Genomic DNA, 55,099 nt, shown 5'->3' with positions numbered 1-55,099 from the left:
CCTCGTCCGAGGCGGTACGGCCCTGAAGCCACCGCTCCACCAGCACGACGCCCAGCCACGGACCCACCCAGTACGCGATGACCAGCAGGAACGCCTCGTACGCCGCCCCCGCGTCCGACAGCGACGCCCACGCGGCCGCCGTGCCTACGACTCCGGACAGCACCACCAGCGCGCTGCGGCCCAGCCAGGCGGGCAGCTTCAGGCCGAGCGAGGTCATCGACATCGCGGAGGAGTAGATGTTGAGGGCGTTCGCCGAGATGCCGCCGAGGATGATGGCGAGCAGCGTCAAGTCGCCCAGCCAGCCCGGGAGATGGCCGGTGAAGGCGGCGGTGGGGGTCCCGCCCTGCGGTGCCACGATCGTCGCCGAGGCCGCGCCGATGATCGACACGAGCGCGACCGACACGAACAGACCGGCCGCCGGATACAGCACCGTCCTGAGCCTGCTCGCCGTGCGCGGCAGGTAGCGCGAGTAGTCCGTGGCGTACGGGTTCCAGCCCGCCGCGTACCCCCAGGCCGTGCTGAACGCGAGCAGGAAGCCGCCGATGCCGCCGCCCGAGCCGCCCCCGCCGAGGTCCGCGTGCTTGAACGTCCACACGCCCGCCAGCAGGAAGACCACCGCGAGCGCCGGGAACGCGTACTTCTCGAAGACGTGCACGAAGTTGTGGCCGATGAAGCCGATCGCGATCTCCGCCACCACCACGAGCAGCAGGGAGGGCAGGGGCCTGAGGCCCGTCAGCGTGTTCAGCGCGAAGGCCGCGCTCACGCTGTTCACCGCGAACCAGCCCACGCCCGCCACCAGGGCGTTGACGCCGGACGGCAGCAGGTTGCCCTGGTAGCCGAAGGAAAGGCGGCCGATCACCATCTGCGGCACCCCGAAGCGGGGGCCGTCCAGGGACAGCACGCCCTGGGTGAGCGCCCCCAGCGCGGTGCCCAGCAGCAGTGCCGCCGACGCCTGCCAGAAGTTCAGGCCGAAGAAGAGGACCGAGATCACGCCGATGTAGACGGTCGCGAACTCGATGTTCGGGGAGGCCCACGTCCACAGCAGCTGGAGTGGGGTGCCGTGCCGTTCGGCGTCCGGGATCGGTTCCGAGCCCGCCGTCTCGACGGCGATGACCTTGTCGCCGTACTCGGGGGAGAGGGCTGGGGCTGAACTGGCGGGAGCAGTCGTCATGCCCGGTAAGTGTCCGGCCCGCCCGGGTCCCGGCCCAGGGGCGCATTGTCTGCTTCGGGAGGCTCGTCGGCGTACAACCTGTAGGTATCGGCCGACTTGTAGGTAGCGGCCGGCCTGTAGGTAGCGGCCGGCCTGTAGGTTTCAGCCGACCTGTAGGTATCGGCGGCGCCGATGAGCCCATCGGCAGGACGCCCCACTGGCTCGTGGACCGGCCCCGGCCCCCGCTCCTACCTTCGGGCCATGACCTCCAAGAGCGCACTCGAAAGCAAGGGCACCACCCAGCTGACCGCCGCCATGATGCTCTCCGGCACACTCGGCGTCTTCGTCGTCGAGTCCGGTGCCTCGCCCTTCAACGTCGTCTTCTTCCGCGTCCTCTTCGGCGCCCTCGCCCTCGGCGGCTACGCCCTCGCCCGCGGCTACTTCCGCGACCACGGCTTCACCCCGCGCAAGCTCGCCCTCGCCGCACTCGGCGGCGTGTTCATCGTCTTCAACTGGGTCTTCCTCTTCCAGTCGTACGAGAACACGTCGATCTCCGTCGCGACGGTCGTCTACCACACCCAGCCGTTCTACGTGGTCCTGCTGGGCGCCCTCCTCTTCCGTGAGCGGCTCACGGTGGCGAAGGTCGGCTGGATCGTGGTCGCCTTCGCGGGGCTGATCCTGGTCTCGGGTGTCACCCCGGCGGATCTCACCGGCGGCGGCAGCTATCTGACCGGCATCGGCCAGGCCCTCCTCGCCGCGCTCCTCTACGGTCTGTCCACCCTCGTCACCAAGCGCGTCACCGGCGTCCGCCCGCACCTCATCGCGCTCGTCCAAGTCCTCGTCGGCATCCCCCTGTTGCTCCCCTTCGCCGACTTCGGCGCGATGGCCGGCACCGGCGCGGACTGGGGCTGGCTGGTCGGGCTCGGGGTCATCCACACCGGCCTGATGTACGTCCTGATGTACGCCGCCTACGCCAAGCTCCCGACCGCGAAGATCGCCGTCCTCGCCTTCACCTATCCGGCCGTCGCGATGGTCATGGACTGGGCGGTGTACGGGCACCACATCGGCCTCGTCCAGGCCCTCGGCGTCCCGCTGATCGTGACGGCCAGCCTGAAGGTCACCCTGGCGAAGTCTGCTCCCGCACCAGCCGCCGCGCCTGCTCGGCGAACAGCCGCACATGCGCCGGAAGCCGCTTCCCGGCCCGCCACGCCAGTTGCGTCCGAAGCGTGAACGGCGGCTTCCACGGCAGCCGCACCAGCGTCCCCTCCGCCAACTCCGCGGCGACCGTCACCTCGGGCAGCAGCGCGATCCCGAGACCGGCCGCCGCGGCGCGTTTGGTCGCCTCGATCGTGCCGAACTCCGTGAAGGACACGGGGGAAAGGGAGTTGAGCTCCCGCTCGAACAAGTCCCGGTAGGCGCAGCCGGGTTCGGTGGCGAGCAGCGACTCCCGTACGAGGTCGGAGGTGAGCACGGCCGACGGTTGTGCCAGTGGGTGGCCGGGGGCGGCCACCAACGCCAGCGGCTCCACCGCCAGCACCTCCGCCTCCAGACCCGCGTGCTCGGTCTCCTCCTCCATCAGGAAGCCGACGTCGTACGTCCCCTGCCGCAGCGCCTGCCGGGTCTCGTCGCCGATCGTCGTCCGCAGCGAGAGCCGTACTCCCGGATAGCGGTGATGGAACAGCTCAAGGAGGGGCAGCAGCCGGTACGAGGTCAGCGACTCCATGGTGCCGACGGTGAGGGCGCCGGAGGGCTCCTCCGCGCCGGCGACCGCCGCCCGCGCCTCCTCGCTCAGCTCGATGATCTGCCGGGCATAGGGGAGCAGCCGCTCGCCCGTCTCCGTCAGCCGGATACGGCTGCCGAGCCGGTCGAAGAGCTCCGTGCCGAGCGAGGACTCCAGAGCGCGGACCTGACTGGTCACACTGGACTGCGCGTACTTCAGCTCGGCCGCGGCCTGCGTGAAGCTCAGCACGGTCGCGACCTTCTCGAAGGTCACGAGCAGTCGCAGTTCCATGTCAGGACTCGTCTTCCGCCCTGCCCTGCTGTTCGCGCCGGCGCAGCTCCTCCTCGCGGCGCCGCAGGTCGGCCTCCCAGTCCTTCAAGAGTGCCTCGTCCTTGCGGTTTTCGGCTTTGAGCGAGTTGAGGAACTCGGGGTTGTCGTCGGGCGCGACGAACTCCGTGCGGTGGTTGCGATGCCACTCGGAGGGCGTGGACCCGCCCGCGGGAACCTTGCGGGCCCTGCCCGCGACGAGCCAGGCGATCGGCCCGACGAGCACTTCGCCGAAGAGCAGGATGATGATCACCCAGACCACCTTCGGCAGGCCCCGGACCTCTTCCTCGGGTGTGTTCAGGCAGTCGATGAACGCGTAGATCCACAGCGCCAGGACCAGCAGAAACGGCAGATACCTGAGCATGGCCGGACGATCCCCCAGTGAACGACGGCGGGGCGGCACGGGCCCCCGGTGACGGCCACAGGGTAGCCGGTGTCCGATACTTGGACCCATGGCTTACGACGATCTTCGCTCCCTGCTCCGGGCTCTGGAGCGCGAGGGTGACCTCAAGCGCATCAAGGCCGAGGTCGACCCGTATCTCGAGGTCGGGGAGATCGTCGACCGGGTACAGAAGGCCGGTGGACCGGCGCTGCTCTTCGAGAACGTGCGCGGGTCGGCGATGCCGCTCGCCATGAACGTCTTCGGGACCGACCGGCGGCTGCTCAAGGCGCTCGGGCTGAAGTCGTACGGCGAGATCTCCGAGAAGATCGGCGGGCTGTTGAGGCCCGAGCTGCCGCACGGGTTCGTCGGGGTGCGCGAGGCCTTCGGGAAGCTCGGCGCGATGACGCACGTACCGCCGAAGAAGGTCAAGGAAGCGCCGGTCCAGGAAGTGGTGCTGCGCGGGGACGACGTCGACCTCGACGCCCTCCCGGCCCTCTTCACCTGGCCCCAGGACGGCGGCTCCTTCTTCAACCTGGGCCTGACGCACACCAAGGACCCGGAGAGCGGCATCCGCAATCTCGGGCTCTACCGCCTCCAGCGCCACGACAAGCGCACCATCGGCATGCACTGGCAGATCCACAAGGACAGCCGGAACCACTACCAGGTGGCGGCGCGCAGGGGCGAGCGGCTGCCGGTCGCGATCGCCTTCGGGTGTCCGCCCGCCGTGACGTACGCCTCGACCGCCCCGCTGCCCGGTGACATCGACGAGTACCTCTTCGCCGGGTTCATCCAGGGCAAGCGGATCGAGATGGTGGACTGCAAGACGGTGCCGCTCCAGGTGCCGGCGCAGGCCGAGGTCGTGCTGGAGGGGTGGCTGGAGCCCGGGGAGATGCTCCCGGAGGGCCCGTTCGGCGACCACACCGGCTTCTACACGCCGCAGGAGCCTTTCCCGGCCCTCACCATCGACTGCGTCACCATGCGGAAGCGGCCGCTGCTCCAGTCGATCGTCGTGGGCCGGCCCCCGACGGAAGACGGACCTCTCGGTCGGGCGACGGAGCGGTTCTTTCTCCCCCTCCTGAAGATCATCGTGCCGGACATCGTGGACTACCACCTCCCCGAGGCGGGCGGCTTCCACAACTGCGCGATCGTCGCGATCGACAAGAAGTACCCCAAGCACGCCCAAAAGGTGATGCACGCCATCTGGGGCGCGCACATGATGTCCCTGACGAAGCTCATCGTGGTCGTCGACTCGGACTGCGACGTGCACGATCTGCACGAGGTCGCGTGGCGGGCGCTGGGGAATACCGACTACGGCCGTGACCTCACGGTCGTCGAAGGGCCGGTCGACCACCTCGACCATGCCTCCTACCAGCAGTTCTGGGGCGGCAAGGCGGGCATCGACGCGACGAAGAAGTGGCCCGAGGAGGGCTACACACGGGACGGGGGATGGCCCGAGATGGTGCTGTCCGACCCGGAGACGGCGGCGACGGTCGACCGCCGCTGGAAGGAGTACGGGCTGTGAGTTCAGCTTCCGCGGCGCTCCCGCAGCCGGGACGCACCAAGGCCTTTCTGCGCCTGGTGATGATCGAGCACTCGGTCTTCGCGCTGCCCTTCGCGTACACCGCCGCCCTGACCGCGATGTTCCAGTGGGACAAGAACATCCACTGGGGCCGGCTGCTGCTGGTCACGATCGCGATGGTCGGCCTGCGCACCTTCGCCATGGCCGCGAACCGGATCATCGACCGCGAGATCGACGCCCGCAATCCTCGTACGGCCCATCGCGAGCTGGTCACCGGCGCGATGAGCGTGAAGCACGCCTGGACGGGCGCGCTGGTCGCCCTGGTGTTCTTCCTCGGCGCCGCGGCCCTGCTCAACCCCCTGTGCCTCGCGCTCGCGCCCATCGCGGTGATCCCGATGGTCGTGTATCCGTACGGCAAGCGGTTCACGAACTTCCCGCAGGCCATCCTGGGTCTCGCCCAGGCGATGGGTCCGATCGGCGCCTGGATCGCCATCACCGGCGCCTGGTCCTGGGACGCGGTGATCCTCGGCCTCGCGGTCGGCATCTGGATCGGCGGCTTCGACCTGATCTACGCCTGCCAGGACGTCGAGACGGACCGTGAGGTCGGCGTGAGGTCGGTGCCGGCCCGCTTCGGGATTCCGGCCGCGATCTGGGGTGCGCGCGGCTGCCACGCCGTCACCACCGGCCTCTTCGTCTGGTACGCCCTCGCCACCGGCGCCGGAGCCTTCTTCTGGTTCGGCCTGCTGATCGTCGCGGGCGCCTTCCTCTACGAGCACTCCATCGTCAAGCCGCACGACCTGTCCCGGCTGAACCGCGCGTTCTTCAGCGTCAACGGCTTCATCGGCATCGCGCTGTTCGTGTGCGCCCTGCTCGATCTGCTGGTGCGTGGGCTCACGGTCTGATTCCGGGCAGGCTGCGGATAGGCTCGGCATCATGAAGCCAGGACAGACGCAGCGCCGGCCTTGGATCGTGGGGGTGTCGGGCGCGTCCGGTACGCCGTACGCCGCCGCTGTGCTGCGTGCGCTTCTGGAGGCGGGGGAGAGCGTCGACCTGGTCGTCAGCAGGGCCTCGCGGCTCACGCTGCTCGACGAGACCGGCCTCCCCTTCCGGGACGCCCACTGGCAGAACGACCTGCGGGAATGGCTGGCGCGGGGCGCCGACGGGAAGCCCGGCACCTTCGCCGCCTTCGAGGGACGTATCGACGCCGTACGGCACTGGAGCGCGGGTGACCTGGCAGCCGGACCGTCCTCCGGCTCGTACCCCGCCAAGGGCATGCTCATCGTGCCCGCCTCCACCGCCTGCGTGGCCGGAGTCGCCCTCGGCCTCTCCAAGGACTTGTTGCAGCGGGCGGCGAGCGTGACGCTCAAGGAGGGGCGCAAGCTGGTCGTCGCCGTACGGGAGACTCCGCTGAACGGGCAGACGCTGCGCCACCTGGTCTCCCTGGACGACGCGGGCGCGACCGTACTGCCGGCCTCACCGGCGTTCTACGCGGGGGCCACGCACATCCAGGACCTGGTGGACTTCGTCGCCGGGCGGGTGCTCGACGCGGCGGGCGTCGAGCACGACCTGTACCGGCGGTGGGAGGGCGAGCTGGGCGGCGGCTCGCGCGGCGGCACCACCACCTGAGCACTACGTGAGCACCACCTGAGCAACGCGCACGACCACTCAGCACTCAGCACGCAGCACTTCAGCACTTCAGCACTTTCAGGAACTCTTCAGACCTTTTCAGTGGAAGGCTTCAATCGCATGGACGCGGTGGACAGGCAGCTCATCCAGGCCCTGAGGGAGAACGGCCGGGCCTCCTACGCGGAGCTGGGGCGCCTCGTCGGTCTGTCGGGACCCAGCGTCACCGACCGCATCAACCGGCTGGAGGCGGCGGGCGTCATCACCGGTTACCGCGCGACGGTCGACTCGGCCTCGCTCGGCCTCGGCGTCATCGCCCTGATCGGCATCTCGCTCTCCGACGCCGCCGACCACGAGGACGTGGCCCGTCGTCTGCGGGACCTCAGCGAGATCGAGGACTGCTGGTTCATCGCGGGCGACGACTCGTTCATGCTCAAGGTGCGGGCGAGCGACGTGGACGGCCTGGAGAAGACCATCCGGCGGCTGTCGGGGACGAAGGGTGTCTCCCGTACGCGTACGACCATCGTGCTCTCCACGAAGTGGGAGAACCGGGTCGGGGAGCTGCCTGAGGAAGGCTAGGGCACGAAGTGCCTGATGGGGGCCCCTCCCGCCCGGAGGGTGGGGGAGTACGGTTGACACGGTTCGTCACAGGAAGAGGTAAACGCATGGATGTCGGACTCAAGCGCGAGCTGGAGGACAAGGTCCGGGCCGGTGAGCGGCTGACCCGCGAGGACGGCATCGCGCTGTACGAGTCGGACGACCTGGCCTGGCTCGGCGGGCTCGCGCACGAGGTGCGCACCCGTAAGAACGGTGACGTGGTCCACTTCAACGTCAACCGTCACCTCAACATGACGAACGTGTGCACCGCGTCCTGCGCGTACTGCTCGTTCCAGCGCAAGCCGGGCGAGAAGGACGCGTACACGATGCGCATCGAGGAGGCCGTCCGCCTCGCCAAGGCGATGGAGAACGACAACCTCACCGAGCTGCACATCGTCAACGGCCTGCACCCGAACCTGCCGTGGCGCTACTACCCGCGGTCGCTCAGCGAGCTGAAGAAGGCCCTCCCGAACGTCTCGCTGAAGGCGTTCACGGCCACGGAGATCCACCACTTCGAGACCATCTCCGGGCTCTCCGCCTCCGAGATCCTCGACGAGCTGATCGACGCCGGTCTGGAGTCGCTGACCGGCGGCGGCGCCGAGATCTTCGACTGGGAGGTCCGGCAGCACATCGTGGACCACCGCACCCACTGGGAGGACTGGTCGCGCATCCACCGGCTCGCGCACGAGAAGGGTCTCAAGACCCCGTGCACGATGCTGTACGGGCACATCGAGGAGCCCCGCCACCGCGTCGACCACGTCCTCAGGCTCCGTGAACTCCAGGACGAGACCGGCGGCTTCCAGGTCTTCATCCCGCTGCGCTACCAGCACGACTTCGTGGACATGAAGGACGGCAAGGTGCGTAACCGCCTTCAGGCGCGTACGCAGATGGCGACCGGCGCCGAGGCCCTGAAGACCTTCGCGGTCTCGCGCCTCCTCTTCGACAACGTCCCGCACGTCAAGGTCTTCTGGGTCATGCACGGCGTCCAGACCGCCCAGCTCGCCCTCCAGCACGGCGCCGACGACATGGACGGCTCGGTCGTCGAGTACAAGATCACGCACGACGCGGACAACTACGGCACGCCGAACAAGCTGACCCGCGAGGACCTGCTCGACCTGATCAGGGACGCCGGGTTCCGGCCGGTGGAGCGGAACACGCGGTACGAGATCATCCGGGAGTACGACGGTGCGGACCCGGAGCGTCGGGAGTCGCCGCAGCCGATGCGGGTCTGACTTCCCGCCCGCACACTTCCCACCCGCACACTTCCCACAAGCCCCCGGCCGACGCCGGGGGCTTGTCGCGTTTGCCTCGCGTGTCGTCACGGTGGAATCAAAGCTCCCGGAAACCTCGAATTAACACGCAGACATCTACGCGTGTTGACTGCGCTGACTACAGTCTTGATCCCTCGTCAACCAGCTGATCCAGAAGGGGAGTTGGACGCAGCATGGGACTCAACGCACAAGGGTTCACGATCTTCGACATTCCGGCGCTGGACGAGGAGGCGCTGGCGGAGTTCGCGAAGCTTCCGCTCGACAAGTACACGGGGTCTCGGCAGCGCTACCGCCGCTACTCGCAGTTCCGGCTGACGCACGAGGAAAGCTGGACGCCGGAGCTGCTGCCGCACCGGGAGTTCGCGCAGGCGCGTGAGTACAACCCGCTCGTCGGCGGCCAGGCGCGTGGCTTCGAGCCGCTCACCGTCGTACCGACAGCGCTGATCTCCGCCGCCGCCGAGGCCATCGGGCTCGACCGGGACGCGGCCTGGCAGCTCAACGTGCACCAGGTACGCATCGTCTCCGCCCCCGGCGTCAAGGGCGTCGCCGTGCCCGAGGGCCCGCACCGCGACGGCCACCACTACACCGTCACCGCGGTCAGCCGCCGTCACAACATCGGCGGCGGCGAGACCCAGCTGATGCCGCCGGGCGGCGGCGAGCCGTTCTTCCGTACGGTGCTGCGGCCGGGGCAGGCCATCGCGCTCAACGACCGCGAGATGTTCCACCACGCCACCGACATCGAGCACCTCGACGAGAGCGGCGGGCTGCGCGATGTGTGGCTGATCGCCGTGAATCCGTGGGAGGAGCGGCGGTACGGGGAGGAGTGGGAGGCGAAGGTCCTCCAGGAGCAGCGGGCGTAGCGCGATGGGGGCCGAGGTCCTGCTGGAGCAGGCCGCGCTCTACGACCGGATCGGCGTCGGCTACGCGGGGGTGCGCCGGCCCGATCCGCGCTGGGCCGCGCTGATCCGGGCCGCCGTCGGGGACGCGCGCAATGTCATCAACATCGGCGCGGGCGCGGGTTCGTACGAGCCCGAGGACGTGCCGCTGCTCGCGGTGGAACCGTCGGCGGCGATGCGCGCCCAGCGTCCGCCCGGTGCCGCGCCCTGTCTGATCGGACGGGCCGAGGAACTGCCCTTCGACACCGGGCAGTTCGATGTCGCGCTCGCCGTGCTCACCGTGCACCACTGGACGGATCTCGCCGCCGGGGTCGCCGAACTGCGGCGGGTGGCACGGCGGTTCGGGGTCGTCACCTACGACATGGCGGTGCAGCGCGACTTCTGGCTGACCCGGGAGTACCTGCCGGAGATCGCCGAGGCGGAGGAGTCCCGGGTGCCGCCGCTGCCGCACCTCACGGAGCTGCTGGGTGTGCCGGTCGACGTTCAGGTCCTGCCCGTGTGGCACGACTTCACCGACGGTTTCATGACCGCCTTCTGGCGGCGGCCCCGCGCCTATCTCGACCCCGCCCGCCGCCGCTCCTGCTCCGCGTTCGCGCTGACCGACGGGGACGCGGTGCGGCGGGGCGTCGGGCGGCTGCGCGAGGACCTGGAGTCCGGGGCGTGGGCGCGGCGGCACGCCGGGCTGCTCGAACTGGACCGTATCGACGCCGGGTTCCGGCTGATCACAGGGGGGAGTGGCCGATGACCGGCGTCGCCGGGGGCTGGGACGGGGAGCGGCTCGCGGAGATCGCGGGGCGGTACGGCACCCCCGTGCACGTCCTGGACATCGCGCGGGCCGAGCGGGCCGCGGACGACCTGCTGGCCGCGCTCGGCACTCTCGCGCGGCCGGGGCGGGCGTACTACTCGGTCAAGACCAACTACCTGCCGTATCTGTGCGAGCGGTTCGCGGCGCGCGGTCTCGGCGCGGACGTGGTGTCCGGGTACGAGCTGCGGGCCGCGCTGCGCGCCGGGTTCGCGCCGGAGGACATCGTCTTCAACGGGCCGGTGAAGACGGAGGACGAACTCGCTCTGGCCGTACGGGAGTCGGTGCGCGTCAACATCGACGGCGAGCACGAGGTCGCGGCGCTGGAGCGGGCGGCGGCGTCGGCCGGGGTGCGGGCGGAGGTCGGGCTGCGGCTGTTTCCCGGGCTGCCCGTCGCCACGTCCGCCGACCCGGCGTTCGTGGCGCGGGCCGAACGGATCGCCGTACGGGGGAGGTTCGGCTGGCCGACCGGTTCACGGGAGCTGGAGCGCGTCGTGCGGGCCGTCCGCGCGGCCCCGCATCTGCGGCTGACCGCCGTCCACGCGCATCTCGGCAGCCAGATCGTGTTCCCGGAGCTGCTGCTCGCGGCCCTCGACCCGGTGCTGGCCGAGGCGGCGCGGCTCGGGGTACGGGAGGTCAACATCGGCGGCGGCTTCGGCGTGCCCGGGATTCTCCGGCCGCGCGGCAGCGACCGCTCACCCGGCCCGGGACTCGACCCGGCGGCCTTCCTCACCGCCGTCGACAAAAGGATGGCCGAACTCGGCCTGGCGGACACGGTGTTGGCGTGCGAGCCCGGGCGCCTCCTCGTCTCCGACGCGATGTGCCTGGTCACCCGCGTGATGTCCCGCAAGGAACTCCCCGGCTCCCGCTGGCTGATCCTCGACGCCGGCCACCACATCGCGCCCTGGACCGGCACGGGCGAGGTCCACCGCTTCCAGCCGGTCGGCCGCGACTTCTCGCCGGACCTCGTCCCCTGGTCCCTGGCGGGCCCGCTCTGCTACGAGGCGGACATCCACGCCCCGGACTCCGACCTGCCGGCCGACCTGGACGTGGGCGACCTGCTGGTGATGCACGACTCGGGCGCGTACGCGCTGGGCCGCAGCAACAACTTCATCCGGACGCGGGCGGGGGTGGTCGCCGTCGAGGGGGAGCGGGCGGACGTGGTGTGGCGGGCGGAGACGGACGAGGACGTGTTCCGGTTCGCGGAGGTCCCCGCATGAGCGCGGGGCCCCGCAGGAGCGGGCTCGTCGCGCGCTACGCCGAACTCCTCCGCCTCCCCGGTGCCCGGGACGCCGTCGTCTTCGCCGCCTGCGCGCGGCTCGCCGTGACCATGGTGCCGGTGGCGCTGCTGCTCGCCGTGGTGGAGACGGGACGGTCGTTCGGCGTGGCCGGCGGTGCGGCGGGCGCGTACGCCGTGGGCAGCGCGTGCGGGCAGCCGGTCGCCGGGCGGCTGATGGACCGGGCGCGGGCCACGACCGTGCTCCGCGTGCTCGGCACCGCGGTCTACGTGGCCCTGCTCGGCACGGCGTACGCCGCCGGGAACGCCCCCGTCGCCGTGCTGTTCGGGTGCGCGCTGATCGCGGGAGCCACCGCCCCGCCCGTCGGCGCCTCCATGCGCGCGCTGTGGCCGAGGCTCACCGACGACGAGGAGCTGCGGCAGCGGGCGTACTCCTTCGAGGCCACGCTGACCGAGTTCCTGTTCATCGCGGGGCCCTCGCTGATCACCCTGCTGGCGGCGACCATCGGCGCCCGGAAGGCGCTGCTGGCCGCCGCGGTGGTGATGGCCGTGGGCGCGTGGACGTACGCGCGGACACCCGCCGTACGGAACCTGCGCCCCACGCCCGCCGCCGCCACCGCCGCCGCCCGCCGGCCGCGCAGACCCGTCGCCGCGCTCACCGTCCTCACCGCCATCGGCCTGACCGCCGCCCTCTCCAGCGCGCTGGCCGTCGCGGTCACCGCGCTGCTGGACGACGCGGGGTCGCCGACCGCGCTCGCCGGGGTGCTGCTCGCGTCGCAGTCGGCGGGCAGCGTGGTGGGCGGCCTGGTGTACGGGGCGCGGCTGCGGCCGGGGACGACGTACGCCCGTTACGTACGGCTGCTCGTGGTCCTCACCGTCGGCCTCGCCCTGCTGCCGCTTGCCGCGCTGGCGCACGGCACCGTCGCCGTCGTCGTGCTCGCCGTGCTGCTGGTGGGCAGCGGTGCGCCCATCGCGCCAGCCGGAGCCGAGGAGTTCCAGCTCATCGGCGACATGACCGAGGACGGGCGGATGACCCAGGCCTTCGCGGGCGTGGGCAGCTTCATCCAGGCCGGGAGCGCCGCCGGGTCCGCGGCGGCGGGCGTCGTCGCGCAGCACCTCGGCGCCTCGCCCGCGCTGCTGATGCCCGCCGCGTGCACGGCGCTCGCCCTCGTCCTCGTCGGCGCCGCCCGGCGTCCCATCGCGGCGGCGACAACCCCGTTGGAAAGGAACTCCGCATGAGCCCTGAAGCCACCCCTGTCATCGCGGTCATCGAGAGCCAGCTCTCCGACTTCGGGCTCACCCCGCTGCGCGCCGCCCACGAACTCGGCTACCGCGCCGTCCTGGTGAGCAACGACCCCGACCGCTACCGGGCCGTCTCCACCGCCGACGAGGTGTACGCGAAGTACATCGACGGCATCCTCACCGCCGACACCAACTCCGTCGAGGCCGTGATCGAGGCGCTCACCCCCTTCCACGCCGACGGCGCCCTGCGCGGCGTGATGACGGTGACGGACTACAACATCCCGATCGTCGCCCGACTCGCCGCCCACTTCGGGCTGCCCGGCATGGACGTGGACGCGGCCGCCGCCTGCCGCGACAAACTCGTCCAGCGCGAGAAGATGCGCGCCGCCGACGTCGCCGTACCGCGCTTCACGCAGGCCGTGACCGAGGCGGACGCGCTCGCCGCCGCAAAGGAGTTCGGGCTGCCGGTGGTGGTGAAGCCGATGACCGAGTCGGCGAGCATCGGCGTCAGCCTGTGCCGCACGCCGGCGGAGGTCGCCGCCGCCCACCACGCCATCGCCTCCGTACCGCTGAACTTCCGCGGCCAGCCGCGCCGCCCCGGCGCGCTCGTCGAGGAGTACCTGATCGGCTACGAGCTGAGCGCCGAGATCGTGTACGACGGGACGGAGCACCGGGTCATCGGCCTCACCGACAAGGCGCTGGGCCCCCACCCGTACTTCGCCGAGCTGGGCGAGATCTTCCCGTCCGTGCTCTCGGAGCCGGTGCGGACGGCCTGTTCGGACCTCGCGATACGCGCCCTGCGCGCCGTCGGCCATGACTTCGGCGCCGCGCACGTCGAGGTCAAGGTCACCCAGGACGGCCCGTACATCGTGGAGATCAACGGGCGGATGGCGGGCGCCGAGATCCCCCGCCTGATCATGGAGTCCACCGGCATCCACATGCAGCGCGAGGTCACCCTCCTCCACGCGGGCCGCCCCGCCGGCCTCACCCCGACCCAGTCCCGCGCCGCCGTCTCCCGCTACCTCACCGCGTCGACGGCAGGCGTGCTGGCCGGGGTCGAGGGCGCGGAGCTGGCCCGCCGGGTCCCGGGCGTCGTCGCCGTCATCCTCCACCCCAAGAACGGCAAGCCCGTCAAGCCCGCGCAGAGCAACCTCGACTACCTCGGCACGGTGGTCGCCACCGCCGACACCGCGGGCGACGCCCTGCGCTGCGCGGACGCGGCGCTCGGCCAGCTGACCCCGGTGGTCGTCGCCGGAGCGGAGGGGTCCGCGTGAAGGTACGGATCCAGCGCAGCCCGTACGGTCTGGACGCCGCCTGGGACGCCGGTTTCGGCGCCCGCGCCTTCTTCTCCGCGACCCCGTGGCTGAGGCACGCGTATGCCACGGCGGCGACCGCGCCGTACTACTTCACGGCGCACCGGGGCGACGACCTGCTTGCCGCGCTCCCCGCCCACCCTCTCGAAGCCGATGCGCCGTACGTCTTCTGCCGCCCCGATTTCGTGCTCGGGCGCCGTTATGACGTGCCCTGGGCGGAGGATCTGATGCCCGCGCTGGCGCTCGGCGGGCGGAATCCCTCGCACGGGAAGGCGGCCGCCGTGGACGGGGGCGCGCTGCGGGCGGTGCTCGACGCCGCCGAGGAGCGGGCGCGGGAGGACGGCATGCGGTCCGTGTGCTTCCTGTATGCCGACGAGGACGACGACCTGCTTCGGGCGGCCCTCGCCGGGGCCGGATACATGGACCTGCCGTTCGAGACGACGTACTCCCTCGACGTGCCGTCCGCGGCCGAGGGCGGCTTCGACGCCTACCGGGCGCGCTTCGGGCGCGAGACGCGGCGCCGGATCCGACGGGACCTGCGGGCGATGGACGCGGCGGGCGTGACGTACCGCCTGCGAGGGCTGAGCGAGGGCCTCATCGACGAGATCGCCCCGCTCGAACTCAACCTGTACGCCAAGTACGGCACCCCCGCCGACGCGGACGCCTTCCGCCGCGTCCTGCACAGCATCGCGCGGCACACCGGCGACACCGTCCGCGTGCTCACCGCCGAGCTCGACGGACAGCGCGCCGGCTTCGTCCTCTTCTTCACCCACCGCGGCGAGATGTACGCCCGCCAGACCGGCTACGACTACGCGGTCAAGGGAGACGTCCCCCTCTACTTCGGCCTCCTCTATTACGAGCTGCTCCAGCTAGCCGTCGCCGAGGGCGTCACCGCGATCCACTACGGCACCGGTTCGGGGGACGTGAAGCTGTCGCGCGGGTGCGTGGGGCGGGTGCAGCTGGCGTATGTGAAGGCGTTCGACCCGGTCACGGCGGGCCGGGTGGCGGAGCTTAGGCTCGTTGACCATGGAGCAGATGACGTTGCTGACCGGGGAGCTGACCTTCCGGCTTGACCCCGAGATCACGCCCGCGTTCCTCGACGAGCTGACCCGGCTGTGGGCGGACGTCAGCAACGCGGGCGGCGCGGTCGGCTTCCCGGACCTCCCGGTGACGTACGACGACGTACGCCCGGACACCGAACGTTACGCGGGCACGCTCGCCGAGGGCCGCCACCGTGTGCTGGCCGGGCTCGACGGCGCCGGACGGCTGCGCGCCACCGCCTTCCTCGGTTTCAACACGCACCGGCTCCAGCACCACTGGGCCTGGCTGACCACGGTCATGGTCGACCCGTCGCTCCAGCGCGGCGGCCACGGCCGGGCGCTTCTCGCCGCGGCCGAGGAGCACGCCCGCGCGCTGGGCCTGGAGGCCCTGAAGCTGACCTGCCGGGGCGGGCTGGGCCTGGAGCACTTCTACGCCTCCTGCGGTTACAAGGAGGTGGGCCGGGTGCCCGGGGGACTGCGGGTCTCCGCGGACGACTACCGCGACGACATCATGATGTGGCTCTCGCTGGACTGATACGGCCCCCGCTGGACTGATACGGCCCCCGTGCAAGATCGCCGCCCGGGCGTGCTTCACTGGACGGTGCCCTTTGGGAACGTTCGAAACGGATTCGGAACGGAAGAGTGGATTGACATGGGCCGCTACACGCTGATGCGCCTTGGGATCTTCGCGGGCTGCCTCGTGGTCGTCTGGGGCCTCGTCTACTCCGGTATCGCCCCGCGCGGACTCGGTGACTCCAACTACATGTGGGTCGTCCTGCTCTCCCTGCTGATCTCCGCACCCATCAGCTTCGTCGTCCTGCGCAAGGAGCGCGACCGTGCCTCGGCCCAGGTCGTCGCGCGCGTGGACCGCATGAAGGCCAACCTGGAGAGCAACCGCAGCCAGGAGGACATCGCGGACGACAGCGCGCGCGGCGCGCAGGGCCAGACCTCGTAACACCCCTCGGAGTACTCCTCCCGGCACGGCCCGGCGGCGGCCGATCGTACGCTTGCCCGCATGGGTGCTGTGAAGAACAAGCGGATGCCGCGTGCGGTGCGCGAACAGCAGATGCTGGACGCCGCCGTACGGACCTTCGGGCAGCGGGGGTACCGGGCCGCGTCGATGGACGAGATCGCTGATCTGGCGGGCGTGTCCAAGCCGTTGGTGTACCTGTACCTCAACTCGAAGGAAGACCTCTTCACCGCCTGCATCCGGCGCGAGGCCCAGGCGCTCACCGCGGCCGTGCGCGCGGGCGTCCAGCCCGGACTGCCCGCCGACCGTCAACTCTGGGAAGGGCTGCGGGCGTTCTTCACGCACACCGCCGAGAACCCCGACGGCTGGGCGGTACTGCATCTCCAGGCCCGTACGCACGGCGAGCCGTTCGCGGCCGAGGTCTCCGCGATGCGCGAGGAAATCGTCGTGTTCGTCACGCAGTTGATCGTCGTCGCCGCCCGTGAGGCGCACCGCGATCCGTCCTTGCCCGAGCGCGAGGTCGCCGGGCTCGCCGAGGCGCTGGTCGGCGCCGCCGAGTCCCTGGCCGCCTGGGCCAACGCCACCCCCGGCGTCTCCGCCAAGCAGGCCGCCGCGACCCTGATGAACTTCGCCTGGGCGGGCCTGGGCGACCTCATGGAGGGCCGCCCCTGGTCCCCGCCGTCAGGCGGCTGAAGACCTCACGTCGCCGGTGACGTGCACCCTGTCTCCTCCGCGCAGCTCGAAGGCGGGACCTTCGGCGGCGTAGGTGACGGTGCCCGGCAGAAGAACGGGAGCCTTGAACTCGGCGCGCACCGTCACCGCGTCCTGCGGGCCGTACTCGGCGAGGCAGCGCGCGACGGTCCACATGCCGTGCGCGATGGCCCGGGGGAAGCCGAAGAGGCGGGCGGTGAGCGGGTACAGGTGGATGGGGTTGCGGTCGCCGGAGGCGGCTGCGTAACGGCGTCCTACGTCTTCGGCGAGGCGCCATTCGGCCTGCTCGGCCTGCTCGGCCTGCTTGGAGTGCTTGGTGTGCTCGGCCAGGTCGGCCAGGTCGGCCCGTTCGGTTTGTTCCGCTCGCTCCGCCGCGGGGGCCCCGGTCGTCTTGTGCCGTGCGAGATACGTACTTCTCGACTCCCACACGAGCCCGCCACCCGCCCGCACCTCCGTCACCACGGTCGCCTCGGTGCCCCGCCGGTGCGGCGCCAACCCCTCGACGTGCACGCCGAGTTCGTACTCCGCTGTGGCGGCAAGCTCTCTGTGCTGCGTGACTTCGATCGAGGTGTGGACCAGCCCGAGCAGCGGCAGCGGAAACGCGCGGCTCGCCATGATCCGCATGGCCAGCGGAAATCCGAGGACGTGCGGGTACGTGACGGGCAGCGCGTCGGCGCCGGTCGCGAACCCGCAGACGCGCTCATAGGCGGCGAGCCGAGCGAGGTCGACGCGTACGCAGGGGAGGACGAGCCGGGCCGGGGGGACGGCGGCGTCGGGGCGGGGCCGCTTGAGGGGGGAGAGGAGGGCGCCGCGGGTGAGGAGGGAGGTGAGGGCGGGGGGTTTGGTGAGGGTGAGGGTGTGCACGGGAGGCCTCCAGCTGCGGGGCGTGAGATCTTTTAGCCCGTCCGGCGTTTGAGGACGAGGCCGTTCAGGCCGATACGGAGGTCTGGGGGGCGGAGCCCCCAGGGACGATGAGGGTTCCCCAACTCCCCTTCCAGGGCGGGCCGTTCAGCCGACCAGCGATGCAGTGCAGATAGCGGTCGGCCATGGTCCAACTCCCAGCTCGGACGTAAATTTACTCCCGAGTAAGGTTACCCAGGGTAAGGCTACGTCACCAGCCCGTCCGGCGTTTGAGGGCGAGGCCGTTCAGGCCGATAGCGGGAGTCTGGGGGCGCAGCCCCCAGGGACGGGAAGGGTAGGGGCGGCGGGGGCGAAAAAACCCAAGATACCCGGGGTAACTCGCACCGCGCCCGCCCCAAAGACCCACAAACCCCACACGCGGGCACCGTACGATCCGCTGTCTCACCCGGTTGCCGGCGCCGTCCCCACCGCCCGCATGAACCCCCCACCTGCCAGGCCCGTATGAGGATTCGCGCCCTCAGCCACCCGCCCTGGCCCCCGGCAGACAAGGAGCCGCCCCGTGTCCAGCCTGTACTCCCCCGAACCTCCGCTCATGGAGCCCGAGATCAGGCGGCTGGACGGCGTCGTACGCGAGGTGTCCATGCCGCCGCTGGTCGCCACGGTGACGCACGGCTCCCTCGCGGACATCCCGTTCGACAACGCGGCCGAGGCTCCACACGAGGCGGTCCTCAGCAGGAAGACACCGGACGGCGGCTGGACGGACGTGACCGCGGCCGAGTTCGCCGCGCAGGTCCTGGCGGTGGCGAAAGGGCTGATCGCGGAAGGCCTGGTCCCGGGCGACCGCATCGCCATCATGGCGCAGACGACGTACGAGTGGACGCTCCTCGACTTCGCCGCCTGGGCCGCGGGCCTCGTCACGGTGCCCGTCTACCCCACCTCGTCCGTCTTCCAGACCCGTTGGATCCTCCAGGACTCGGGAGCCGTCGCCCTCGCCACGGAGACCGTCGCGCAGGCGTCGGCGCTCGGCCCGGAACTCGACCGGATCCCGGACCTGCGGCACATGTGGGTCTTCGAGAAGGGCCACGTGGAGCGGCTGGCCGAGCTGGGCCAGGACATCCCGGACCAGGAAGTCGCCGTACGGCGCGGGGTGCTGGGCCCCGACACACTCGCCACCCTCATCTACACCTCGGGCACGACCGGCCGCCCCAAGGGCTGCGTCCTCACCCACGGCAACTTCTTCGCCGAGGTCGACAACGCGGTCGAGCTGCTCTACCCGATCTTCAAATCCCGCACCCAGGACCCTGCGTCCACCCTCCTCTTCCTCCCCCTCTCGCACGTCTTCGGGCGGATGGTCGCGGTCGCCTGTCTGCGCGCACGGGTGAAACTGGGCCACGCGCCGAGCCTCCAGACCGAAGATCTGCTCGCGGACCTCAAGTCCTTCAAACCGACCTTCCTGCTGGCCATCCCGTACGTCCTGGAGAAGGTCTTCAACACGGGCCGCGCGACGGCCGAACGCATGGGCCGCGGCTCGTCCTTCGACCGGGCGGCGGGCATCGCGCGGAAGTACGGCGAGGCGGTGGAGGCCCGCCAGCACGGCACGGGTCCGGGGCCGAGCCGCAGTCTGCGCGCCGCCCGTGCCCTCTACGACCCGCTCGTCTACCGGCGCATCCGCAACGCCCTCGGCGGCAGGGTCCGTTACGCGATCTGCGGGGGCTCCCCGCTCGGCCGTCGCCTCGCCGCGTTCTACGCGGGCGCCGGCATCGAGATCTTCGAGGGGTACGGACTGACGGAGACGACCGCCGCCGCGACGGTCACGCCTCCCGTCAAACCCCGGCTGGGGACGGTGGGCTGGCCGCTCCCGGGCACGCGGGTGCGCATAGCGGGCGACGGGGAGGTCCTGCTGAGCGGCGGTCAGCTCTTCCGCGGCTACTGGGACCCGCACGCGGGCGGCGTGGTCGACGCGTCCCCGGACGGCTGGTTCGCGACCGGCGACATCGGAGAGCTGGACGACGGGGGTTACCTGACCATCACCGGTCGCAAGAAGGAAATCCTGATCACGGCGGGCGGCAAGAACGTCGCCCCCGCGCCCATGGAGAACTGGCTCCGCTCCCACCCCCTGATCGCCCAGTGCATGGTGCTGGGCGACCGCCGCCCGTACGTCACCGCCCTCTTCACCCTCGACCCCGAGGGCATCACCCACTGGCGCCAGATGAACGGCAAACACGCCGTCCCCGCCGAACTCCTCGCCGACGACCCGGAGCTGCGTTCCATCCTCCAACGCGCCGTCGACGAGGCCAACAAACTCGTCTCCCGCCCGGAGTCCATCCGCCGCTTCACCGTCCTCCCCGTGGACTTCACGGAGGAGGCGGGCCACCTGACCCCCTCCATGAAGCTCAGGAGGACGGCGATCGAACGGGACTTCAGCAGGGCGATCGAGGGGTTGTACGAGAGGTAGGGCGGGCCGTAGCCGTAGCCGTAGCCGCCGTTGCTGTTGTCAGCAGGAGACAGCACGGTCGACATCGGGCATCTCTCCCCGGAGGAACTGGCCGACCTGCCGCGTCGCCTGGACAGCAGCGACCAGGGAGGCGGACGGTGCCGCCCTGCGTGGAGTACGCGCTCATCGAACTCGGTGTGGAGGTCGGCCAGTTGGCCGGCCCCATCGCCGAGTGGTCCTTCGCGCACGCGACGCAGATCCTCGCGGCCCGCACGGACTTCGACACCCGCGAGGCCGCGCCTCCGCAACCCCTGTAGAGCCCCGGCCCGGCTAGGCCACCCCGGCCGCCCGCAGCACCGCCGTCGTGGCGGCCGCCCCCAGCACCGCCACCACGAACGGCGCCCTGCGCCACGCCAGCACCCCGCCGACCAGCACTCCGGCCGGCCGAGCCCATCCCGCGAAGCCGCCGGTCTCGGTCAGGGCGCCGGTGGCGAGGAGGGCCACCAGCAGGACCACCGCCCCGGTGGACAGCAACCGCTGCACTCGTGCGGGGAGTTCGACCCGCCCGTGCAGGACGGGACCCACCAGCCGGAAGGCGTACGTCCCGGCCGCCAGGGCCAGGATGGCGACGACGGTCGGGTCGACGGCGGGGTTCATGACGCCGTCCCGAGGGCCAGCAGTCCGGTCAGCGCCAGCAGCACCGGTACCCCGACCGGGACGAAGGGCGTCACCGCCAGCGCCACCGCCGCTCCGGCGAGCGCGGACCGTCGTACGCCCGCGTCCTCGCGCAGCGCGGGCAGCACCAGCGCCACCAGGACCGCGGGGAACGCCGCGTCGAGGCCGTACGTTCCGGTGTCGCCGAGCGCGCTACCGGCCAGGGCGCCGCACAGGACGCAGAGGTTCCAGGTCACGTACAGGCCGAGACCGGAGATCCAGAAGGCTGCCCGCCGCCGCCCGGGGTCGGGCTGGGCGAGGGCGAAGGCGACCGTCTCGTCGGTGATGAGGTGGGCGCCGATCAGCCGGGCGGCGCGCCCGCGCCCGATGACGTCGGCGACGGCGAGGCTGAAGGCGGCCGTACGTGTGTTGAGCAGCAGGCCGGTGGCCGCCGCGGCGAACGGCCCGCCCCCGGCCAGCAGAATGCCGACCGCGCTGAACTGGGCGGAGCCCGCGTACACCACCAGCGACATCACCACCGGCACCCAGACGGGCAGCCCGCCCGCGACGGCGATGGCTCCGAACGAGACGCCGACGACCCCGCCGGCGAGGCAGACGAGGGCCACGTCCCGAAGCAGTTCCGGGTCGTGCGCGACAGGGGATGTGGGTGTTCGGAGAGGCGAACGCATGTTTTCTACAATGAACAGTGAGTGCCGTGTTCGTCAACGCGAACGATCGTACCGATGGAGCGAACGAAGTGACCGATGCCGAAACGGCTGGCGGCCCCCCGTCCCGCCTTCCCCTCGACTGGATCGCCGCATCCCTGCGCCGCGAACGCACCCGCGCCGGGCTCTCCCTCTCCGAGCTGGCCAAACGCGCCGGCATCGCGAAGTCCACGCTGTCGCAACTGGAGTCGGCGAGCGGCAACCCGAGCGTGGAGACGCTGTGGGCGCTGGGCGTGGCGCTCGGCGTACCGTTCAGCGCGCTGGTGGAGCCGCCCGCCCCGGCGGTCCAGGTGATCCGCGCGGGTGAAGGGCCGACGGTCCAGTCCGACCGGGTCGACTACGCGGCGACCCTGCTGTCGGCGAGCCCGCCGGGTGCCCGCCGGGACATCTACCACCTGCGGATGGAACCGGGCGCCGCCCGGGAGTCGGATCCGCACATCCCGGGCACGGTGGAGCACCTCGTCGTGAGCACGGGGCGGGTGCTGGCGGGCCCGCGGGGCGAGGCGGTCGAGCTCGGTCCCGGCGACTACATGTCGTACCGCGGGGATGTGGCGCACGCGTACGAGGCGCTGGCGCCCGGCACGACGTTCGTTCTGGTCATGCAGCACGTGTAGCGGGCGCGGGGCAAAGGCAGGAGCCCCGCGACCGGCTGGCGCGGGGCTCCTTGGGTACTGCGATCGGTTCCAGATCAAAGCATTGGGCTCATGGAGCCCGCAGGCTTAGACCGGGGTGACGTTCTCCGCCTGCGGGCCCTTCGGACCCTGCGTGACGTCGAAGGAAACCGCCTGGTTCTCTTCGAGAGAGCGGAATCCGCTCGCGTTGATCGCGGAGTAGTGGACGAAGACGTCCGGGCCGCCGCCTTCCTGGGCGATGAAACCAAAGCCCTTTTCGGCGTTGAACCACTTCACGGTTCCGGTAGCCATAAGCCCTCCTTGGGCCCAAAGGGTTGCCCTGCTCCAGAACCTGCGATTGTAAAAACAACTGCATACGTCTGAAAACGACGAGAGCCTGCGGTTACATGCTCCGCAGGCTCTGTACTGCAAGGGAAACCAAACTGCAACTTGCGGCGAGCTTAGCACTCGGGCAGCCGAAAGCAATAGAGGGCAAGATCACGTCACCCGGATGTTTGACCCCGGTCGGGGCTGGGTTGACGTCGCGGTGTCGACTCGCTGTCAAAAGGGTTGACACGACAGGGCGGGAGGGTTTCTGAAACCACTCGAGGACCCTGGAGCATGCACCGTACCGCATGGGGGCTAGCCTCGCGATGTGGACAATTCTCGCAACCGGCCGCGCGTCGGCCACATCCAGTTCCTGAACTGCCTGCCCCTGTACTGGGGGCTCGCGAGAACGGGCACGCTCCTCGACTTCGACCTCACCAAGGACACCCCCGAGAAGCTCAGCGAGAGACTGGTGCGGGGCGACCTCGACATCGGGCCCATCACGCTCGTCGAGTTCCTCAAGCACGCCGACGAGTTGGTCGCCTTCCCCGACATCGCGGTCGGCTGCGACGGCCCCGTGATGTCCTGCGTGATCGTCTCGCAGGTCCCGCTGGACCAGCTGGACGGCGCCCGGGTCGCCCTCGGCTCGACCTCGCGCACCTCCGTGCGCCTGGCGCAGCTGCTGCTGGCCGAGAAGGTCGGCGTCCAGCCGTCGTACTACACGTGCCCGCCCGACCTCAGCCTGATGATGCAGGAGGCCGACGCCGCCGTACTCATCGGTGACGCGGCACTGCGCGCCAACCTCCTCGACGGCCCGAAGTTCGGCCTGGAGGTGCACGACCTCGGCACGCTCTGGAAGGAGTGGACGGGCCTGCCGTTCGTCTTCGCGGTCTGGGCGGCCCGCCGCGACTACCTGGAGCGCGAGCCGGTCGTCACCCGCAAGGTGCACGAGGCGTTCCTCGCCTCCCGGGACCTCTCCCTCGACGAGGTCGGCAAGGTCGCCGAGCAGGCGGCGCGCTGGGAGGCCTTCGACGAGACGGTCCTGGAGCAGTACTTCACGACGCTCGACTTCCGCTTCGGCGGCCCGCAGCTGGAGGCCGTACGGGAGTTCGCGCGCCGGGTCGGTTCGACCACCGGGTTCCCGACGGATGTGACGGTGCGGCTGCTGGAGCCCTGAGCTCCGGGCGCGTGCGGCCGTACGGAACTACCCTGCTGGGCAGTGCGTCCAGTGCGTACGGGGGAGGGAAGAGCCAGTGGGGGCCATGCAGCCGCTCGGAGTCGACGAACCCACTGCCGTGGGGCCCTACCGGCTGCTCGGCCGGCTGGGCTCCGGCGGCATGGGGCGGGTGTATCTGGGCCGCAGTGCGGGCGGCCGTACGGTCGCGGTCAAGATCGTGCACCCGCACTTCGCGCTCGACGAGGAGTTCCGCGCCCGCTTCCGTCGCGAGGTCGAGGCCGCGCGGCGGGTCGGCGGCGCCTGGACGGCGCCGGTCCTGGACGCGGACCCGGAGGCGTCGGTGCCGTGGGTCGCGACCGGGTACGCGGCCGGTCCCTCGCTCGCGTCCGCCGTCGCGGACAGCGGTCCGCTTCCGCTCCCTTCCGTACGAGTCCTCGGCGCGGGCCTCGCCGAAGCGCTCTCCGCGGTCCACGCGCTGGGTCTGGTCCACCGCGACGTCAAACCGTCGAACGTGCTGCTCACCCTCGACGGCCCCCTGCTGATCGACTTCGGCATCGCGCGGGCCACGGACGGCACGGCGTCGCTGACCTCCACGGGCGTCTCGGTCGGCTCCCCCGGCTACATGTCGCCCGAGCAGATCCTCGGCAAGGGGGTCACGGGAGCGGCGGACGTCTTCTCCCTCGGCGCGGTGCTGGTGTACGCGGCGACGGGCAAGCCGCCTTTCCCCGGTGACTCCTCCGCGTCCCTCCTCTACAAGGTGGTGCACGAAGAGCCCCAGCTCGGCGCTCTGGACGGCGCGTTGCGCGAGCTGGTGGCGGCCTGCCTGGCGAAGAACCCGGGCGGGCGGCCGGCTCCGGGCGAGCTGGCGGCCCGGCTGGCTCCGCAGGGCGCGGCCCGGCTGGTGACGGCGGGGTGGCTGCCGGGCGCCCTGGTGGAACAGGTGAGCCGAAGTGCCGTACAGCTGCTGAACCTTGAGGCGACGGAGGCGGCGCCTTCGGGGCCTGTGGCGTTCAGCAGTCCTTCGGTGCAGGCGGGTTCCGGGGCGGTGCAGGCGAGTTCAGGGGCGGTGGAAGCGGGTTCCGCGGGCGAGGGGGCGAGTTCCGGGGCCGGGGGAGCGGGTTCCGGGACTGAGGTGCCGGTGCCGGTGCCCGACGGGGTGTTCGGGCCGCCGCCCGTGATGCCCGCGATGCCCGCGTACCTCCCGGGACCGGGACCGGGACCGGGACCGGTACCGGGGCCGCGCGAGGTGAGCGCCGCACCTCAGGACCTCACACCCCCGCCCGCCGACCGCCCCGGCAAGGTCTCCGTCAGCGTGGCCGCGACCTCGGTCCCCGGGGCGAACGGCCGTGGCCGCAGGCTGAGTTGCACCGTCGCCCTGGCGGTCGCGGGAGCGCTGGCGGCGGTGACGGTGGGCTCGGCGTTCCTGTTCGACCTGCTGCCGGGCGACAACGCGTCCGGCAGCAAGGACACCACGGCGGGCGGCGCCCGGTCTCCCGCGCCCAGCGCCGGAGCGACGGACAACGACCCCCAGGGCAGCCCGCCCACCGTCCCCACCACCTACCTCGGCACCTGGGAGGGCGACGGCCTCGCCCTCGACGGCACCCTCCCCATGGGCACCTTCCGCGTCACCGTCCACCAGGCCGCCGTGGGCCAGGAGCTGGGCACCTTCCGCCAGACCGACCAGATCGGCGGCATCTGCGACGACGTACTCGTCCTGAAGCAGGTCACCAAGAAGCAGCTCGTCGTCACGAGCGTGGCCAAGAAGTCCAACCGTGACGTGTGCACGAAGGGCGAGCACGAGGTGCGGTTGACTCCCGTCGGGGACGACCTCAAGTACGAGACGGACAACTCGGAGGCGGGGGATCCGGTGGCTCGGATGTCGAAGGTCAAGTAGCCGAGGGCTCCGGGGCGTTGGCTGTCGCACCCTCGCGTGCGTCGGCGCGCCTGACGAGTACGAAGATCAGTGCTGCTGCGAGGATCAGCGTCGCGGCCAGGCCCACGGCCCAGACGTACGGATACTGCGCGTGGACCCAGCAGGAGCCGCCCTTGCTGTAGCACGCGTAGTCCCAGTCGCGACGGCGCTTGGGCCGCCAGGTCGCGAGGATGACGAACAGGAACAGCGTGCACGCCGCCAGTCCCGGAAGGGAAGCGGCGGCCCACGCGAGCGAACGGGCCTTGCTCTTCCTCCAGTTCATCCGTGTCAGCGGTGCGATCAGGGCGGCCAGGGCGAGGGGCACGGCGGCACCGACGCTGCCCGCGAAGGCGTATCCGCCGCCGGGCCAGCCGGGGGCGATGTCGCCCCAGATCGTGGGACCCCAGGTCTCCTCCGCGATGGCCAGGGCGACGAGTGCGGCGACGAAGGTGAGGACGACGAGCCAGGCGACGGCCACCCCCCGCTTCGACATCTTCTCCGTGGCCCGCTGCCACGACGATGGCCGCCGCTCCCGCGAGTGCTGGTACCGCAACGCGGCCGCCGCCGCCCTCCGCCGCTTCGGCTTGGCCGATCCACTCACGGTACCTACCCTCCTCGCCCGTCCCACCCGTTACTACTGTCTCTGCGATAGCGAACACCATCACACACACCGCGCGCACCACAACGGAACGCCAACTGAGCGCCGACAACGGGGAAGACCCGACCATGGAGACACTGCAGCCGGACGATCCGCGGGAGTTGGGCAGCTACCGGTTGCTGCGAAGACTGGGTGCGGGCGGCATGGGCCGGGTGTATCTGGCCCGTTCGCCCGGCGGACGCACGGTCGCGGTGAAGGTCGTACGGCCGGACCTGGCGGCGGACGGCGACTTCCGGCGCCGCTCCCGGGGTGCCCCGGGGTGCCCCGGGGCCGGACTCACGTCGGACGAACGTTGTCTCACATCGGCGTGGTGACCGTGATGTGCTCCCCGCTGCCGAGGTGCAGCATCCCCTTCCCGGGCGCGATGGGGCCCCCGACCATGCTCCGCGTCGTACGGATACCGATCAGCTCACCGGCCGACGAGTCCTGTGGCGACAGCAGAATTCCGCGGCGTGCCTTCTTCGCGTCGACCTGCCACCCGGAGAAGCCGTCGCAGATCTCCTCCTCGTCACCGGCGATGACAAGAGCCAGTCCGTCCTCGACGCCGCTTTGCAGGATGCGCTTGAAGACATCCTCGGCGTCGCAGTCGTCCAGCACCTCGGCGTCGTCGACCAGGACGACAATGGGTTGCTCCGGTGTTGCCGAGCCGATGGCTTCCTCGAGTTCGTCGTCCTCGATGTCACGGCCGGTGAAGACCTTCAGGACGCCGTCCTGGCCCTCCAGTTCGCGCAGTGGGGACTGGCGCGGCGCCGCGACGACCAGGCGTACGCCCTGCGCGAGGTAGGAACGCGCGAAGTTCAGCAGCACCGTGCTGCGTCCGGACTTGACGGGGCCGCCGATCACGAACGCCGGGACACCCTGGGCGAGATCGGGACCGAAGGCGGCGAGTTCGTCGCCGCCGACGCCGGCGAGGGCCCACAGCGGGGAAGCGGTCGTCTGCGGGTCGCGCAGGGCCCATGCGTCTGCGAAGGAGATCCGGCTCGGCAGGACGTCGACCCGGAACGGGCGTCGGGAGCGCGGGACTTCGGCGTCCCGTGCGGCCGCCGCGTCGCCGATCGCGACCAGCGCGGCGGCCTGGCCCTGACCGGTGGTGTCCTCGGAGAGCAGCGCGAACTGCGTCTCCGCGGCGGTCTCGTTGCGGAAGGCGCGGCCCGGCGGGATCTCCTCGGGGATCTTGCGGGCGTTGATGTCCAGCGTCGAGAAGTCGCCGCGGTCGGCGAGCCGCAGGCCGTACTTGTCCTCGGTGAGGGAGGAGATCCGCCCGACGAGGAGCTGGCGGTCACCGGTGATGACCGCGTGGACGCCGACGCTCGCGCCCTCGCGCATGATCGCCATGATCTGGTCGGTCAGGTCACCGTGGTTGTGTTCGCCGAGCGTGGGCAGCCAGCCCTCCCAGCGGTCGAGCAGCAGCACGATGTGCGGCAGCCGCTCGTCCTGAGAGGCCGCGGCTGCTCGCTGCTCGCCGATGTCGGCGTAGCCCTTGTCGGCCAACAGTTCCTGGCGACGGGTGAGTTCACCGGAGAGGCGGGCGAAGAGCCGTTCGATCCGCTCCAGTTGATTGCGTCCGACGACCGCGCCGCAGTGCGGCAGACGGGTCAGCGCGTTGAGAGCGCCGTTGCCGCAGTCGATGCCGTAGAGGTGGACGTCGGCCACCGAGTGCGTACGGGCCAGAGAACCGGCGATGGTGCGCAGCAGCTGCGAGCGGCCGGAGCGCGGGGCGCCGCCGACGATCAGGTGCCCGAAGGTGGCGAAGTCCACGGCTACCGGGCGGCGGGCCTGGTCGGCCGGCAGGTCCTCGATGCCGTACGGGGCCGCGGGCAGCGCCCCCTGGCTGCGGACCGCCGGGACGTCGTCCAGCAGCAGGGTCTCGTCCAGGGCGGGCAGCCACGGGGAGTGCTGGGCCGGGATGCCCAGTGCCTGATTGGCCTCCCGTACGGCGTCCACCAGCACCTTGAGGTCGGTGATCTCGTCGTCCTCGCGCGCCTCGGACTTGGGCTTGCTCAGCGCGGCACGCCCCAGGTCCTGCCAGGACAGCGGCCCGGCCCACGGCGCGAGCGCCTGCGGGTCGGCCGCTCCCGGCCGGCGGCCGCCGACGCGGCCGGACTGGAAGGGGATCAGGGAGGCGTGGCCCAGGCGGACGTAGGCACGACCGGGGGTGCTCTTGGAGATGTGGCCGGCCTCGGGCGCGTCAATGACGTCGGTCGACTCACCGGCATCGGTCACGCGCAGCGCGATGCGGAGGTTTGTGTTGGCGCGGATCTCGGGGGAGACGACACCGCTGGGCCGCTGGGTGGCGAGCAGCAGATGGATGCCGAGGGACCGGCCACGCTGGGCGATGTTGACCAGACCGGCGACGAAGTCCGGCAGGTCGCGGACCATCGACGCGAACTCGTCGATGACGATGAGCAGTCGGGGTACGGGGGGATGCGACGGATCCCGGCGCACCAGGTCCTGGTAGTCCTCGATGTCCTTGGCGTCGGCAGCGGCGAGGATGTGCTCGCGCCGTTTGAGCTCGGCGCCGAGCGACTCGAGCGCGCGCTCGACGAGGTGCGCGTCGAGGTCGGTGACCATGCCGACGGTGTGGGGGAGTTTGACGCAGTCCTTGAAGGCCGACCCACCCTTGTAGTCGACGAGCACGAACGTCATGTTCTCCGGCGTGTTGGCGACGGCGAGCGCGGCCACGATGGTCTGCAGCAGCTCCGACTTACCCGAACCGGTCGTACCGGCGATCAGGCCGTGCGGGCCGTCCTTGCGGAGGTCGATACCGAAGGGGCCGTCGTACGACTCACCGATGACGGCCATCGTCGACTGTCCGCCCATGCGCCAGCGGGCGGCGATGGCGTCGCGCGTCGGCGGCTCCAGTTGCAGCACGTCCAGCAGCCGGCTCGAGCCGGGCAGCGCGGAGTCCTCGGTCTCACCGCTGATGTCGCGCAGGGGGGACAGCGAACGGGACAGCCGTGCGCACCAGGCGGGCGAGACGAAGTCGGGCCGTACGCCGGTCCTGCGCCGGGCACCGCTCTGCTCGACCCGCAGCCGCAGCTCGGGAGCCTGTTCGGTGGCTTCGTGCGCCTGCTGGGCGGTCTGGTGCCAGGCGTGGAAGGAAGGGAAACCGCCCGCGGCGGGTTGCGGTGCTGTCGTCGACACGGCGGCGGGGTTGTCGTCGACGCGCCGCGGCTCGGCGATGACGACGGCCTGGCACTCGCCGGGCAGGAACCGCTCCTCCTCGTCCAGACAGATCGCGTACATGGCGACGGCCGGACCTTCCCGCAGCAGCCGTACGACACCCGGCATCGAGCGCAACCGACGGGAGCCGTCCCATACGACGACGATGTCCGGGTCGCTGAAGGACGCCGTCTTGTTGTTGTTCTCTTTGGCTGCCTTCTGACGGGCATCGAGCAGCTGGGTGAGCTCACCGACGCGTGCGCCCACGGTCTCGGAGTCCGTACCTATCAGGATGTTGACGTCCTGACCGCCCGACGGCCGGGCGTGCGGCAGCCAACGCACCCAGTCCCAGCGCGTGTTGGCATCGTTCTCGGTCAGCACGCAGAACTGCACGTCCATGGGGCTGTGCAGGACCGCGGTCTGGGCGACCGCCCACCGTCCCAGCGCCTGGGCGGAGTCGCCGGGCCCTGCGATGCCGATGACACCGAGGTCCTTGAGCGGCAGCGCGACGGGCGCGTCCTCGATGTACCAGGTGACCTTGCGCCGGTGCTCGTCCTGCTCCGGGTCGTCGAGGACGACCTCGGACGGGACCCGGCCGGTACCGACACGCAGAAGCAGATGGTCGGCGTCGGTGCGTCGGCGCTCCCACAGCCGGGTACGGGGCCCGGTACCGAAAGTGAGGGCGGCGGCGGGGTCGGGGATGGCCTGCCGCCGATCGGAGCGCTCGGTGGCCAGGGCGTCCTGGGCTTCCTTCTCGATCCGCTCCTTGTGCTCCTTGTGCTCCTTGGACTGCTTGGAGTGCGACTTGCGGCCGTGCTTCTTGTCCATGAAGTAGTTGCCGAAGAGCATGATCGGGCTCATCACAGCCATGATCAGGTAGTACCAGCGGCCGAACATCATCACCGAGACGACGGCACCGACGAGCGGGAACAGGGCCATGAGCCAGGGCAGCGGCCGTGCCTCGTACTCACCGGGCGGATTGGGCAGCGAGAACTGAGTCTTGCGCTCCGCCGGACGCAGCCGGGGCGGCCTGTTGTAGTCGAGCCCGACGCCGTCGTCCGACCACTTCAGGGCCGCGTTGGGCGGGGCGTACCCGATGATCTCCAGGAGGCTGTTGCCGAGGGCGAGTTGCGTGCCGAGGGACCAGGTGCCGCCGTCGAACGCCTCACCGTCGAGGCGGGGGGCGCGGGCGTCGGGCTCGCCGCTTCCTTCGGCCTTGCCGTCCTTCTTTCCCTTGCCGTCGTTCAAGTCCGCGCCGTGGAAGATGACTTGGCAGGTGCCGTCGATGGCGATCGACAAGGTGGCGGCGCGCTCGGCCAGTTCGGGATCGTCGATGCGGAGCTGCGCGGACGGGCCGCTGCCGATGTCGTACCGCCCCACACCGAGCCGGTGCACGGCACCGGCCGAGGGACCGCCGACCACGCGGAACTCCACGACACCGGTCGGCTCCCCGGGGAGGCAGCCCGCCGGATCGTGCAGGCTGACAACGGCTCCCTCCCGAAGCGGCGATCCGACGACGGTCGCGCTCGGGTCGAGGGGGTAGCCGTCGACGAATGCCTGCGGCGCCCCGCCGGGGCTTCGCTGACCCCCGATGGGGATGATCTGCGCACCGTCGCCCAGACCGACCTGCCGCGCCAACTCCCGGGCAATGTCGCCGACCGACGACTCCGGATCGGCGTCGAGCATCACGTCGGCGCTGGCACCGCCGATCGGGTCGACGACGGTCAGACTCAGGCGCACGTTCGTCCTCCTCGCTGGGCAGAGGCCGCCCCCGGAACGCTGAACACAGTGGAAGTGACCTTAGCCGCCCCACCTTTCCCTGCCGTAATGGGATGTGCACTCGCTTACGGTTCCGTCACACAACGGGGATGTGATCCCAACAGTCACCCCCGTAGGATCTTTGCTCGTGCGGACTGCCGGTGGACTACCGAGTGATCCGCACGACAGAGCCACGGGGGCAGGCCCTGCGGCGACCAAACGGGAGGGACAGCCGTCATGGGCAAAGGCAAAGACGCAGACCTTACTTATGCCGAGATGGAGAAGGTCGCTGGCGACCTTCTGAAGGACATGCACACCCTGGAAGACCAGATCAACTCGGTCGAAAAGCGGGTCAAGGCGCTGGTGGAGCAGGGCTTCACCACCCAGAAGGCCTCCGGGGCCTACGAGGACTCCATGCGGGACTTCGCCAAGGGCGCCGTGAAGACCATCCACGGCCTCCACGGCCTGTCCGAGTTCCTCAAGAAGGCCAAGCAGGCTTACGAGGACCTGGACCACCAGCTGGCCCAGAGCACCAAGGGCTGAGCTGGCGATCTCGGCCTGACTCGGGTGCGACGGGGCCTGTGTTGTGTCCCGTCGCACCCGCCGCTTCAGGCGTCGGTACCGCTGACCTCACTGGCCTGTGGGTGGCGCATCAGGTACTTGTGGAGATCACTGCGCCACTCCTCCGTGGTCAGGGTCAGCCAGGAGCCGTCAATGAAGTGGATACGCAGCTTGTTGCTCTCGTACGCGCCGAGCAAGGGGTCCTCGAGGACCGCCTCACCGGCGGGGATCTCGGCGACGATGCGCATGCGGTCCTCCCTGCGGACGGACACCCGCTTGGGCGGCGCGGCGAGCAGGATGCGGCCCTGGGCCAGCAGTACCAACCGTTGGTGGTGGGAGGAATGGCTGTACCAGCGAAGCAGGAACTGGGCGGCTGCCCCGTTCCAGTTGCCGTCGAAGGTCTTGTCGAGGCCGTGCTCGACGATGGCCTCGTCGCGCCGCTTGGTGTCGAGGTCCTCGGCGCGGGCGCGCTCGCGTTCCTCCTTCGTCGACAGGAGGCGCTTGAGGGCTTCCTCACCCGACGCGAGGAGGCTGAACAGCATGGCGATGGGCATCAGCGGCGCGACCAGCACGGCGCCGAGCATGCCGAGGGGCCTCAGGATCGCCGGTCGCAACGGCCCTGCTCCGGCGGCTCGATGAACGTCCGCGGGAGGCTCGGGAATCTTGCCGATCGTGCACCAGGCTCCGGCGTCCGGGGTGACGCCGAGGCGATTACGTATGGTGCGGTCGGTGCTCCTGGACAACCCGTCTCACCTTCCTCGCTGACTGCGGGACGAAGTCTCGCAGCAGTGTCTCATGTTCATGATGGGGGAATTCTTCAATGGCTGACAGAACCGCGTACGACCTCGACCTGATCAAGGAATGTTCGCGAAGCCTCGGCAAGATCCACCGAGAGTTCGAGCAGCACGGAAATCCCGCGGACGGTTACGACGACGACCTGGGGCACGGCGGCCTGAAGGACGCCTTCGACGACTTCGGCAGCACGTGGAAGAAGACGCGCAAGAAGCTCACGAAGGAAATCAAGAAGCTGGCCGAGTACACCGCGGCCGCGGCCGAGAAGTACGAAGAGATTGACCACGAGCTGGCGAAGGCCATCTCCGGGGCCAAGGGGAAGGGTAAGAAGTGAGCAGGCGATCCAGCGACTGGCCGCCGCTGTGGGACGAGGACCCCACTCCCGGTGATCCCGATGAAGTCGCCGCACTCGGGCGCAAATTGCGCAAAATGGCCGAGATGATCGATGAACAGGCAAAGACCATCAAGGCGTTGTCCTCGGTGGACGGCTGGGACAGTGACGCCGGGCGCGCCTTCAACGAGATAGCAGACGGCGCCGGTGACCGGCTGAAGAAGGCGTTCGAGCGGTACGACGAGGCGGCCAACGCGCTGGGCACCAAGGTCGCCGACGGCGAGTCGAAGGAATTCGCCGGCGAGTTGCACCGGGCGCAGAAGAAGGCCGACAAGGCGCTGGCGGACTACCAGGATGCCAAGTCCGATCACGACCTCGCCGAACGGGAAGTGAAGAAGTTCACGGACAAGTACCTCGTAACCGATATTCCCGAGGCGGAAAGACCCGAGTACGAGCGGTGGAAGAAGAAGCAGAACGAAGCGCTGCACGGCATCGGACAGGCGCGCAAGGAAGTGAAGGACGCCAGGGACATCTTTGACGATGCCGGGGATCGCGCCGCCAGACGCATCAAGAACGTGGTGCACCATGACGCCGTCCGCGACCCGGGCGGGTTCATGAACTGGCTCGCCGACTGGGCCGACACGTTCTCCAATCTCTCCGCGATCCTTTCGGTCCTCGCGGTGATCTGTGCGTTTGTTCCACCGCTGCAGTTCCTGGTGCCCATCTTCGCCACGCTCGCGGTGCTCTCCAGTGCGGCGGCGCTGGCCGGTCATGCATACGACATGTCGGTGCGCGGCGGGAAGGTCAACTGGCTGAAGCTGGGGACCGACGCTCTGGGCATCCTTCCTGGTTTGGGATCGCTCAAGGGCTTCCGTGCGCTGGTCGGACTCAAGGGTGTCGCCAAGCTCAGGGCGTTCGGGAAGCTCGGTACCTTCGGTTCCTTCAGGGGCATCGCCGCGGTGGACGGGATCGGGCACAATTTCCTCAACGGTCTCAGCGTGACCCTGACGAACAAGACGTTGGCCGGGGGTCTCAAGCTCGGCCAGAAGCTCGGGATTTCCGGCCTTCCGGAGAAGTTCGTCCCCATAGGCGGCAAGCAGATCACGGCTGTCATCAAGGGAACGGGCCTCGCAAGCGCTCTGCACCGGATGTTCAGCGGCGAGAACGGCGAGAAGACCGGGTACCAGGAGCCGGCCAAGCCGCCGGCGCCCAGTCCCACCCCGAGCCCCTCTCCAGGCGTTTCGCCGACGCCGTTCCATACCGCATTGGCCGCCTAGGCACAATGCTGCCGTTTCTGGTGTAAGCGCACGAAAGGAGGGCGGTTCGCGTGACTGATTCGAGCCAACTCGGAGAGTGGGAATTCATCGGTCGCAGGGGCGGTGAGCCCGCGCGGCTCGTCCCTGCCGAGGTGATCGCCGCGGTGCCCGCCGTGAAGAGTCTTGCGGAGGAGGCGAGTCGGGAGCTTCGCTTCGACTTCCTGGACGACATGGCCGTGCTGAGGATGCTCCGGCTTCGGCACCGCGATGAGGAGGCGATGTTCAACGCGGGGTTCAAGTTCGGTGTTCCCCTCGCGATCGTCGGCTTCGGCGCGGCGGTGTACTGGGGCGGTGTGGCCCAGTACTGGGAATCCGGTACGGCCCGGACGGTGTATCTCGGGGTGGCTGCGTTCGTAGTCCTGGCGTTGCTTGCCCTTTATGTCCGCGCCGCCGTGGCGCACTGGGGAGATCCGGCTCGGCAAAACCTCCGTGCCCGTGCCCGGAAGTACCGCGAGCTGGCCCACGTGGCTCGCAGAGGCGGTGCGGAGATCCCATCCCACTATCCGCACTACGGCCCCTACCCGTTCGCGGCCAACTTCCACCCCGATGCCGAGGAAGCAGAATTTACAGATGGTGAAGGCAGATCGTGACTGCGACAACAGCTGAAGACGACCTCCGGGGCTCGATCGGAGGCGACGGGATCGACATCCGCTGGATCATGCCGGAGGGATTCTTCGAGATCCCGATGGACGTGGAGGATCTCGACGAGACCGCCGAGCAGCTGGTCGAGCTGGCCCGAAAGACAATGCCGGAAGCCGATTTCGAGGTTCAGCTTCAGTGGGCTGTCATGGTCGCCGCCCATTACGACACCTTCGTGGAAGCCGGAGTTCACTACACGGGCTTCTGCATGACCGAGGTGGACGGCACACGCTGCACGGCCACGGTGAGCGTGAGCATGATCGACCTCGATGAGAGGGCGGGTTCCAACCCCGCCGGGTTCATCGGCTCGTCGATGCGGCACCTCGGCATCGGGCAGGTCAGCGAGATCGAACTCCCCTGTGGGCCGGCCGTTTCCTGCATAGGCAGCCGGAAAGGCAGCCTGGACGGAAGCCTTACGGCCTCGGGGTCGGCCGAGACGGTCTGGACGTCCTTCATTCAGGTCCAGATACCGCTGAGTAACGGAACCGTTGTGGTCATGGAGATGGGGACGCCGACCGTCGAGGCGTGGGACGTGTTCTCGTCCATGTTCGCCGGCGTCGTGAAGAGTGTCCGCCTGTTCAACGACTCGGGTAAGCCGATCGTGATGCCGGGATGACAGCCGAACAGGGCACGTCGTCACCGCCCAAGGACTACCGACTGCTGGTCCCCCGCGACTGGTTCCGGATCGACCTGACGCAGGACCGGTGGCGCGGGCAGCTGAAGACCTTCGTGGACCGGCAGGCGGAGGGAAAGAACGTACCGGCGGAGGCGAAGCAGGAGGCCTGGGCCACCCTGCGCAACACCGCTGAAGCCGGCCTCAGGGGCGGCGCGTTGGAGTTCTTCCTGAGGCCGGAGCTGGACGACGGCAGCATCATGCCGGCCTCGCTCATCGTCTCCCTGATTCCCCGGACCGGATCCCTGACACCCCAGGACCTCGTGGCGTCGTTCGAGGCGAAGGAGCGGCAGCAGGGACGCGACTCCGAGGTATCGACGGTGGGCCTCCCGGCCGGCGAAACGGTACGCATCCTCACGCCGACCACCATGGACCTGTACGTCCAGATGCCCGGAGGGGTCGGCTACCTGGTCCTCGCGTTCGCGGTACCCATAACGGGGGTCACGGGCCCCATGCTCCGGCTCTGCACCTCGATCGCGGAATCGCTGTGCTGGATCGTGTGACTCTGCGCCCAGGCGGGTTGAAGTCCCCCGCGCCGACACCGCAACCAAGCCCTTCGTCGACCATGTTCCACGATGCACTGGCATCTGCCGGACAAGGAGGAGGCATCCATGAGTGACCAACAAGGACTGAAGTTCGGGCAGTTCATGGGGGACGACGGAGGAGTGCACAGCATGGTCTCCTCGTCGGTCATCGCCGCTGCCCCCGCCGCGAAGGCGGCGGCCGAGAAGTACGGGCGCGAAGTACGCTTCGATTTCCTTGACGACGAGGCTGTCCACCGGTTGCTGTTCCATCGGTGGGAGGACAACAGGAAGTGGCGCCTGCGTGGGTGCCTGTCGAGCATTCCGCTGTCCGTCTTCGGATTCGGAGCCTGGCCGTTCTGGGACCTGGTGGCGTCCCAGAAGTCACGCCCCTTCCAGATCGCCTTCATCGCTGTGGACGCGCTGATTGTCATCGGGATACTCGTCGGGCTGTATCTGTGGCGACGCCCCAGCCTGCGCGACCCGTCCCGGCGCAACGTACGCATCCGGGCACGCAGGTACCACGAGATTGTGCGCATCGCTCGCCGGGACGGCGCCGATATCCCCGCCACGTACCCGTATTACGGGATGCACGCCTCGGCCCGGAAGTTCTTCCCCGACGCCCCGGAATTGCCCATCCCCGAACAGGGACGGCCCGCGTGACGACCCAACCCGAACTCTCCGCATCGGTGCCGTCCCAGGCCGCACCAGCCATGCTCCACTCCCGCGCATCCACATCCGCTGGGTGATGCCGGAGATCTACCATGACCTTCCCATCTACGAACGGGATGACGACCAGGTCGTACGGCTGCTGGAAGAGCTCGTGGACAAGGCTCTTCCGGGCGCGGAATACGACGACAAGACGGCGTTCGGGGTCATGTGCGCGCTTGGCCACGACGACTATGTGGCCGCGGGGGTTGATTACGCCGGGATCTGCGTCATCGCGGTGGGTGACATCCCGTGCAGCGCCACGGTGTTCGTGACTCTGGTGGACAGCCCGGATGTCGAGGGGGCGCGGACATATGCGGCCTCCACCGTCGGCTTCCGCCTGTCGGCACCGGGCGATTCGGATTTTCGACCGATGGCTGATAGTGCCTCAGTCGCCATCCTTCCCGACGAGTTCCGTCGAGGTGCCAACGAGTTCGGTGCGATGGTGTCGAAGAGACTGTCGATCTCCTCCCGGAGGGCTACCTGACGTCACCGAATTGGGCAGCCCAGCTCTCGAAGTCTTCCTTACCATGCAGATACTCCCCAGGGCCCACCATGAGGTCTGCGCCGGAAAGGCGGTCCAGTGCGGTCCAGATCCGCTCGTCACGCAATTCTGGCGCATCGCCTTCCATCATGCGCAAGGCCCACTCGGCGACTTCCTCAGGAGTGATGGCGCCGGTGGCCAGGGAGCGCAGGTGGGAGCGCGTTGACGCTTCTAGATCTTGATTATTCATCAGAATGTCCCTGTGAATTTGCCATTCTTGTCGAATTGATAGTGTACCTTTCGCCCGCCAGTCACCTTGACATCCGGGCGCACGATCCTCACCTTTCCACTTGTATCCAGAGTCTCGTGCCATATTCGTTTGACCCCTGTCGCGGGGTCCCATTCGCGAACCAAGCGACGGCCTATCATCTCGCCTGGATTTCGGGCCGGGGTGACCTCGCCGTAGAATCTGAACCGCCCGTTGGCCAGCTCCTTGTAGCCGCCCTTCCCGTACTTCTGCGCCTGTTCGTAGAAGTCCTGCAGCTGTGCGGCGCGGGCGGTCCTGGGGCAGGGAGAGAGGCCGAGCGGGTCGATCCAGAAAAGCGGATTCTCTACGTATGAGTAGGAGTTATCCGCAGGTTCAAGGCCGAGTGGGTCAGGTGTGGTGTAACGAGCCGTATCAGGGACGTAGTGCCGGAAGTAGTTGTAGTGGTGGCCGGTTTCCTTGTCGTAGTACTGCCCCGGAAAGCGAAGAGGCGTGTACGCGCGACTGTCTGCCGACCACGCCGTGGTGCCCCACAGAGTGGCTCGTGCCCGCCAAGCGATGCGCCCCTGCTCGTCCACCAGTTCAGCAGGTGCGCCGACAAGGTCCGTGACGATGGCGAAGAAGCGTCCGTCGATTTCCTGCTGCGGCGCTTCGGCGGTGGTGATTCGCTCGGTCTGGGATACGGGGTGCAGGTCGTCGTGGTCCCAGGTCAGGGTGACGAGGTGAGGAAGGTCCGCTGTCCGTGAGGTCTCTTCGCACAGCGTGGTTCCATCCCACGTGAAGTCGAATTGCTCGACCACCGTTTCACTGCCGGGAGCAGCCATGCGCAGTTTCGCGATACGTCGCCCCAGAGGATCGTACCTATATCTCCATTCGGTTCCATCGGGCGTAAGGACCGAGGTCAGACTATTCTCGGCGTCCCACTCGTATCGCCAGGTGTCGGGCTTCCGGGAGAGGCGAGTCTGCTGGCTCAGAGTCATGCGGCCCGCAGCATCATGCTCGTAACGCATGGCTCCGGCCCGCGTAATCCGGGTCCCCGCGTACTCGCGCGCACCTCGGGTCTCCTGGCCCGGGTGCCGATCGGGCCACGATGCCTGGGTTTGGTTGCCAGCCGCGTCGTAGGCGTAGGACTCCTGCCACCCTTCCGCCTGTACACCGGTCACCCGGCCGATCTGGTCCAGAGCGAAGCGGCGACGGCCGTTCAGCTGGTCCTCGACGCCTGTGACGTGGCCGTCCGGACGGTAGGAGTAGGCGCGCTTCTGCACACCGTGTCCGTCGGCGCCGATCACTGACTGTGTGCACAGCCGCCCGAGCTCGTCGAAGGTGTGCGTGAGGCGGACCTGTTCCCCCACCTGACGACCGACCTCACGCCCTGCCGCGTCACGCGTGAACGTCAGGGTTCGCCCTGACGTGGTGAGTTCGATGCGATTCCCCACCGCGTCGTACGTCCATGCGCTCACGGCACCTGACGGGGTCGTACGGGCCACGCGGTTGCCCAGCGCGTCGTAGGTGTAGGCGAGTTCGCGGCCGTTGACGGTTTCGGAAAGCACCTGGCCGGTCGCATCGCGCAGGATGTCCAGTACCGCGTCCGGCCCGGCAGCGTGTGTCAGCCGACCTGCCAGGTCATAGGTGAAGTCGGTGATCCGCCCTGCCGCGTCTTTGCGCAGCACCTGCCCCAGGGCGTCCCGTTCGAAACGGATCACCAAGCCGAGCGGCGTGACGTGCTCGGTAAGTAGTCCTGCAGCGTCATGGTGGTATCGCTGCACCCGCCCGTCGAAGTCGGACTCCATCATCAGGTGGCCTGCCGCGTCGAACTCGTAGTTCCACGTCAGTCCGAGCGGATTGAGGACCTGAACGAGGCGGAGCTCGGTGTCATACGTGAACTCGTAGCGCACCCCGTCCTGGCCCGTGCGAGCCGACATCACGTCGAAGTAGGTGAACTCGAAGTGGGAGACGCCCCCGTTCGGATCCACGTGACATACGCAGTTGCCCTCGCCGTCGTAGAGCCAGGTCTCCTCGGAACCGTCGGACGCCGTGCGGCGGGCGGGTTTGCCCTCGACCGTCCATTCCATACAGGTCTGCGCACCCAATGGGTCCGTCAGGACGACGGGCCGCCCGAACGCGTCGCGCCCGTAAGCGCTCACCGCGCCCAGCGCGTCGGTCACCTCAAGGGGCAGACCAGCCCTGTCGTTGCGGACGATGGTGCTGTGACCGAGGGCGTCGGTGACCGACGTGAGGCTGCCGTTCCTGTCGTAGGTGAAACGCGTGGTGCGGCCGGCCGGATCTGTGACGGCCACGGGATTGCCGGACCTGTCGTACTCCTGGACCCATTGCGAACCGTCCGGATCCGTCACCAGAGTCGGCAGGCCCAAAGCGCTGTATTCCGCGGTGAGTTCAGTGCCGTCCGGCCGCACCACGCAGGTCGCACGCCCGTGCTCGTCGTACGTGGAGCGCGTCGTCCGCCCCAACGCGTCGGTCGCCGCGACGAGTTGCAGGTCCTCGTCCCACTCCTGCGTCGTGACGTTGCCGAGCGGGTCGGTCTCGCGGATGAGGCGCAGGGCCTCGTTGTGTTCGTAGACGCGGATGTGGCCGAGGGAGTCCGTCACCCGGGTGGTGCGCGTTGTGTCGTCGTAGGCGAGGGTGGAGGCCAGGGCGTTGCCTGTGCCGCCGGTCGCCACGACGCGGCCATGGGCGTCGTAGGTGTACCAGTACGTGGTGCCGTTGCGGTCAGTCCACGAAGTGATGCGCCCGTCGGCGTCGTAGGCGTACCGCAGCGGCAAGCCCGAGGAGTTGGTTTCCTCGGTCAGGTGGCCCTGCTCGTCGTAGGTGAAGGTGAGCAGGGTGGTGCCGGGGGCGGTTGGGGCGGTGGGGTCGAGGAGACGCAGGCCGGTGATGCGGGACAGGACCGGGTGGCGGTCGAGCGCGATGCGGTAGCCGCCCGAGTGGACCACGGCTCCGGGGATATCGCCCTGGTCGTAGACGACGGTGATGCGGTTGCCGTTGCGGTCCTGGATGTGCTGCAGGGGCAGATCGACCGCCGTGTCGTCGGCCGTCGCCACCGGTGAGTGGAAGACGTGGATCAGGCCGCTGTCCGGGTCGGTGATGCGCACGGCGCCGTCGATCTCGTCGTCCCAGGACAGGGTCAGGCGCGAGCCCGCCGTCTCCGGGCCGACCGGCTCATTGGTCTCCACGTCCGGCCGGGGGAAGCACAGCCGGGCGCCGTCCGCGGCCGCGTACACGAAGCCGTCCTCGTCGGCCTGGACGCGCTGGTCGAGGGTGGAGGCCCAGGACGGGCCGAACCAGCCGCCGAAGCGGTACGACGAGAGGTGGGTGCGCTCCAGGATCAGGGGTAGCACTCCCGGCAGCTGGACGTCCACGCGCGGCAGGGCCATGTCGCCGGTGGCCACGTCGATCGGGTCCCGCACGAACTTCTTGACCATGTTGCGGACCGAGGCGGGCAGCTTGTTGAAGCCCGGGTTCAGCTTGAGGCGCTCGAATGACGCGCAGTTCAGCTTGAACAACTTGCTGAGCTTGGACAGTTCGGCCGGCTTGAGCGCCTTCAATCCCTTGCCCAGGGCCTTGCCCAGCACCCCGAAGCCGATGCCCATCAGGGCGCCCTCGGTCAGGATGCCGGCCAGCTTGCCCGGGTCCTTGAACGCGCCCGGGTCCTGCAGCAGGGTCTCGAAGGCGGAGAACTTCACGCCCTCCTTGGCCATCTTGGCCACCGCCGCCACCCCGCGGATCTCCTTCAGCGCCTTCAGCGCCCGCTCCACGCCCCGGATGACCTCCATCACCGCGCGTACGGCCGTGCCCAGCGCGGTGCCCTCCTCCTCGATCCGGGCGATCAACGCGACGACCTTCAGCGCGCGTTCGCCGGCCATCAGGTTGGAGGCCACCTCGGATGCGCCCGCTGTCAGGATCGACAGCGCCAGGCCCGCGATCTCGAACTCGGCGATCTCCGCGAGCATGACGCCGATCTCGGACAGCAACTCGTGTGCTTTGTCCGCGAAATCGTCCAGCGCCTTGGCACCGTCGCGCAGCGAGTCCGCCATCTTCGTGGCGTTCGTGCGGGTCGCCTTGGCCCGCTTGTGGAGGGCCTTGGCCGCCTTGCCCTCCCACTCCACATCCGACAGCGCCCGTCCCGCAGCGCCGGACGCGTCGTCCAGGCCGGTGGCCAGATGCCGCCACTTCTTGGCGATCTCCCGGACCCCGTCCGGGTCCACCGCGGGATCGGAGATGCCCAAGAACTCCAAGCCACTGGCGATGGAGTCGCCGAACATGTGGTTGAACTTGTTGACGTAATGCAGCGGGTTGAGGTCGACCACGAGCCACTCAGCCCTTCTTCGCCTGCGTGGCCGCGGCCAGCAGGACGTCCAGCAGGTCGAAGGCGTCGGACACCTCGCCCATCAGCTTCGCCTCGGCCTCCCATTCCTCGTCCAGCTGCTTGGTCAGCTTGGCCAGGGTGTGCATGCCGTCGCGTATGTCCTCCGTCGCGCCCAGCAGCGAGCCGAGCTTGCCGAGCGCGCCCAGGTCATTCGACTCCGCCTTGAACTCCTGCAACGGCTTCGCCGTGTGATGCCCCACCTTGCGCAACCCGGCCGCCGCCTTGTGCAGCGACGCCGCTTCCTTCTTCAGGTCCGACATGCGATCCCGCCCCCGTAGTTCACTCTGTGCACATGCCAACCCAACGACCGTAGTGAGGAGGGTTATTGGGTTGGCATGACCCAGGTCAAGAGTGAGTAAAGGCGGCCGGGTGTAAGGGGGGAACGACTGAGGTGCGGCGCGAAGTGGCCCAAGGCAGTCGCGAAGATCACCGACGACCGGGAGGAACTGCTCGCGTTCGACGATTTCCCGGCCGAGCACTGGATCCACCTAATCCCTTGCCAAGGACGTCCCGAGAGAGCGGTTGTTCCTGGGGATGTTCGAGTGCCGGATCGTGACATCTAGTGGCTGCCGGGCGGGCGACGCCTCACTGCGGGCATCCGCCGGGGCCAACGCCCACTACCGACGACGCCGCGAGCACGGAGACTGGCACGCGGCCGCCCAGAGGAACCTTTTCAACCGCATGATCGGACAGCTCTATCACTGTCTCCAGCACCGCAAGCTGTTCGACGAGAACACGGCGTTCCCCACCGAACTTGCCGCCGCAGCTTGACGCGTTGGCATCGTGAGGTGTCTGCGGACCACGAACCCGATCGAGTCGACCTTCTCCACGGTCAAGCTGCGGACCAAGGTCACCCGCGGCGCCGGCAGCCCGGCTGCAGCCATCGCCATGGTCTTCAAGCTCGTCGAGTCCGCCCAGGCCCGCTGGAGGGCGATCACCGGAGCCCGTCTGGTGCCGCTGGTCCGGACAGGCGCCAGGTTCGAGAACGGTGTCCTGGTCGAGCGACAGGACCAGGCCGCATGAACCGCCACGACGCTCCGCGCGAGGAGCCTGGCAGCGTCGTGGTCGAGAAAGTCTGACCGGCAGGGCAGTCGAACTCCGTTCCGTACCCGTCTTTACGGGGGAATGAGGGAGGGCACAATGAACGCCGACGAGGAACGCGAGTTCCGCGAGTTCGTGGCGGCGCGGTCGAGATCGCTGCTGCACACGGCCTACCTGCTGACCGGGGACTGGGAGCAGGGCCGCGACCTGCTCCAGACCGCGCTTGCCTCCACCGCTCGGCGTTGGTCGAAGCTGCGCGACCGGCAGCAGCCGGAGACCTATGTGCGCCGGGCGATCTACCACGCCCAGGTGGACCGCTTCCGACTGCTCAGCTGGGGACGGGAGACGGTCACCGACACCCTGCCGGACCAGCCGTCAGCGCAGGTCGCCGACTGGGCCGACACCGTGGTCCAGCGGCAGGACATCATGACCGCGCTGCGGCGGCTGCCCAAGCGCCAGCGCGCGGTGATCGTGCTGCGCTACTTCGAGGACCGGCCGGACACCGAGATCGCCGCGATTCTGGGCGTCGCCCAGGGGACGGTCCGCAGCCAGACCCACAAGGCCCTCGCCTCCCTCCGCACCACCTTGGCCGAGGCAGGGCCGTCGGCCACCGCCTCCTCCGCCACTGCCTCCGGAAGGGGCGTCATCGCATGAACGACTCGACCGAACACCCGCTGCACGAAACGTTGTTGCACGATGCCTTGCACGCCCACGTCCGGGAGAGCGGCGGTAATGCCGCCGGTCCCTATCTGGTCGGCCTGGCCGACGGCGCATTGCAGGTCGCCCGGCGGCGGCAGCGGCTGGCCCGCGCCGGGGTCGGCATCGTCGCCGCCGCCGCGGTCGCCACCGCCTGGGTGGCCGTCGCGGACGGCGCGACCCAGCACGCCCACGTAGTTCAGCCCGCCGCAGGGGGCACTGGGAACACCGAGAAGGTGGCCCTGATCTCCATCCTGCCGGTCACCTCGTCCACGGAGCACGCCTGCACCCATGGCAGCGGCGGCTATACCGTGCACGCGAGCGCGACCCACCCGGCGTTCTGCATCCACGCCGACCGGGCCAGGGGCATGACCGACGTCCGTGTCGCCTCCGCAAAGGCCGGCAAAAGCAGCATCGACGGCACCTGGCAGGTCGAAGTGACCCTCAGCTCCGCCGACCGGACCCGTTTCGCCGCCCTCACTGGCTCCATCGCCGCGGCCCCGTCCCCGCGCAACGGATTCGCCATCGTCATCGACGGCAAGCTCTGGGGCAACCCCTTCGTGACCTCCTCGCTCACCGGCGGCCGTCTCGAAATCGTCGGGGCCTTCGTCGGGGACCTCACCAGCGCCACCGCCCACGACCTCGCCCTCCGGCTGGATACCGGCAGGTGACCCGCCCTACGCTGTGACCTGCACTGACAGCCGGTGCAAGTCACACATCCCCGGACGCCCCCCCGCGCTGCCGATTCCGTAGGTGGGATCAACGCGGTCTTTGAGCCTGTACGTGACGTAGGTGTTTCCGCTCGGGCGTCGGTAGATCAGCAGGCTGCCTCCGGGCTCCTTGTCCTGGAGGAGTTTCCGCACGGCCTGTTGTTGCCCCGGCGTGAGCTCGTCGACGTTTATCAGAGGGAGCGGGCTTTCCAGGGCGAGGGTGACATCGTCGCGGCAGTCGGTGTTCCACCCTGCGAGCCGGCACCAAGAGCCGTCAGCGAAGGCGATCGTGAAGTCCGTGTCGTACTTGCTGAACTTCTTGCGTTCGGCGGCGACGATGCTGGACCGCTCGGTTTCCCAGAGGACTTCGTCCTGGGGGTCGTTCTCGTCGTCCAGCAGGTCGAGGACGAGCACCCGCCGGTCCGTGACGACCATGTGGGTGCGGTCGGTGTCGGGACGGCGGACCGGATCGAGTTCCCAGGGGAGCGTACGGGCGAGCGTGCCCGGGGCCGCCCACATGACGGGGAAGTCCTCGACCTCATTCTCCGGTTCCTGCGGGGTCCCCAGTCTGGCGGCGCTGCCCGTGCTGCCCGAGCCGGCGAGGGCTTCGAGGACGCCGAGGGTCGCCACCAACAGCAGACCCGCTCCGAACTTGCCCCCTTGGCGCAGTCGGCGTTCGCCCTTGCCGCGCACGGTGAAGCGGGGCCCTCCGGTCAGCCGGGCAGCGCGTCCTGGATGTCCCGCCGCTCGGTGTCCCGGAACCAGCGCATTCCTGACACGGGGGTGGCCGCGCCGGTGGCGAAGTCCACCGCACAGCGCGCGAGGAGCGACTCGTTCGGCTCGGGTTGCCAGATCGTCATCTGTGTCGTGCCTCAGTGTGCGGTGGCGGATTGTTGGAGGCGGTCGCCGGGATCGGCGGAGTCACCACTGTGCAGCCCGATGCAATGGGTGGCGTTGCGATGTTTTCGTGATTCCGGAACGCGAAGGGGATGCCTGGGGCGAACGGTGCACGATGACCGCGCGCCCCAGGACGATGCCGTCAGCGGTTGACGGACTGGATCTCCTGGACGGTGATGTCCTGGGTCTTCCCGAAGGTGCCATCAGGAAGGTCGCCGCCGGCACCGCCGGTGCCGGTCCAGTCGATCTGCCAGGTGATGGTTGCCTTGAGTTTGTACGTCCCGTTGCCTGACGAGCGCAGGTACTTGATCCCGCAGGGCGGGGTCTCGTCGGCCTTGCCCTTCGCGTACTCCTCGCCGATCGAGCCGTCGCCGTTGATCTTGCACTCGCCCGAGGCGGGGTAGGTCTCGGCGTCGCTCGTGCCCGGTTCGAGCTTGAGGGAGACGGGCTTCGCCGTGGTCGTCGCCTGGATGTTGAGACCGGCGACGTTGAGCGCCGCGGTCACGGACACTTCCTTGAACTTCGCTTTGTCGAGCCAGGCCCAGGTCGGCAGGTTGACCTTCGTGACGTCCGCTGGGGCGAGAGTGACGTCGGTGTCGGGCAGCGTGATCCTGTTGTAGGCGAGTTCTGCCAGTACTTCGGGTGTGACGGCGTTCTTCACGGCCGGGGTGTCGCCGTTCTCGACCCAGAAGGGCAGTTCGCTGCACGTGAAAGCATCAGGGTCGTCGAGACGGCTCTCATCCTGGACGGCGACCCAGAAGTTTCCCTCGTCGGCCTTGTCGAGGTTGTAGTTCTTGTACTTGCCGTCCTTGTAAATCTCCCGGTACTGGCCTGTCGCGGTCTTCGCGTAATTGGGCTGATCGGGGTCGTTGACGACCTCGTCGTACCCGTCCTCGACCTGCTTCTGGAACTCCTTCGCCGAAACGGGTTCGTACCAGCAGGCCGGCGGGGTCCAATTGCCCACGGGGGTTACGTTTCCGGACGACGTGCCCTTGCTCCCGCTGGTGGTACCGGAATAGGTGATGCGTGACTCGATGCTGTGACCGGACTGCTTTCCTGAGGTTTTCGTGTCACCGTCCGAACCTCCCGGACCGCGCGTGGCGAAGGCGGGACTGGAGACCAGCGCACCTGCGGTGGCAAGTGCGGTTATGGTGAGCCAGCCGCGGCGCGACTTCACGGTGTGCACTTCTTGTTCCCCCTGTCGGATACGAGCTCCGTGGTCTGCCAGACACCGTCCTTGTTCTTCTTCAAGTGCGTGTTGTAGTAGACGTAGGAGTCGTTGTCCGGAGCTGTCTTGTCGACCTTCTTCGTCTTCCGGTTCTTGTTGAAAGCCTTGGTCTCGTCAGTGCAGAACGTCACGCCGGCCGATGCCTTGCCGTAGAGCACCACGTTCGCGTCGAAGTACCGCACGGTGCCCGTGTAGGTGATTCCGGCGTCCACGAACGACTTGACCCATTGGGCGCCGCTGACGAGAGCGTCTCCTTGCCGATAGAAGGCGAGGGCTGGTTCGTCGGGATTTCCCTTGATGATCGCGTAGTTGGTGGCCGTCTGAGCGCGACCGGCGTCCGCGAGGACGGCGTCCTTGGTCGCGTCCCCCGTCTTCCAGTTCTCGAAGTCGTCCTTGACATCGCTCGGCAGCGTGATGTCCGGCCTGGCGACATCGTCCGACGCGCTAGCGCTCGGCGAAGCCGACGTCTTCGTGTCGCCGGTAGCGGCCCCCGCGATCTTGTCGTTGTCCTTCGAGTTGCTGTCCCCGCTGCCGCACGCCGTCAGCAGCAGGGCTGCGGTCGCGGCGAACGCGGCAGCAACGGGCAAAGAGCGGCGCATCAGAGTGAACTCCCCGTGAGACGTCAGTTCAGTCAAGTCAGTCAAGGGCAATGACGGTATCCGTGGGGCTCGCGGTTTCGCCAGACTGAACTTCCTTCAGGATGGGGTGAATTCTGGAGCTACTGAAGCAAAACGATCACCTTCTGTGCCCTGATCGTGTCCCCCCGGAAATGCCCGGCCCCGGACGCTCACAGAAGTGCCGGGGCCAGGCGTGGCTGCGGGTCTTTCGCGGGTGCGATCGGGCCGCTCCGGACCTCGGGTACGTCAGTACGTCACCCCAACTTCGCGTCCTGAACCTTCACCAGGCCGGCAGGCACCTTCGCGTCCCCGGCCCCCGACCCCATCACGGCCGACGTGTCCATGCTGAAGTACGTGACGACGGTGTCGCCGAAGCGGCTGACCTGGGTGCGGACGGTCTGGGTGTTGCCGTTCGCGTCGAAGGTGGCGGCAAAGGCGAGGGACTCGTCGCCGGCCGTGGGTGTGGTCTCCGGGGTGACCGAGTCGTACGGGTTGCTGCCGCCGCTGCCCTTGGCCGTGAAGCCGCCGGCGCAGGGCTTGAGGGACTTGGAGAGGTCGGCCATGGCGGTCTGGGCCGCACCGGAGGCGTAGGTGGAAAGGGTGACGTACGTCGTCACGGCGTCCGCCTTGTCGGTCCTCGCGGTACGCGTCAGCGTGGCCTGCGGCTTGCCGAGCGGGAGCTGGTTCATCGCGTACGCCAAGGACGCGCAGGCCGTCTTGTCGACGGTGACCTCGTCCTGGGACTTGGCCAGCGCGTAGTCGGTGCTGGCCTTGTCGATCGTGTACCCGGGAGCCTCGGCTGTGGTCACCATCAGCTGCGCGACCTGCTCAGCCGGGCTCAGCGTCTTGGTGGGCGAGGCCGACGTCTCCGGCTTGCTGCCGGTGTCCGTGTTGTTGTCCGAGCCCCCGCAGGCGGTGAGCACGGCGGCGAGGGACAGCGTGGTCGCGGCGGTCAGGGCGGCGGTGCGCTTCATGCGGGGGGAGCTCCTCGGGCTGGTCGGGCTGGTCGGGTGGTCGGGATGGGCCAGGGCGATCCCGTACGTCGGCCTACGGGCGGTGGCGGAAGCAAAGGACGATAGCCCCTTCGTACGGGGTCGGTGCCAGGGACCAGCCACAAGCCCTACTGCCCGACGCCTGGCAGTGGTCCCGCGCACCGGGCATCGACTTCGCCGGAGGCTCTCGGCCGATGGTGAGCGTCTGCTGCAGCTGAGCGGCAGGGATTTCTACGACCAGGAACTGGCCGTTGCCACCCTGGAGTTCGCCCGGGACCTCGAGGCGGAGATCTTCGCGCGCAACCACTTCCTCGGGTCGTTCGAAGGCTTCAAGGGGCCAACGGGGCGCAGGTTCGACGTGGTCGTCGGCGTGGCGCCCGAGGTGCACCGCTTCTACCGCGTCGAACATCCGCAGCTGACGCCGTTCGTGCGCCTGATGTCCCCGGCGTACGCCTGTGAGTTCTCCGGAGACGAAACGCTCGGCGAGGCAGTGACCCAGTAGAGGCAGTGACCCAGTATCGGATGCTGCGTATGAACAACCTCGATCGAGATCCCCTTCCCTTCCTCAAGATGCGCTATGCCAACACGCGGACCAAGGGCGGGACTACCAGTCCCGGGCGCGGATTCACCGAGCCGCGGCGCCTCCTGGAGGAGATCCGGTGGATGGAGGGCGGCGAAGGGAGCTTTGTCGAGTTCGAGGATCGTCGGCCCGGCTTTGGGACTGACATCGGGGTAGCGGCAGGGGGATTTGAACTCCAGTGAACTCAACCTCTTCCTCCGTGCGGGTGTAGCTCACATCGGCCCGCCCCCCCGCCCGGTGAGCACCTGGTGGAGAGATCGTGGGGCCCTCGTGAGGGAGGCCCCGCAGGGGCGCCGCGGCAGTTCGCGCCCGCACAGCCACACCCCCGTACGCACCCTCGTATTCAACAGGGAACCACCCACCCCTCGTTGCGCGTGGATAACGTCGGGCGCTGTGAGGTTCGCGTTCCATAACGCGCCTTGAGGGGCTTATGTGTGACTGATACGGTGCCATGGCTTGACACTCGCTCCAGCGCTGGCTATTTGGCCAGGTCGGGCGGTACGTCCAGTAAGGGCGCACGGGGGTGAAGTGTCCAAAATGGCACGATAATTGGCAGAAATCTTCTTGGGTGTACGGGGAGCGGTTGCGTGAAGATCCAAGAGCGTCCGGGGGCGGGCAACCACCGCTCCGCTGCGCCGGCTCAGCCTGCGATGGGTGAGCGCCTTCCCGCGCCGCCTCGCGAGCGCAAACCCGCGCTCGCCGCTCTCGCGGTGCTCCTGATCCTCGTTGGCGCTCTGGGTGCCACCATGCTGGTGCTGCGCGCCGGGGATCGTGTCGAGGTCGTGCAGGTGACGAGTGACATCCAGGCCGGTGAGTCCGTGGGCAGCCACGTGACCTCCGTGATGGTCGCGGACGACGCCAGCATCCACTACGTCAAGTGGAGCCAGCTCAGCGACCTCAAGGCGCTCAAGGCAAGGTCCACCATCTACGCGGGGACCGTCGTCATCGGCGACATGTTCGCCAGCAAGAGCACCCTCCCCGCCGGTAAGGCCTCCGTCGGCCTCGCCCTCAAGGAGGGCCAGTACCCCGCCGACATCAAGGCGGGCGACATCGTGTCCGCCTACCGTGTCGGCGACAGCGGCAGCTCCGGTAGCAGCAGTTCGTCCAGTTCGTCGTCGAGTAGCAGCAACTCGCTGATCGTGGAGAACGCGCGCGTCAACACCAAGAGCGACAGCAGCGACGCCACCGTGAGCACCGGCAACCTCTCCATCACCCTGCTCGTCGACCAGAACGACGTGCCCGCCCTCACCGCGGCCGCCGCCGCGGGCGAGGTCTCCGTCGTTCTCGTCCCCGGCAACTAAAGGCGAGTGAGTAAAGAGACATGGCGCTCATCGCCCTCGCCGCGGACAAGGGTTCCCCCGGCGTCACCACCGCCGCGGTAGCCCTGTCGGCGGTCTGGCCCCGCAGGGTCCTGCTCGCCGAGACGGACCCCGCCGGCGGCGACCTCGTCTATCGGAGTGCGGCGGCCCACGGTGGGCCGCTGAACCCCAACACCGGCATGCTGTCGATAGCGGCCACCGCCCGCCGCGGCCTCGTACCGGACCAACTCTGGGACCACGTACAGCCGTTGAGCGGTGGGCTCGAGGTGCTCGTCGGGCTCGGTGTCGCCGAGCAGGCCGCCGGGCTCGCGGGCCTCTGGCCCACCCTCGGCCGTGCCTTCGCGCAGCTCGCCGATTCGCCGCACGCGCCCGCCGATGTCATCGCCGACTGCGGGCGGATCAGCGGAGACACCCCGGCCGTCGAGATGTTCTCGCAGGCTGCCCTCGTGCTGCTCATCTCGCGCACCGAGCCGGAGGCCATCGCGCGGGTACGGGACAGGGCGGCCGCCCTGTCCGCCAAGCTGCACGGCGGTCCCCGCGGCGCGGCCACCCTCGCCACGCCTCTCATCGGGGTCATCCTCATCGCCGACCCGAGCGACTCCGCCAAGCTCGTCCACCAGGTCAACGACATGCTGGTGGCCGCCCAGACGGGCGCCCGCGTCGTGGGCACGCTCGCCGACGACCCCGTCGGCGCCGACCAGTTGGCCGGTCGCAAGCGCGGGCGGCTCGACAAGTCGCTGCTCATCCGCTCGGCCCGCAAGGTCACCGCGGATCTGTACCAGCAGTACGGCGCCGCCTGGACCGTACCCGCCCATGGCCAGGTCAATGGGCCCACGGCAGGGGCCGGCCGATGACTGCCGTCGACCACCAGTTGGTCAAGCGGTTCCGGCAGGACGCCGGTGACCGTATCGCCGAGCAGCGCCGCGAGGACCAGGTCCGCAATGTCACGCCGATGTCCAACGAGGACGAACGGCACTACGCGCGCGCCGTCATCGCCCAGATACTCGAGGACTACGCGCGCACCGAGATCAACCTCGGCCGCACCCCCCTCGACGCCGAGACCGAGGAGCAGTACGCGGCCGCCGTGCACGCCGCCCTCTTCGGCGTGGGGCGCCTGCAGCCGCTGCTCGACAACCCGGAAGTCGAGAACATCGACATCAACGGGTACGACCAGGTCTTCATCGGATACGCCGACGGGCGGGAGGAGAAGGGCGATCCCGTCGCCGAGACCGACGAAGAGCTCGTCGAGCTGATCCAGATCCTCGGTGCGTACTCCGGTCTCTCCTCCCGGCCCTTCGACTCCGCCAATCCGCAGCTCGACCTGCGGCTGCCGGACGGGTCGCGTCTCTCCGCGGTCATGGACGTGACACGCAGGCCCGCCCTGTCCATCCGTCGTGCCCGCATGGGCAAGGTCTTCGTCTCCGACCTGGTGGGCAACGGGACGATCTCGCCCGAGGTCGCGCACTTCCTCGCCTGCGCCGTCCGCGCGCGCAAGAACATCATGATCGCCGGTGCCACCAACGCCGGTAAGACGACCCTCCTGCGCGCCCTCGCCAACGAGATCCCGCCGCACGAGCGCCTCATCACCGTCGAACGCGCCCTGGAGCTCGGGCTCGACACCTTCGAAGACCTCCACCCGAATGTGGTGGCGTTCGAGGAGCGCCTGCCCAACTCCGAGGGCCAAGGCACCATCAGCATGGCCGAGTTGGTGCGACGGTCCCTCCGTATGAACCCCTCCCGCGTCATCGTCGGTGAGGTCCTCGGCGACGAGATCGTGACCATGCTCAACGCGATGTCGCAGGGCAACGACGGCTCGCTGTCCACGATCCACGCGAACAGCTCCGCGGAGGTCTTCAACCGTATTTCCACGTACGCGCTCCAGGCGACCGAGCGACTGCCCATCGAGGCCAGCCAGATGCTCATCGCGGGCGCCGTGAACTTCGTCGTCTTCATCCAGCGGCGCAACAACTACGAGACGGGCGGCCGCCTCCAGCGCATGGTCACCTCCGTCCGCGAGGTCAACGGCGTCGACGGACGCGTGCTGTCCAGCGAGGTGTTCGCCGAGGCCCCGGACGGCCGGATCGTCCCGCACGCGCCCATCGCCTGCCTCGACGACCTCGTCGCGCAGGGCTACCGGCTGCCCGGCAGCGGGAATTGGGGATGACCATGACCCAAGAGATGGCCATGAGCCATGCGATGACCACGACCCACGACATGACCTCTCTCGCGGCTCTCGACTCGCTCGGTTCCATGGGCGGGCTGTTCTCCACGACCGTCCTGTTCGCGCTCGCGTCCGGTGTCGCCGTCGGCGGTGGCCTCGCGCTGTTCGCCGTCGCCGTACGCGGACTGCCCGCCAAGCCCGAGCACGAGAAGCAGAAGGCGAACGAACGGGCCGGCGAGCTGATCCGGTTCGCCGGGCAGCGCGGCTCGATCGCCGCCATCGCCGGTCTCGTCGTCCTTCTGCTCACCCGCTGGGCAGTCGCCGGTGTCGCGGCCGGGATCCTCGTCTTCTTCTGGGACAAGCTCTTCGGCGGCGCCTCGGAGGAGCGGGCCGCCATGCGCCGCGTAGAGGCCCTCGCGTCCTGGACCGAGTCGCTGCGCGACACGATCGCGGGCGCGGTCGGCCTGGAGCAGGCCATCCCCGCCTCGGCGCGTGCCTCCGCTCCCGTACTGCGGCCGCACCTCGACGCATTGGTGGACCGGCTGCGATCCCGTACGCCACTGCCCGAGGCCTTGCAGCACCTGGCCGACGAGATCAACGACGCCTCCGCGGACATCATCGTCGCCGCGCTCATCCTCAACGCACGGCTGCGCGGCCCTGGTTTGCGGCAGGTGCTGGGCGCGCTGGCCAAGTCGGCGCGCGAGGAAGTCGACATGCGGCAGCGGGTCATGGCGCAGCGCGCCTCGACCCGCCGCTCGGTCCAGATCGTCATCGCGGTGACCATCGCCTTCGTCCTCGGCCTGTCGATCTTCAATCGCGACTTCGTCCAGCCGTACAGCACGGCGGTCGGACAGGTCGTGCTCGCCGGTGTCTGCGGCCTGTTCGCGCTCGGCTTCCTGTGGCTGCGCAAGCTGTCCACCATCGAGACGCCGGAACGGTTCCTGGTGCGCGACGAGTCGTCGGTCCAGTTCGTACGTCCCCGTACGCCTGGTACGCCTGGTACGCCTGCCCAGTCCCTGCCGGATGAGGGGGTACGTCGATGAACCTGACCATGCCGATCGTGATCGGTGCCGTCCTGGGGCTTGGGTTCTACGCTCTCGTACGCGCCCTCATGCCGTCGAAGCGCAGTGCGGTCGCTCAGGTCGCGCGCATCGACGCGATGCGGGCGCGGGGAGCGGCGTACGAGTCCGCGCACCACAGCAAGGACACGAACACGGGGCGGATCGGGAGCGTACGGGCCCAAGTGGGCCAGCGGGTTGCCGAGTTCTACATGCAGCAGGGCTGGGAACTGCGTTCGATGCGCGCCGACCTGGCGGTCATGGACCGGAGTTGGGAGAAGTTTCTCGCGACGAAGGTGCTGCTGGCCGCGGCGGGTCTCTTCTTCGGTCCGCTCCTCTTCGCCGTCGTCTGGACTCTGGGCTTCGGCAGCAGCCCGATCATTCCCGTCTGGCTGGCGCTGCTCTTCGCGACTGTCTTCTTCTTCCTCCCGGATGTGGAGGTGCGGCGGGACGCGGCGGACAAGCGGCGTGACCTGCGGCGCGTGATCGGCGCTTATCTGGACCTGGTGTCGATGAGTCTGGCGGGCGGCCGGGGTCTTCCCGAGGCGCTGATGGCCGCCGCCGAGGTCTCCGACGGCTGGGCGACGCAGCGCATCCGCAACGCGCTCGCCGACGCCCGGATCACCGGCATCAGCCAGTGGCAGGCCCTCGGCTCGCTCGGCGAGGAGCTGGGCGTCGAGGAGCTCAAGGATCTCTCCGCCTCACTGGCGCTGGTCGCGGACGACGGCGCGAAGGTGCGCGAGTCGCTCGCCTCGCGCGCCGAGACGATGCGGCACCGCGAACTCTCCGAGATCGAGGGCAGCGCGGGTGAGAAGTCGCAGTCGATGCTGGTGGCGCAGCTGCTGCTCTGTGCCGGCTTCCTGGTCTTCCTCATCTTCCCCGCCGCGATGCGCGTGTTCCAGGTCTGATGTCGACCCCTACATCTACTTCTTTTCGAGAGGACAACTCACCATGAACGGACGGAACTTCAGCACCGGGATCCCGGGGGTGGACTTCCTGATCACCTTCCTCCAGGGCCGGGTGCAGCGCGCCCGCTCCGGCGAACTCGACCGGGGTGCGTCCGCGGTCGAGTGGGTCATCATCTCCGCGGTCGTCGTGGCGATCGTCGGTGTGGTTGCCGCGATCATCAATGCCGCGCTGAAGGGCGGCGCGGACAAGGTCGGCAACTGCATCCAGGGCGCGAGCGCGGACAAGACCTGCTGACGCCCGTCCGCTGACTTCTCCTTCTACAACTACGGGGTTACTGGTGCGCGTACGTCGCTGGGTACGCCGCCGGGTGGAGGCCGCCTCCACCCGGGGCGACTCCGGCATGACCGCGATCGAGTTCGTGTTGCTCACGCCGGTGCTCTTCTTCATGATCTTCGCGACGGTGCAGTTCGCGCTGTACTTCTTCGCGGATCACGTCGCCCAGGCGGCGGCCCAGGCGGGCGCCCGCAAGGCGCGCGCCACGGCCGACGAGCAACCCGGCGCGTGGCGCGGCGAGGCGCGTGACGTGGTGGACAGCTACATCCGTCAGCTCGGCCCGCAGCTTGTCCTGTCCCCTGACGTGACGATGCTCCAGCCGGAGCAGACCACGGTCGGGGTGGAGATCACGGCGAAGGTGCCCACGGTCTTTCCGGGGCTGGATTTCACGGTGCACGCGCAGTCGTCCGGGCCGGTGGAGAGGTTCGTGAAGGAGGAGCAGAACTGATGACGAGTCTGCTCTCCTTCGTACGGGCCCGGGCATCCCGTGACAGTGACGGTGACCGTGGGCTGTCGACGATCGAGGTGGTGATCCTCGCTCCGGTGATGATCCTCTTCATCCTCGTGCTGGTGGCCTTCGGGCAACTGGTGGACGGACGCGGGGCGTTGGACGGCGCCGCACGCGACGCCGCACGCGCCGGTTCGATCCAGAAGGAAGAGGGCGTCGCGATGTCGGAGGCCCGCAAGGCGGCCGACGCCGACCTGTCGGACGTCTGCTCCGGTCCGGTGACCGTGACCAAGACCAGCGCCGGCTGGGCGAATGCCGAGCTCTTCACGGTCGAGGTGAGCTGTGAGGTACGGGGCC

58 protein-coding genes and 3 pseudogenes (2 of these 61 running past the window's edge) are annotated in these 55,099 nt (G+C 69.2%); 43 read left to right on the top strand and 18 right to left on the bottom strand.

Annotation, left to right across the window (positions count from 1 at the left end; translation table 11 throughout):
• Positions 1-1,171 carry the 5' portion of a purine-cytosine permease family protein gene (locus ACZ4WS_RS18300; protein WP_467981525.1) on the bottom strand. The gene continues 227 nt to the left of window position 1, outside the view, so only the first 1,171 of its 1,398 coding nucleotides appear in the window; the start codon lies at positions 1,169-1,171; its stop codon lies off the left edge, out of view.
• A gap of 240 nt (positions 1,172-1,411) precedes the next feature.
• On the opposite strand from ACZ4WS_RS18300, the gene ACZ4WS_RS18295 reads away from it, so the two are divergent.
• On the top strand, positions 1,412-2,380 hold the full coding sequence (locus ACZ4WS_RS18295; RefSeq protein ID WP_467981523.1) for a DMT family transporter: 969 nt from the start codon (positions 1,412-1,414) through the stop codon (positions 2,378-2,380).
• Here ACZ4WS_RS18295 and ACZ4WS_RS18290 read toward each other — a convergent pair.
• Complete coding sequence (locus ACZ4WS_RS18290; protein ID WP_467981521.1) at positions 2,268-3,161, bottom strand: LysR family transcriptional regulator; 894 nt, start codon at positions 3,159-3,161, stop codon at positions 2,268-2,270. The genes ACZ4WS_RS18295 and ACZ4WS_RS18290 overlap by 113 nt on opposite strands.
• Position 3,162: 1 nt before the next feature.
• Positions 3,163-3,561 carry a PLD nuclease N-terminal domain-containing protein gene (locus ACZ4WS_RS18285; RefSeq protein WP_467981520.1) on the bottom strand — a complete coding sequence of 133 codons (399 nt, stop codon included), beginning with the start codon at positions 3,559-3,561 and terminating at the stop codon, positions 3,163-3,165.
• Positions 3,562-3,649: 88 nt separating this feature from the next.
• On the opposite strand from ACZ4WS_RS18285, the gene ACZ4WS_RS18280 reads away from it, so the two are divergent.
• The 14 genes from ACZ4WS_RS18280 (at position 3,650) to ACZ4WS_RS18215 (ending at position 16,782) form a co-directional block, all read left to right on the top strand.
• Positions 3,650-5,101 carry a menaquinone biosynthesis decarboxylase gene (locus ACZ4WS_RS18280; RefSeq protein WP_467981518.1) on the top strand — a complete coding sequence of 484 codons (1,452 nt, stop codon included), beginning with the start codon at positions 3,650-3,652 and terminating at the stop codon, positions 5,099-5,101.
• Entirely contained in the window at positions 5,098-6,000 is a 903-nt protein-coding gene (gene mqnP / locus ACZ4WS_RS18275; protein WP_467981517.1) for a menaquinone biosynthesis prenyltransferase MqnP, read from the top strand. Before ACZ4WS_RS18280 ends, mqnP begins: the two co-directional genes overlap by 4 nt.
• Before the next feature lie 31 nt (positions 6,001-6,031).
• Positions 6,032-6,724, top strand: coding sequence for a UbiX family flavin prenyltransferase (locus ACZ4WS_RS18270; protein ID WP_467981515.1), 693 nt, complete (start codon positions 6,032-6,034; stop codon positions 6,722-6,724).
• A 120-nt stretch (positions 6,725-6,844) separates the two neighbouring features.
• On the top strand, positions 6,845-7,300 hold the full coding sequence (locus ACZ4WS_RS18265; RefSeq protein WP_467981513.1) for an Lrp/AsnC family transcriptional regulator: 456 nt from the start codon (positions 6,845-6,847) through the stop codon (positions 7,298-7,300).
• Between the two features lie 86 nt (positions 7,301-7,386).
• Positions 7,387-8,550 carry an aminofutalosine synthase MqnE gene (gene mqnE, locus ACZ4WS_RS18260; protein ID WP_467981511.1) on the top strand — a complete coding sequence of 388 codons (1,164 nt, stop codon included), beginning with the start codon at positions 7,387-7,389 and terminating at the stop codon, positions 8,548-8,550.
• Between the two features lie 212 nt (positions 8,551-8,762).
• On the top strand, positions 8,763-9,449 hold the full coding sequence (locus ACZ4WS_RS18255) for a 2OG-Fe dioxygenase family protein (protein WP_467981510.1): 687 nt from the start codon (positions 8,763-8,765) through the stop codon (positions 9,447-9,449).
• 4 nt (positions 9,450-9,453) lie between these two features.
• Positions 9,454-10,230 carry a class I SAM-dependent methyltransferase gene (locus tag ACZ4WS_RS18250; RefSeq protein ID WP_467981508.1) on the top strand — a complete coding sequence of 259 codons (777 nt, stop codon included), beginning with the start codon at positions 9,454-9,456 and terminating at the stop codon, positions 10,228-10,230.
• Positions 10,227-11,507, top strand: a complete 1,281-nt coding sequence (locus tag ACZ4WS_RS18245; RefSeq protein ID WP_467981506.1) for a diaminopimelate decarboxylase family protein — start codon at positions 10,227-10,229, stop codon at positions 11,505-11,507. Before ACZ4WS_RS18250 ends, ACZ4WS_RS18245 begins: the two co-directional genes overlap by 4 nt.
• Positions 11,504-12,763: an MFS transporter gene (locus tag ACZ4WS_RS18240; RefSeq protein WP_467981504.1), complete on the top strand. Its 1,260-nt coding sequence runs from the start codon at positions 11,504-11,506 to the stop codon at positions 12,761-12,763. Before ACZ4WS_RS18245 ends, ACZ4WS_RS18240 begins: the two co-directional genes overlap by 4 nt.
• Positions 12,760-14,040 carry an ATP-grasp domain-containing protein gene (locus ACZ4WS_RS18235; protein WP_467981502.1) on the top strand — a complete coding sequence of 427 codons (1,281 nt, stop codon included), beginning with the start codon at positions 12,760-12,762 and terminating at the stop codon, positions 14,038-14,040. The genes ACZ4WS_RS18240 and ACZ4WS_RS18235 overlap by 4 nt, the downstream gene beginning before the upstream one ends.
• Complete coding sequence (locus ACZ4WS_RS18230) at positions 14,037-15,152, top strand: GNAT family N-acetyltransferase (protein ID WP_467981501.1); 1,116 nt, start codon at positions 14,037-14,039, stop codon at positions 15,150-15,152. The genes ACZ4WS_RS18235 and ACZ4WS_RS18230 overlap by 4 nt, the downstream gene beginning before the upstream one ends.
• Positions 15,115-15,654, top strand: a complete 540-nt coding sequence (locus ACZ4WS_RS18225; protein ID WP_467981499.1) for a GNAT family N-acetyltransferase — start codon at positions 15,115-15,117, stop codon at positions 15,652-15,654. Before ACZ4WS_RS18230 ends, ACZ4WS_RS18225 begins: the two co-directional genes overlap by 38 nt.
• 117 nt (positions 15,655-15,771) lie before the next feature.
• On the top strand, positions 15,772-16,074 hold the full coding sequence (locus ACZ4WS_RS18220; RefSeq protein ID WP_467981498.1) for a DUF4229 domain-containing protein: 303 nt from the start codon (positions 15,772-15,774) through the stop codon (positions 16,072-16,074).
• 60 nt (positions 16,075-16,134) lie between these two features.
• Complete coding sequence (locus tag ACZ4WS_RS18215; RefSeq protein ID WP_467981496.1) at positions 16,135-16,782, top strand: TetR/AcrR family transcriptional regulator; 648 nt, start codon at positions 16,135-16,137, stop codon at positions 16,780-16,782.
• Here ACZ4WS_RS18215 and ACZ4WS_RS18210 read toward each other — a convergent pair.
• Positions 16,771-17,664, bottom strand: coding sequence for a MaoC family dehydratase (locus tag ACZ4WS_RS18210; protein ID WP_467981494.1), 894 nt, complete (start codon positions 17,662-17,664; stop codon positions 16,771-16,773). The genes ACZ4WS_RS18215 and ACZ4WS_RS18210 overlap by 12 nt on opposite strands.
• 589 nt (positions 17,665-18,253) lie before the next feature.
• Here ACZ4WS_RS18210 and ACZ4WS_RS18205 point away from each other — a divergent pair.
• Positions 18,254-20,116 (top strand): AMP-dependent synthetase/ligase, encoded by a 1,863-nt coding sequence (locus tag ACZ4WS_RS18205; RefSeq protein WP_467981693.1) that lies wholly within the window; start codon positions 18,254-18,256, stop codon positions 20,114-20,116.
• A gap of 137 nt (positions 20,117-20,253) precedes the next feature.
• The gene (locus tag ACZ4WS_RS18200) at positions 20,254-20,412 is read left to right on the top strand and encodes a hypothetical protein (RefSeq protein WP_467981492.1); all 159 of its coding nucleotides are present in this window, start codon (positions 20,254-20,256) and stop codon (positions 20,410-20,412) included.
• A gap of 13 nt (positions 20,413-20,425) precedes the next feature.
• Here ACZ4WS_RS18200 and ACZ4WS_RS18195 read toward each other — a convergent pair whose 3' ends face one another.
• Positions 20,426-20,752 carry an AzlD domain-containing protein gene (locus tag ACZ4WS_RS18195; protein ID WP_467981491.1) on the bottom strand — a complete coding sequence of 109 codons (327 nt, stop codon included), beginning with the start codon at positions 20,750-20,752 and terminating at the stop codon, positions 20,426-20,428.
• Positions 20,749-21,438 (bottom strand): AzlC family ABC transporter permease, encoded by a 690-nt coding sequence (locus ACZ4WS_RS18190; protein WP_467981489.1) that lies wholly within the window; start codon positions 21,436-21,438, stop codon positions 20,749-20,751. The genes ACZ4WS_RS18195 and ACZ4WS_RS18190 overlap by 4 nt, the downstream gene beginning before the upstream one ends.
• Before the next feature lie 68 nt (positions 21,439-21,506).
• Here ACZ4WS_RS18190 and ACZ4WS_RS18185 point away from each other — a divergent pair, with 68 nt between their 5' ends.
• Positions 21,507-22,088 (top strand): helix-turn-helix domain-containing protein, encoded by a 582-nt coding sequence (locus ACZ4WS_RS18185; protein ID WP_467981487.1) that lies wholly within the window; start codon positions 21,507-21,509, stop codon positions 22,086-22,088.
• A gap of 105 nt (positions 22,089-22,193) precedes the next feature.
• Here the strand turns inward: ACZ4WS_RS18185 and ACZ4WS_RS18180 are convergent, their stop codons facing one another.
• Positions 22,194-22,397, bottom strand: coding sequence for a cold-shock protein (locus ACZ4WS_RS18180; protein ID WP_003998944.1), 204 nt, complete (start codon positions 22,395-22,397; stop codon positions 22,194-22,196).
• A 343-nt stretch (positions 22,398-22,740) separates the two neighbouring features.
• On the opposite strand from ACZ4WS_RS18180, the gene ACZ4WS_RS18175 reads away from it, so the two are divergent.
• Positions 22,741-23,589, top strand: coding sequence for a menaquinone biosynthetic enzyme MqnA/MqnD family protein (locus ACZ4WS_RS18175; protein ID WP_467981485.1), 849 nt, complete (start codon positions 22,741-22,743; stop codon positions 23,587-23,589).
• An 85-nt stretch (positions 23,590-23,674) separates the two neighbouring features.
• A complete protein-coding gene (locus ACZ4WS_RS18170) occupies positions 23,675-25,483 on the top strand; it encodes a serine/threonine-protein kinase (protein WP_467981483.1) in 1,809 nt (602 codons plus the stop codon).
• Here the strand turns inward: ACZ4WS_RS18170 and ACZ4WS_RS18165 are convergent.
• Entirely contained in the window at positions 25,476-26,102 is a 627-nt protein-coding gene (locus ACZ4WS_RS18165; protein ID WP_467981482.1) for a hypothetical protein, read from the bottom strand. The genes ACZ4WS_RS18170 and ACZ4WS_RS18165 overlap by 8 nt on opposite strands.
• A 125-nt stretch (positions 26,103-26,227) precedes the next feature.
• On the opposite strand from ACZ4WS_RS18165, the pseudogene ACZ4WS_RS18160 reads away from it, so the two are divergent.
• A pseudogene (locus tag ACZ4WS_RS18160) lies at positions 26,228-26,407 on the top strand (serine/threonine-protein kinase); the annotation flags it as partial.
• Between the two features lie 49 nt (positions 26,408-26,456).
• Here ACZ4WS_RS18160 and ACZ4WS_RS18155 read toward each other — a convergent pair.
• A complete protein-coding gene (locus tag ACZ4WS_RS18155) occupies positions 26,457-31,061 on the bottom strand; it encodes an FtsK/SpoIIIE domain-containing protein (protein WP_467981480.1) in 4,605 nt (1,534 codons plus the stop codon).
• A 255-nt stretch (positions 31,062-31,316) separates the two neighbouring features.
• Here ACZ4WS_RS18155 and ACZ4WS_RS18150 point away from each other — a divergent pair, with 255 nt between their 5' ends.
• Complete coding sequence (locus ACZ4WS_RS18150) at positions 31,317-31,622, top strand: WXG100 family type VII secretion target (RefSeq protein ID WP_467981478.1); 306 nt, start codon at positions 31,317-31,319, stop codon at positions 31,620-31,622.
• A 65-nt stretch (positions 31,623-31,687) separates the two neighbouring features.
• Here the strand turns inward: ACZ4WS_RS18150 and ACZ4WS_RS18145 are convergent, their stop codons facing one another.
• A complete protein-coding gene (locus tag ACZ4WS_RS18145; protein ID WP_467981476.1) occupies positions 31,688-32,383 on the bottom strand; it encodes a hypothetical protein in 696 nt (231 codons plus the stop codon).
• A gap of 77 nt (positions 32,384-32,460) precedes the next feature.
• Here ACZ4WS_RS18145 and ACZ4WS_RS18140 point away from each other — a divergent pair, with 77 nt between their 5' ends.
• The 7 genes from ACZ4WS_RS18140 to ACZ4WS_RS18110 all read left to right on the top strand — a co-directional run bounded on the left by ACZ4WS_RS18140 (position 32,461) and on the right by ACZ4WS_RS18110 (position 37,107).
• Positions 32,461-32,766: a hypothetical protein gene (locus tag ACZ4WS_RS18140; RefSeq protein ID WP_467981474.1), complete on the top strand. Its 306-nt coding sequence runs from the start codon at positions 32,461-32,463 to the stop codon at positions 32,764-32,766.
• A complete protein-coding gene (locus tag ACZ4WS_RS18135; protein ID WP_467981473.1) occupies positions 32,763-34,040 on the top strand; it encodes a putative T7SS-secreted protein in 1,278 nt (425 codons plus the stop codon). Before ACZ4WS_RS18140 ends, ACZ4WS_RS18135 begins: the two co-directional genes overlap by 4 nt.
• Before the next feature lie 50 nt (positions 34,041-34,090).
• Entirely contained in the window at positions 34,091-34,669 is a 579-nt protein-coding gene (locus ACZ4WS_RS18130; protein WP_467981471.1) for a hypothetical protein, read from the top strand.
• Between the two features lie 95 nt (positions 34,670-34,764).
• A complete protein-coding gene (locus tag ACZ4WS_RS18125; protein ID WP_467981691.1) occupies positions 34,765-35,334 on the top strand; it encodes a hypothetical protein in 570 nt (189 codons plus the stop codon).
• The gene (locus tag ACZ4WS_RS18120) at positions 35,331-35,894 is read left to right on the top strand and encodes a hypothetical protein (protein WP_467981469.1); all 564 of its coding nucleotides are present in this window, start codon (positions 35,331-35,333) and stop codon (positions 35,892-35,894) included. The genes ACZ4WS_RS18125 and ACZ4WS_RS18120 overlap by 4 nt, the downstream gene beginning before the upstream one ends.
• Positions 35,895-36,002: 108 nt before the next feature.
• Positions 36,003-36,575: a hypothetical protein gene (locus tag ACZ4WS_RS18115; protein WP_467981468.1), complete on the top strand. Its 573-nt coding sequence runs from the start codon at positions 36,003-36,005 to the stop codon at positions 36,573-36,575.
• 85 nt (positions 36,576-36,660) lie between these two features.
• On the top strand, positions 36,661-37,107 hold the full coding sequence (locus ACZ4WS_RS18110; protein ID WP_467981466.1) for a hypothetical protein: 447 nt from the start codon (positions 36,661-36,663) through the stop codon (positions 37,105-37,107).
• Here ACZ4WS_RS18110 and ACZ4WS_RS18105 read toward each other — a convergent pair.
• From ACZ4WS_RS18105 to ACZ4WS_RS18095, 3 genes are read right to left on the bottom strand one after another with little or no spacing between them, the layout of a single operon-like run.
• A complete protein-coding gene (locus ACZ4WS_RS18105) occupies positions 37,100-37,354 on the bottom strand; it encodes a DNA-binding protein (RefSeq protein WP_467981464.1) in 255 nt (84 codons plus the stop codon). The genes ACZ4WS_RS18110 and ACZ4WS_RS18105 overlap by 8 nt on opposite strands.
• The gene (locus ACZ4WS_RS18100; protein ID WP_467981462.1) at positions 37,354-41,694 is read right to left on the bottom strand and encodes a DUF6531 domain-containing protein; all 4,341 of its coding nucleotides are present in this window, start codon (positions 41,692-41,694) and stop codon (positions 37,354-37,356) included. The genes ACZ4WS_RS18105 and ACZ4WS_RS18100 overlap by 1 nt, the downstream gene beginning before the upstream one ends.
• Positions 41,695-41,701: 7 nt before the next feature.
• A complete protein-coding gene (locus ACZ4WS_RS18095) occupies positions 41,702-42,013 on the bottom strand; it encodes a hypothetical protein (protein ID WP_467981460.1) in 312 nt (103 codons plus the stop codon).
• Between the two features lie 322 nt (positions 42,014-42,335).
• Here ACZ4WS_RS18095 and ACZ4WS_RS18090 point away from each other — a divergent pair.
• The 4 genes and pseudogenes from ACZ4WS_RS18090 to ACZ4WS_RS18075 form a co-directional block, all read left to right on the top strand.
• A pseudogene (locus tag ACZ4WS_RS18090) lies at positions 42,336-42,524 on the top strand (IS110 family transposase); the annotation flags it as partial.
• Between the two features lie 21 nt (positions 42,525-42,545).
• Positions 42,546-42,776 (top strand): annotated as a pseudogene (locus ACZ4WS_RS18085) (IS256 family transposase); the annotation flags it as partial.
• A gap of 117 nt (positions 42,777-42,893) precedes the next feature.
• Positions 42,894-43,448, top strand: a complete 555-nt coding sequence (locus tag ACZ4WS_RS18080) for a SigE family RNA polymerase sigma factor (protein WP_467981458.1) — start codon at positions 42,894-42,896, stop codon at positions 43,446-43,448.
• The gene (locus tag ACZ4WS_RS18075; protein WP_467981456.1) at positions 43,445-44,161 is read left to right on the top strand and encodes a SecDF P1 head subdomain-containing protein; all 717 of its coding nucleotides are present in this window, start codon (positions 43,445-43,447) and stop codon (positions 44,159-44,161) included. Before ACZ4WS_RS18080 ends, ACZ4WS_RS18075 begins: the two co-directional genes overlap by 4 nt.
• A 6-nt stretch (positions 44,162-44,167) precedes the next feature.
• On the opposite strand, the gene ACZ4WS_RS18070 is transcribed toward ACZ4WS_RS18075, so the two are convergent.
• The 5 genes from ACZ4WS_RS18070 to ACZ4WS_RS18050 all read right to left on the bottom strand — a co-directional run bounded on the left by ACZ4WS_RS18070 (position 44,168) and on the right by ACZ4WS_RS18050 (position 47,916).
• Positions 44,168-44,893, bottom strand: coding sequence for a hypothetical protein (locus ACZ4WS_RS18070; protein ID WP_467981454.1), 726 nt, complete (start codon positions 44,891-44,893; stop codon positions 44,168-44,170).
• A gap of 20 nt (positions 44,894-44,913) precedes the next feature.
• The gene (locus ACZ4WS_RS18065; protein WP_467981452.1) at positions 44,914-45,060 is read right to left on the bottom strand and encodes a hypothetical protein; all 147 of its coding nucleotides are present in this window, start codon (positions 45,058-45,060) and stop codon (positions 44,914-44,916) included.
• A gap of 179 nt (positions 45,061-45,239) precedes the next feature.
• A complete protein-coding gene (locus tag ACZ4WS_RS18060) occupies positions 45,240-46,274 on the bottom strand; it encodes a hypothetical protein (RefSeq protein WP_467981450.1) in 1,035 nt (344 codons plus the stop codon).
• On the bottom strand, positions 46,271-46,924 hold the full coding sequence (locus tag ACZ4WS_RS18055) for a hypothetical protein (protein ID WP_467981449.1): 654 nt from the start codon (positions 46,922-46,924) through the stop codon (positions 46,271-46,273). Before ACZ4WS_RS18055 ends, ACZ4WS_RS18060 begins: the two co-directional genes overlap by 4 nt.
• 272 nt (positions 46,925-47,196) lie before the next feature.
• On the bottom strand, positions 47,197-47,916 hold the full coding sequence (locus ACZ4WS_RS18050) for a hypothetical protein (protein ID WP_467981447.1): 720 nt from the start codon (positions 47,914-47,916) through the stop codon (positions 47,197-47,199).
• A 166-nt stretch (positions 47,917-48,082) separates the two neighbouring features.
• On the opposite strand from ACZ4WS_RS18050, the gene ACZ4WS_RS18045 reads away from it, so the two are divergent.
• From ACZ4WS_RS18045 to ACZ4WS_RS18000, 10 genes are all read left to right on the top strand, one after another.
• Positions 48,083-48,436, top strand: coding sequence for a hypothetical protein (locus ACZ4WS_RS18045; RefSeq protein WP_467981446.1), 354 nt, complete (start codon positions 48,083-48,085; stop codon positions 48,434-48,436).
• Between the two features lie 29 nt (positions 48,437-48,465).
• Positions 48,466-48,696, top strand: coding sequence for a hypothetical protein (locus tag ACZ4WS_RS18040; RefSeq protein ID WP_467981444.1), 231 nt, complete (start codon positions 48,466-48,468; stop codon positions 48,694-48,696).
• A 405-nt stretch (positions 48,697-49,101) separates the two neighbouring features.
• Positions 49,102-49,815 (top strand): hypothetical protein, encoded by a 714-nt coding sequence (locus tag ACZ4WS_RS18035; RefSeq protein WP_467981442.1) that lies wholly within the window; start codon positions 49,102-49,104, stop codon positions 49,813-49,815.
• A 20-nt stretch (positions 49,816-49,835) separates the two neighbouring features.
• Complete coding sequence (locus tag ACZ4WS_RS18030) at positions 49,836-50,687, top strand: hypothetical protein (protein WP_467981440.1); 852 nt, start codon at positions 49,836-49,838, stop codon at positions 50,685-50,687.
• Positions 50,684-51,997 (top strand): CpaF family protein, encoded by a 1,314-nt coding sequence (locus ACZ4WS_RS18025; RefSeq protein WP_362506953.1) that lies wholly within the window; start codon positions 50,684-50,686, stop codon positions 51,995-51,997. Before ACZ4WS_RS18030 ends, ACZ4WS_RS18025 begins: the two co-directional genes overlap by 4 nt.
• 86 nt (positions 51,998-52,083) lie before the next feature.
• A complete protein-coding gene (locus ACZ4WS_RS18020) occupies positions 52,084-53,037 on the top strand; it encodes a type II secretion system F family protein (protein WP_467981689.1) in 954 nt (317 codons plus the stop codon).
• The gene (locus ACZ4WS_RS18015; RefSeq protein WP_467981438.1) at positions 53,034-53,960 is read left to right on the top strand and encodes a type II secretion system F family protein; all 927 of its coding nucleotides are present in this window, start codon (positions 53,034-53,036) and stop codon (positions 53,958-53,960) included. Before ACZ4WS_RS18020 ends, ACZ4WS_RS18015 begins: the two co-directional genes overlap by 4 nt.
• 43 nt (positions 53,961-54,003) lie before the next feature.
• Positions 54,004-54,255 carry a hypothetical protein gene (locus tag ACZ4WS_RS18010; RefSeq protein WP_327430818.1) on the top strand — a complete coding sequence of 84 codons (252 nt, stop codon included), beginning with the start codon at positions 54,004-54,006 and terminating at the stop codon, positions 54,253-54,255.
• Positions 54,256-54,361: 106 nt separating this feature from the next.
• Entirely contained in the window at positions 54,362-54,742 is a 381-nt protein-coding gene (locus ACZ4WS_RS18005) for a TadE family protein (RefSeq protein ID WP_467981687.1), read from the top strand.
• A protein-coding gene (locus tag ACZ4WS_RS18000) for a TadE/TadG family type IV pilus assembly protein (RefSeq protein ID WP_467981436.1) crosses the window boundary here: on the top strand, positions 54,742-55,099 show its 5' portion. 83 nt of this gene lie beyond the right edge of the window; only the first 358 of its 441 coding nucleotides appear in the window; the start codon lies at positions 54,742-54,744; its stop codon lies off the right edge, out of view. The genes ACZ4WS_RS18005 and ACZ4WS_RS18000 overlap by 1 nt, the downstream gene beginning before the upstream one ends.

It is taken from the genome of Streptomyces sp. NPDC029292, from assembly GCF_055569295.1.
This window is presented reverse-complemented; position numbering and strand designations above follow the sequence as displayed.

Coding starts and splice junctions, on each gene's coding strand:
- ACZ4WS_RS18295 (WP_467981523.1), top strand. CDS start 1,412: ATGACCTCCAAGAGCGCACTCGAAAGCAAGGGCACCACCCAGCTGACC.
- ACZ4WS_RS18290 (WP_467981521.1), bottom strand. CDS start 3,161: ATGGAACTGCGACTGCTCGTGACCTTCGAGAAGGTCGCGACCGTGCTG.
- ACZ4WS_RS18285 (WP_467981520.1), bottom strand. CDS start 3,561: ATGCTCAGGTATCTGCCGTTTCTGCTGGTCCTGGCGCTGTGGATCTAC.
- ACZ4WS_RS18280 (WP_467981518.1), top strand. CDS start 3,650: ATGGCTTACGACGATCTTCGCTCCCTGCTCCGGGCTCTGGAGCGCGAG.
- ACZ4WS_RS18270 (WP_467981515.1), top strand. CDS start 6,032: ATGAAGCCAGGACAGACGCAGCGCCGGCCTTGGATCGTGGGGGTGTCG.
- ACZ4WS_RS18265 (WP_467981513.1), top strand. CDS start 6,845: ATGGACGCGGTGGACAGGCAGCTCATCCAGGCCCTGAGGGAGAACGGC.
- mqnE (WP_467981511.1), top strand. CDS start 7,387: ATGGATGTCGGACTCAAGCGCGAGCTGGAGGACAAGGTCCGGGCCGGT.
- ACZ4WS_RS18255 (WP_467981510.1), top strand. CDS start 8,763: ATGGGACTCAACGCACAAGGGTTCACGATCTTCGACATTCCGGCGCTG.
- ACZ4WS_RS18250 (WP_467981508.1), top strand. CDS start 9,454: ATGGGGGCCGAGGTCCTGCTGGAGCAGGCCGCGCTCTACGACCGGATC.
- ACZ4WS_RS18245 (WP_467981506.1), top strand. CDS start 10,227: ATGACCGGCGTCGCCGGGGGCTGGGACGGGGAGCGGCTCGCGGAGATC.
- ACZ4WS_RS18240 (WP_467981504.1), top strand. CDS start 11,504: ATGAGCGCGGGGCCCCGCAGGAGCGGGCTCGTCGCGCGCTACGCCGAA.
- ACZ4WS_RS18235 (WP_467981502.1), top strand. CDS start 12,760: ATGAGCCCTGAAGCCACCCCTGTCATCGCGGTCATCGAGAGCCAGCTC.
- ACZ4WS_RS18225 (WP_467981499.1), top strand. CDS start 15,115: ATGACGTTGCTGACCGGGGAGCTGACCTTCCGGCTTGACCCCGAGATC.
- ACZ4WS_RS18220 (WP_467981498.1), top strand. CDS start 15,772: ATGGGCCGCTACACGCTGATGCGCCTTGGGATCTTCGCGGGCTGCCTC.
- ACZ4WS_RS18215 (WP_467981496.1), top strand. CDS start 16,135: ATGGGTGCTGTGAAGAACAAGCGGATGCCGCGTGCGGTGCGCGAACAG.
- ACZ4WS_RS18205 (WP_467981693.1), top strand. CDS start 18,254: ATGGAGCCCGAGATCAGGCGGCTGGACGGCGTCGTACGCGAGGTGTCC.
- ACZ4WS_RS18195 (WP_467981491.1), bottom strand. CDS start 20,752: ATGAACCCCGCCGTCGACCCGACCGTCGTCGCCATCCTGGCCCTGGCG.
- ACZ4WS_RS18190 (WP_467981489.1), bottom strand. CDS start 21,438: ATGCGTTCGCCTCTCCGAACACCCACATCCCCTGTCGCGCACGACCCG.
- ACZ4WS_RS18180 (WP_003998944.1), bottom strand. CDS start 22,397: ATGGCTACCGGAACCGTGAAGTGGTTCAACGCCGAAAAGGGCTTTGGT.
- ACZ4WS_RS18170 (WP_467981483.1), top strand. CDS start 23,675: ATGCAGCCGCTCGGAGTCGACGAACCCACTGCCGTGGGGCCCTACCGG.
- ACZ4WS_RS18150 (WP_467981478.1), top strand. CDS start 31,317: ATGGGCAAAGGCAAAGACGCAGACCTTACTTATGCCGAGATGGAGAAG.
- ACZ4WS_RS18140 (WP_467981474.1), top strand. CDS start 32,461: ATGGCTGACAGAACCGCGTACGACCTCGACCTGATCAAGGAATGTTCG.
- ACZ4WS_RS18125 (WP_467981691.1), top strand. CDS start 34,765: ATGGACGTGGAGGATCTCGACGAGACCGCCGAGCAGCTGGTCGAGCTG.
- ACZ4WS_RS18120 (WP_467981469.1), top strand. CDS start 35,331: ATGACAGCCGAACAGGGCACGTCGTCACCGCCCAAGGACTACCGACTG.
- ACZ4WS_RS18115 (WP_467981468.1), top strand. CDS start 36,003: ATGAGTGACCAACAAGGACTGAAGTTCGGGCAGTTCATGGGGGACGAC.
- ACZ4WS_RS18110 (WP_467981466.1), top strand. CDS start 36,661: ATGCCGGAGATCTACCATGACCTTCCCATCTACGAACGGGATGACGAC.
- ACZ4WS_RS18105 (WP_467981464.1), bottom strand. CDS start 37,354: ATGAATAATCAAGATCTAGAAGCGTCAACGCGCTCCCACCTGCGCTCC.
- ACZ4WS_RS18095 (WP_467981460.1), bottom strand. CDS start 42,013: ATGTCGGACCTGAAGAAGGAAGCGGCGTCGCTGCACAAGGCGGCGGCC.
- ACZ4WS_RS18080 (WP_467981458.1), top strand. CDS start 42,894: ATGAACGCCGACGAGGAACGCGAGTTCCGCGAGTTCGTGGCGGCGCGG.
- ACZ4WS_RS18075 (WP_467981456.1), top strand. CDS start 43,445: ATGAACGACTCGACCGAACACCCGCTGCACGAAACGTTGTTGCACGAT.
- ACZ4WS_RS18065 (WP_467981452.1), bottom strand. CDS start 45,060: ATGACGATCTGGCAACCCGAGCCGAACGAGTCGCTCCTCGCGCGCTGT.
- ACZ4WS_RS18055 (WP_467981449.1), bottom strand. CDS start 46,924: ATGCGCCGCTCTTTGCCCGTTGCTGCCGCGTTCGCCGCGACCGCAGCC.
- ACZ4WS_RS18050 (WP_467981447.1), bottom strand. CDS start 47,916: ATGAAGCGCACCGCCGCCCTGACCGCCGCGACCACGCTGTCCCTCGCC.
- ACZ4WS_RS18040 (WP_467981444.1), top strand. CDS start 48,466: ATGAACAACCTCGATCGAGATCCCCTTCCCTTCCTCAAGATGCGCTAT.
- ACZ4WS_RS18030 (WP_467981440.1), top strand. CDS start 49,836: ATGGCGCTCATCGCCCTCGCCGCGGACAAGGGTTCCCCCGGCGTCACC.
- ACZ4WS_RS18025 (WP_362506953.1), top strand. CDS start 50,684: ATGACTGCCGTCGACCACCAGTTGGTCAAGCGGTTCCGGCAGGACGCC.
- ACZ4WS_RS18020 (WP_467981689.1), top strand. CDS start 52,084: ATGGGCGGGCTGTTCTCCACGACCGTCCTGTTCGCGCTCGCGTCCGGT.
- ACZ4WS_RS18015 (WP_467981438.1), top strand. CDS start 53,034: ATGAACCTGACCATGCCGATCGTGATCGGTGCCGTCCTGGGGCTTGGG.
- ACZ4WS_RS18010 (WP_327430818.1), top strand. CDS start 54,004: ATGAACGGACGGAACTTCAGCACCGGGATCCCGGGGGTGGACTTCCTG.
- ACZ4WS_RS18005 (WP_467981687.1), top strand. CDS start 54,362: ATGACCGCGATCGAGTTCGTGTTGCTCACGCCGGTGCTCTTCTTCATG.